53 protein-coding genes and 1 riboswitch (2 of these 54 cut by a window edge) are annotated in these 56,656 nt (G+C 60.9%); of the genes, 13 read left to right on the top strand and 40 right to left on the bottom strand.

Features of this window, described 5'->3' with window-relative positions; all coding sequences use genetic code 11:
- On the top strand, positions 1-1,408 hold the 3' portion of the coding sequence (locus tag GMET_RS01525) for a phosphoenolpyruvate carboxylase (protein ID WP_004514016.1). It extends 1,388 nt beyond the left edge of the window; the window shows 1,408 of its 2,796 coding nt (coding positions 1,389-2,796); the start codon falls outside the window, past its left edge; it ends in the stop codon at positions 1,406-1,408.
- Positions 1,409-1,435: 27 nt separating this feature from the next.
- On the opposite strand, the gene GMET_RS01520 is transcribed toward GMET_RS01525, so the two are convergent.
- The 9 genes from GMET_RS01520 to GMET_RS01485 form a co-directional block, all read right to left on the bottom strand.
- The gene (locus tag GMET_RS01520) at positions 1,436-1,876 is read right to left on the bottom strand and encodes a GSU0071 family protein (RefSeq protein WP_004514015.1); all 441 of its coding nucleotides are present in this window, start codon (positions 1,874-1,876) and stop codon (positions 1,436-1,438) included.
- 89 nt (positions 1,877-1,965) lie between these two features.
- Positions 1,966-2,157: a hypothetical protein gene (locus GMET_RS18210; RefSeq protein WP_004514014.1), complete on the bottom strand. Its 192-nt coding sequence runs from the start codon at positions 2,155-2,157 to the stop codon at positions 1,966-1,968.
- A gap of 229 nt (positions 2,158-2,386) precedes the next feature.
- Positions 2,387-2,827 carry an MOSC domain-containing protein gene (locus GMET_RS01515; protein WP_004514013.1) on the bottom strand — a complete coding sequence of 147 codons (441 nt, stop codon included), beginning with the start codon at positions 2,825-2,827 and terminating at the stop codon, positions 2,387-2,389.
- Between the two features lie 101 nt (positions 2,828-2,928).
- Complete coding sequence (gene moaA, locus GMET_RS01510; RefSeq protein ID WP_004514012.1) at positions 2,929-3,909, bottom strand: GTP 3',8-cyclase MoaA; 981 nt, start codon at positions 3,907-3,909, stop codon at positions 2,929-2,931.
- 25 nt (positions 3,910-3,934) lie between these two features.
- The gene (gene mobAB, locus GMET_RS01505) at positions 3,935-5,050 is read right to left on the bottom strand and encodes a bifunctional molybdenum cofactor guanylyltransferase MobA/molybdopterin-guanine dinucleotide biosynthesis adaptor protein MobB (protein WP_011365649.1); all 1,116 of its coding nucleotides are present in this window, start codon (positions 5,048-5,050) and stop codon (positions 3,935-3,937) included.
- A 62-nt stretch (positions 5,051-5,112) separates the two neighbouring features.
- Positions 5,113-5,640 (bottom strand): HPP family protein, encoded by a 528-nt coding sequence (locus GMET_RS01500; protein WP_004514010.1) that lies wholly within the window; start codon positions 5,638-5,640, stop codon positions 5,113-5,115.
- A gap of 89 nt (positions 5,641-5,729) precedes the next feature.
- Positions 5,730-6,179, bottom strand: coding sequence for a PAS domain-containing protein (locus GMET_RS01495; protein WP_004514009.1), 450 nt, complete (start codon positions 6,177-6,179; stop codon positions 5,730-5,732).
- A gap of 88 nt (positions 6,180-6,267) precedes the next feature.
- Positions 6,268-7,275, bottom strand: a complete 1,008-nt coding sequence (locus GMET_RS01490) for a 4Fe-4S binding protein (RefSeq protein ID WP_004514008.1) — start codon at positions 7,273-7,275, stop codon at positions 6,268-6,270.
- A 72-nt stretch (positions 7,276-7,347) separates the two neighbouring features.
- Positions 7,348-8,805, bottom strand: a complete 1,458-nt coding sequence (locus tag GMET_RS01485) for an ammonia-forming cytochrome c nitrite reductase subunit c552 (RefSeq protein ID WP_004514007.1) — start codon at positions 8,803-8,805, stop codon at positions 7,348-7,350.
- 290 nt (positions 8,806-9,095) lie between these two features.
- Here GMET_RS01485 and nrfH point away from each other — a divergent pair, with 290 nt between their 5' ends.
- The 3 genes from nrfH (at position 9,096) to GMET_RS01470 (ending at position 12,179) form a co-directional block, all read left to right on the top strand.
- Positions 9,096-9,557 carry a cytochrome c nitrite reductase small subunit gene (gene nrfH / locus GMET_RS01480; protein WP_004514006.1) on the top strand — a complete coding sequence of 154 codons (462 nt, stop codon included), beginning with the start codon at positions 9,096-9,098 and terminating at the stop codon, positions 9,555-9,557.
- Positions 9,558-9,568: 11 nt separating this feature from the next.
- Positions 9,569-11,035, top strand: a complete 1,467-nt coding sequence (locus GMET_RS01475; RefSeq protein ID WP_004514005.1) for an ammonia-forming cytochrome c nitrite reductase subunit c552 — start codon at positions 9,569-9,571, stop codon at positions 11,033-11,035.
- Between the two features lie 193 nt (positions 11,036-11,228).
- On the top strand, positions 11,229-12,179 hold the full coding sequence (locus GMET_RS01470) for a hypothetical protein (RefSeq protein ID WP_238378962.1): 951 nt from the start codon (positions 11,229-11,231) through the stop codon (positions 12,177-12,179).
- A gap of 107 nt (positions 12,180-12,286) precedes the next feature.
- On the opposite strand, the gene GMET_RS01465 is transcribed toward GMET_RS01470, so the two are convergent.
- The 9 genes from GMET_RS01465 to GMET_RS01425 all read right to left on the bottom strand — a co-directional run bounded on the left by GMET_RS01465 (position 12,287) and on the right by GMET_RS01425 (position 25,429).
- Positions 12,287-15,037, bottom strand: coding sequence for a hypothetical protein (locus GMET_RS01465; protein ID WP_011365648.1), 2,751 nt, complete (start codon positions 15,035-15,037; stop codon positions 12,287-12,289).
- A 171-nt stretch (positions 15,038-15,208) separates the two neighbouring features.
- Positions 15,209-15,285, bottom strand: a riboswitch (cyclic di-GMP riboswitch).
- A gap of 93 nt (positions 15,286-15,378) precedes the next feature.
- On the bottom strand, positions 15,379-16,392 hold the full coding sequence (locus GMET_RS01460; RefSeq protein ID WP_004514002.1) for a DUF2169 family type VI secretion system accessory protein: 1,014 nt from the start codon (positions 16,390-16,392) through the stop codon (positions 15,379-15,381).
- Between the two features lie 48 nt (positions 16,393-16,440).
- On the bottom strand, positions 16,441-18,498 hold the full coding sequence (locus GMET_RS01455; RefSeq protein ID WP_004514001.1) for an esterase/lipase family protein: 2,058 nt from the start codon (positions 18,496-18,498) through the stop codon (positions 16,441-16,443).
- A complete protein-coding gene (locus tag GMET_RS01450) occupies positions 18,499-19,503 on the bottom strand; it encodes a T6SS immunity protein Tli4 family protein (protein WP_004514000.1) in 1,005 nt (334 codons plus the stop codon).
- Between the two features lie 33 nt (positions 19,504-19,536).
- Positions 19,537-20,250 carry a DUF4150 domain-containing protein gene (locus tag GMET_RS01445; protein ID WP_004513999.1) on the bottom strand — a complete coding sequence of 238 codons (714 nt, stop codon included), beginning with the start codon at positions 20,248-20,250 and terminating at the stop codon, positions 19,537-19,539.
- 30 nt (positions 20,251-20,280) lie between these two features.
- Positions 20,281-21,417 carry a 3-oxoacyl-ACP synthase gene (locus GMET_RS01440; RefSeq protein ID WP_004513998.1) on the bottom strand — a complete coding sequence of 379 codons (1,137 nt, stop codon included), beginning with the start codon at positions 21,415-21,417 and terminating at the stop codon, positions 20,281-20,283.
- Between the two features lies 1 nt (position 21,418).
- Positions 21,419-23,440, bottom strand: a complete 2,022-nt coding sequence (tssI, locus tag GMET_RS01435; RefSeq protein WP_238379010.1) for a type VI secretion system tip protein VgrG — start codon at positions 23,438-23,440, stop codon at positions 21,419-21,421.
- 197 nt (positions 23,441-23,637) lie between these two features.
- On the bottom strand, positions 23,638-24,516 hold the full coding sequence (locus tag GMET_RS01430; RefSeq protein WP_004513996.1) for a peptidoglycan-binding protein: 879 nt from the start codon (positions 24,514-24,516) through the stop codon (positions 23,638-23,640).
- 22 nt (positions 24,517-24,538) lie between these two features.
- Entirely contained in the window at positions 24,539-25,429 is an 891-nt protein-coding gene (locus tag GMET_RS01425) for a nuclear transport factor 2 family protein (RefSeq protein WP_004513995.1), read from the bottom strand.
- Between the two features lie 372 nt (positions 25,430-25,801).
- Here GMET_RS01425 and GMET_RS01420 point away from each other — a divergent pair, with 372 nt between their 5' ends.
- Positions 25,802-26,878 carry an IS5-like element ISGme1 family transposase gene (locus GMET_RS01420; RefSeq protein ID WP_011365646.1) on the top strand — a complete coding sequence of 359 codons (1,077 nt, stop codon included), beginning with the start codon at positions 25,802-25,804 and terminating at the stop codon, positions 26,876-26,878.
- A gap of 207 nt (positions 26,879-27,085) precedes the next feature.
- On the opposite strand, the gene GMET_RS18120 is transcribed toward GMET_RS01420, so the two are convergent.
- The 16 genes from GMET_RS18120 to GMET_RS01340 form a co-directional block, all read right to left on the bottom strand.
- Positions 27,086-27,457 carry a hypothetical protein gene (locus tag GMET_RS18120; RefSeq protein WP_004513599.1) on the bottom strand — a complete coding sequence of 124 codons (372 nt, stop codon included), beginning with the start codon at positions 27,455-27,457 and terminating at the stop codon, positions 27,086-27,088.
- Positions 27,458-27,593: 136 nt separating this feature from the next.
- Complete coding sequence (locus tag GMET_RS01410) at positions 27,594-28,382, bottom strand: hypothetical protein (RefSeq protein WP_004513598.1); 789 nt, start codon at positions 28,380-28,382, stop codon at positions 27,594-27,596.
- A gap of 139 nt (positions 28,383-28,521) precedes the next feature.
- Positions 28,522-29,007, bottom strand: coding sequence for an Hcp family type VI secretion system effector (locus tag GMET_RS01405; RefSeq protein WP_004513597.1), 486 nt, complete (start codon positions 29,005-29,007; stop codon positions 28,522-28,524).
- Positions 29,008-29,103: 96 nt separating this feature from the next.
- Positions 29,104-30,582 (bottom strand): type VI secretion system contractile sheath large subunit, encoded by a 1,479-nt coding sequence (gene tssC / locus GMET_RS01400; protein WP_004513596.1) that lies wholly within the window; start codon positions 30,580-30,582, stop codon positions 29,104-29,106.
- Between the two features lie 12 nt (positions 30,583-30,594).
- Positions 30,595-31,083, bottom strand: coding sequence for a type VI secretion system contractile sheath small subunit (gene tssB, locus GMET_RS01395; RefSeq protein ID WP_004513595.1), 489 nt, complete (start codon positions 31,081-31,083; stop codon positions 30,595-30,597).
- A gap of 84 nt (positions 31,084-31,167) precedes the next feature.
- Positions 31,168-31,488 carry a hypothetical protein gene (locus GMET_RS01390; protein ID WP_004513594.1) on the bottom strand — a complete coding sequence of 107 codons (321 nt, stop codon included), beginning with the start codon at positions 31,486-31,488 and terminating at the stop codon, positions 31,168-31,170.
- Between the two features lie 5 nt (positions 31,489-31,493).
- Positions 31,494-32,138, bottom strand: coding sequence for a hypothetical protein (locus tag GMET_RS01385; protein ID WP_004513593.1), 645 nt, complete (start codon positions 32,136-32,138; stop codon positions 31,494-31,496).
- 21 nt (positions 32,139-32,159) lie between these two features.
- Positions 32,160-34,532, bottom strand: a complete 2,373-nt coding sequence (tssA, locus tag GMET_RS01380; protein ID WP_004513592.1) for a type VI secretion system protein TssA — start codon at positions 34,530-34,532, stop codon at positions 32,160-32,162.
- Positions 34,533-34,573: 41 nt separating this feature from the next.
- Complete coding sequence (locus GMET_RS01375; protein ID WP_004513591.1) at positions 34,574-38,038, bottom strand: type VI secretion protein IcmF/TssM N-terminal domain-containing protein; 3,465 nt, start codon at positions 38,036-38,038, stop codon at positions 34,574-34,576.
- 1 nt (position 38,039) lies between these two features.
- Positions 38,040-38,720, bottom strand: a complete 681-nt coding sequence (locus GMET_RS01370) for a DotU family type IV/VI secretion system protein (protein WP_004513590.1) — start codon at positions 38,718-38,720, stop codon at positions 38,040-38,042.
- 357 nt (positions 38,721-39,077) lie between these two features.
- Complete coding sequence (locus GMET_RS01365) at positions 39,078-39,389, bottom strand: hypothetical protein (protein WP_004513589.1); 312 nt, start codon at positions 39,387-39,389, stop codon at positions 39,078-39,080.
- The gene (locus GMET_RS01360; RefSeq protein WP_004513588.1) at positions 39,386-40,048 is read right to left on the bottom strand and encodes a DUF1318 domain-containing protein; all 663 of its coding nucleotides are present in this window, start codon (positions 40,046-40,048) and stop codon (positions 39,386-39,388) included. Before GMET_RS01360 ends, GMET_RS01365 begins: the two co-directional genes overlap by 4 nt.
- Positions 40,049-40,135: 87 nt before the next feature.
- On the bottom strand, positions 40,136-41,155 hold the full coding sequence (gene ltaE, locus GMET_RS01355) for a low-specificity L-threonine aldolase (RefSeq protein ID WP_004513587.1): 1,020 nt from the start codon (positions 41,153-41,155) through the stop codon (positions 40,136-40,138).
- Between the two features lie 16 nt (positions 41,156-41,171).
- Complete coding sequence (locus GMET_RS01350; protein ID WP_004513586.1) at positions 41,172-41,654, bottom strand: DUF3124 domain-containing protein; 483 nt, start codon at positions 41,652-41,654, stop codon at positions 41,172-41,174.
- 17 nt (positions 41,655-41,671) lie between these two features.
- Entirely contained in the window at positions 41,672-42,160 is a 489-nt protein-coding gene (msrA, locus tag GMET_RS01345) for a peptide-methionine (S)-S-oxide reductase MsrA (RefSeq protein ID WP_004513585.1), read from the bottom strand.
- 33 nt (positions 42,161-42,193) lie between these two features.
- Positions 42,194-43,006 carry a tRNA pseudouridine(65) synthase TruC gene (locus tag GMET_RS01340; RefSeq protein WP_004513584.1) on the bottom strand — a complete coding sequence of 271 codons (813 nt, stop codon included), beginning with the start codon at positions 43,004-43,006 and terminating at the stop codon, positions 42,194-42,196.
- A gap of 123 nt (positions 43,007-43,129) precedes the next feature.
- Here GMET_RS01340 and GMET_RS01335 point away from each other — a divergent pair, with 123 nt between their 5' ends.
- On the top strand, positions 43,130-43,522 hold the full coding sequence (locus tag GMET_RS01335; protein ID WP_004513583.1) for a PilZ domain-containing protein: 393 nt from the start codon (positions 43,130-43,132) through the stop codon (positions 43,520-43,522).
- Positions 43,523-43,545: 23 nt separating this feature from the next.
- On the opposite strand, the gene GMET_RS01330 is transcribed toward GMET_RS01335, so the two are convergent.
- On the bottom strand, positions 43,546-44,061 hold the full coding sequence (locus tag GMET_RS01330; RefSeq protein ID WP_004513582.1) for an NUDIX hydrolase: 516 nt from the start codon (positions 44,059-44,061) through the stop codon (positions 43,546-43,548).
- Positions 44,062-44,253: 192 nt separating this feature from the next.
- On the opposite strand from GMET_RS01330, the gene GMET_RS01325 reads away from it, so the two are divergent.
- Positions 44,254-45,180, top strand: coding sequence for a PLP-dependent cysteine synthase family protein (locus tag GMET_RS01325; protein ID WP_004513581.1), 927 nt, complete (start codon positions 44,254-44,256; stop codon positions 45,178-45,180).
- Between the two features lie 6 nt (positions 45,181-45,186).
- Here GMET_RS01325 and GMET_RS01320 read toward each other — a convergent pair whose 3' ends face one another.
- A complete protein-coding gene (locus tag GMET_RS01320) occupies positions 45,187-45,987 on the bottom strand; it encodes an alpha/beta fold hydrolase (protein ID WP_004513580.1) in 801 nt (266 codons plus the stop codon).
- Positions 45,988-46,017: 30 nt separating this feature from the next.
- The gene (locus GMET_RS01315) at positions 46,018-46,677 is read right to left on the bottom strand and encodes a YceH family protein (RefSeq protein WP_004513579.1); all 660 of its coding nucleotides are present in this window, start codon (positions 46,675-46,677) and stop codon (positions 46,018-46,020) included.
- A 200-nt stretch (positions 46,678-46,877) separates the two neighbouring features.
- Between GMET_RS01315 and GMET_RS01310 the strand changes: the two genes are divergently transcribed.
- From GMET_RS01310 to GMET_RS01295, 4 genes are all read left to right on the top strand, one after another.
- Complete coding sequence (locus tag GMET_RS01310; RefSeq protein WP_004513578.1) at positions 46,878-48,623, top strand: DUF4388 domain-containing protein; 1,746 nt, start codon at positions 46,878-46,880, stop codon at positions 48,621-48,623.
- A 28-nt stretch (positions 48,624-48,651) separates the two neighbouring features.
- A complete protein-coding gene (locus GMET_RS01305; protein WP_004513577.1) occupies positions 48,652-49,722 on the top strand; it encodes a type IV pilus twitching motility protein PilT in 1,071 nt (356 codons plus the stop codon).
- A 110-nt stretch (positions 49,723-49,832) separates the two neighbouring features.
- A complete protein-coding gene (locus GMET_RS01300; protein ID WP_004513576.1) occupies positions 49,833-50,336 on the top strand; it encodes an FKBP-type peptidyl-prolyl cis-trans isomerase in 504 nt (167 codons plus the stop codon).
- 79 nt (positions 50,337-50,415) lie between these two features.
- Positions 50,416-51,411 carry a tRNA dihydrouridine synthase gene (locus GMET_RS01295; protein WP_011365642.1) on the top strand — a complete coding sequence of 332 codons (996 nt, stop codon included), beginning with the start codon at positions 50,416-50,418 and terminating at the stop codon, positions 51,409-51,411.
- A 504-nt stretch (positions 51,412-51,915) separates the two neighbouring features.
- Here the strand turns inward: GMET_RS01295 and GMET_RS01290 are convergent.
- From GMET_RS01290 to GMET_RS01280, 3 genes are all read right to left on the bottom strand, one after another.
- A complete protein-coding gene (locus GMET_RS01290) occupies positions 51,916-53,169 on the bottom strand; it encodes an MFS transporter (protein WP_004513574.1) in 1,254 nt (417 codons plus the stop codon).
- A gap of 27 nt (positions 53,170-53,196) precedes the next feature.
- Complete coding sequence (locus GMET_RS01285; protein WP_004513573.1) at positions 53,197-54,843, bottom strand: fatty acid--CoA ligase; 1,647 nt, start codon at positions 54,841-54,843, stop codon at positions 53,197-53,199.
- Positions 54,844-54,940: 97 nt separating this feature from the next.
- On the bottom strand, positions 54,941-55,933 hold the full coding sequence (locus tag GMET_RS01280) for a DNA cytosine methyltransferase (RefSeq protein WP_004513572.1): 993 nt from the start codon (positions 55,931-55,933) through the stop codon (positions 54,941-54,943).
- A gap of 67 nt (positions 55,934-56,000) precedes the next feature.
- Here GMET_RS01280 and GMET_RS19135 point away from each other — a divergent pair, with 67 nt between their 5' ends.
- Both GMET_RS19135 and GMET_RS01275 read left to right on the top strand, forming a co-directional pair.
- Positions 56,001-56,129: a hypothetical protein gene (locus GMET_RS19135; protein WP_004513571.1), complete on the top strand. Its 129-nt coding sequence runs from the start codon at positions 56,001-56,003 to the stop codon at positions 56,127-56,129.
- A gap of 96 nt (positions 56,130-56,225) precedes the next feature.
- On the top strand, positions 56,226-56,656 hold the 5' portion of the coding sequence (locus GMET_RS01275; RefSeq protein ID WP_004513570.1) for a trimeric intracellular cation channel family protein. Its footprint extends 187 nt past the window's final position; the window shows 431 of its 618 coding nt (coding positions 1-431); it begins with the start codon at positions 56,226-56,228; its stop codon lies off the right edge, out of view.

Below are 56,656 nucleotides of genomic sequence, written 5' to 3'. Positions count from 1 at the left end.
CGCCGGCAGCTGCGAGGAGGGGGTTCACCCCGTCCCTCCCCCCCCGTCCGCCGAGACCACCGAACTCCTCGACACCCTCCGGGCCGTGGCAAAGCTGAAGCAGCGCTACTCCCCCAAGGCAATCAGGAGCTACGTCATCAGCGGCGCCTCCTCGGCCCGGGACACCCTCTCCCTCATCTGGCTCATGGAGCTCTGCGGCATCCGCGTGGCCGCCTCGCCGGACGGAAAGGACCCGGGGGTGATGCCGGTCCCCCTCTTCGAGTCCATCGAAGACCTGCGCAACGCGCCGGGGATCTGCCGCGCCCTCTGGTGCTCGCCCGAATACGGGCCGTTTCTCGATTCGTGGGGACGCCGGCAAGAGGTGATGCTCGGCTATTCGGATTCCAACAAGGACGGGGGGATGTTCACGAGCACCTGGGAGATCCACAAGGCCCACCGGGATCTCCAGCGGGTGGCCCAGGAGTGCGGAGTGCGTCTGCGCCTCTTTCACGGCCGCGGCGGCACCGTGGGGAGGGGGGGCGGCCCCACCCACCGGGCCATCATCGCCCAGCCGGCCGACGGCTTCTCCGGCGCCCTCAAGATCACCGAGCAGGGAGAGGTCATCAACTGGAAATACTCCGACCCGTCCCTGGCGAAACGGAACCTGGAGCTGATGGTGGCCGCCTCCCTGGAGACCCTGGCCCGCGCCGGCCTCGTGGAGACACGGCCCGAGCCGGCATGGGAGGAAGCCCTGGAGGAGATGTCGGGGAGCGCCTTCACCTTCTACCGTGAGCGGATCACCGGCAACCCCGACATCCTCCCCTACTTCGAGCAGGCCACGCCGGTCCTGGAATTCGAGCTGGCAAAGATCGGCTCCCGCCCCGCGCGCCGGAGCCGGAGCCGGGATATAGCGGAGCTGCGGGCCATACCCTGGGGCTTCGGCTGGATACAGAGCCGCCACGTGATACCGGGCTGGTTCGGGGTCGGCTTCGCCCTGGATCGCTTCGCCGTCGGGGGAGAAGGTCGGTTGGAGTTCCTCAGGTCCATGATGGGGCGCTTCCCCTTCTTTTTCGATCTGATCAGGAACGTGGAACTGGCCCTCACCAAGGTGGATCTCCCCCTGGCCCGACTCTACGCGTCCCTGGTGACCGACGCGGGAATTCGCGAGCGGGTCTTCGCCATGATCGTGGAGGAATACCAACGGACCCGGCGGATGGTCCTGGCGGTCACGGGCCAGGCGCGGCTTCTGGAAAAGAACCCGGCCCTGACCGCGTCGCTGCGGCTGCGGAACCCCTACATCGACCCCCTGAGCATGATCCAGATCGAGCTCCTGCGGCGCAAGCGGGCCGGGGAAGAGAGCGACGAGCTGAACTACGTCCTGGCGGCCACCATCAACGGCATTGCCGCGGGGCTAAGGAACACGGGATAACAGGGACCGAAGGGAAGGGAGAAAGGGTTACACTGCCCCCTTGGCCTCACCTTCGGCAATCTCCAGGATCTCCCGGTAAATGGCGATCATGACCCCTGCCTCACACCATTTGCGGGCAGCATGGCAGAGGAGTGAGCCGGCATGAACCAGCGTGCCGACAAAAACCGCTATTCCGGCAGGCCGTAATTCTTCCGAATTCATCAGGTAGCAACTGGCCGCGCCTACCGTAAGCATGGACAGAAACCACGCCAACTCCGGCCCTTTCAACGGGTTCCCCATGACCTTGAGATAGTCGATGTAGTAGCATAGCAACCCCTCCACCTTTTTCATGAATTCAGCCAGATCGTCTCCCCCGTACTTCAGGTACGCGTAGGAGAGGAATCGTGTCGCGGCTGGTTGCTTGCCCTTGTTCATCATCCGTTCATGGACATATTTGTCGATCGCTTCGTCAATGGCAGTCACATTCATGGCCCTGTTCCTCAACGTTCTGTTCGGTCTCGCAGGAAAAGGAAAAGCCACTTCCCGTCAGCGAAGTGGCCTTGTTGTGTTAGTGTCTCCTAGTCGAGATAGTCGGAACCATTACTGAACCATCCTATGGCTGGTCGCGTTATCGGCTCACAGACCTTTCCCGGGTCATCGGTCCGTGCCCCGCAGTGACCGCACTCCACCCTGGCCGTGCCGGGCCTGTGGGGCTCGCCGCTACTCTTCAGGCTGCAGAGATGTTTGTCGTGATGTTTGCTCCCGCACATGCATTACCTCCTGTAATGGTTCGATACGTCCCTGTTCGAACGGCGCTCAGAGGCCGCGGAACATGGCCTCACCCTTCCGTTTAGCAAGGAGCCTACCAAAAGGGTAAAAAACCATGGATTCCGCAACTGACTATTTTTGTGCGATTTTTTCAGGCAGGGATATTCAGGAGGGAACGACCTGATTCAAAGGGTATTACGTATGGGTAACATGCGGGGAGAAACGGTAACATTACCCCCCGCGAACCACGGCAATCGGATCACCCGGTCTTACCACCCCGCCGGTGATGACCCTGGCGAAGATCCCTTCCTTGGGCATGACGCAGTCGCCGGCCTGGTGGTAGATGGCGCAGCGGGTATGGCACTCCTTGCCGATCTGGGTCACCTCCAGGAGCGTTTCCCCCACCGCGAGCCGCGTCCCCACCGGGAGCGCGGGAAGGTCGATCCCCTCGGTGGTGATGTTCTCGGCAAAGTCGCCGCTGTCCACGTCGAGCCCCATCTTGCGCATCTTTTCGATGCTCTCCGCGGCCAGGAGGCTCACCTGCCGGTGCCACTCCCCCGCGTGGGCATCCCCCACAATGCCGTGGTTCTCCCGAAGCTCAACGCTCGCCACCGGCGTCTTCCGCTCACCCTTGTTCTCGCTGATGCAGACGGCTATCACTTTTGCAGACATATGAACCTCTCCTTGAAGGAGTCAGAAGTCGGAATATAGTAGTCAGCATGGAATGGAGCCTGCCTTTCTCCTGAATTCTGAATTCTGACTCCTGAATTCTGTTATCCCCCCACCTTCGCCATGGAGAAGGCCGCATGCTCCACCTTCTCCCCATCCATCCCATGGCGTGCCGGCTTGCATCCCACCAGCCGCCGCAGAGCATCCTCCAGCACCGGCGGGGCGTTCTCTCCCAGAAACGGTTTCAGGTCAAGCCCCTCGTCGGAAAAGAGGCAACTCTTGGCCATGCCGGTGGAGGTGACACGGATCCGGTTGCATTCACCGCAGAAGTGCCCCGAAACAGCGGAGATGACCCCGATGGTCCCGACGGCGCCGCGGATGCGGAAATCCCGCGACGGGCCGGCCATGGCCCCCCTTTCCACCGGCTCCAGTTCGTGGCTGGCGGCTATCCGGTCGAGGACCTCCTGGGCCGGGATGCAGAGCCGTTGCCAGTTTTCCTCCCGGGTGGCCGGCATGTATTCGATGAAGCGGACCGTGTAGGGGTGGTCGAGGGTGAGGCGAGCGAAATCCACCACCTCGTCGTCGTTCACCCCGCGCATCACCACCATGTTGATCTTCGGGGGGGGAAAGCCGGCAACCACGGCCGCGTCGATGCCGGCCAGGACCCGCTCCACATTGCCGGTGCGGGTGATGTCGCGGAACGTCTCCGGTTTCAGGGAATCGAGGCTGATGTTGAGGCGTTGGACCCCGGCCCGGCGCAGATCCGCCGCCATCTCCGGCAGGAGGATGCCGTTGGTGGTGAGGACCAGCTGCCGCAGTCCCGGCAGCGCCGCGATTCCGGCCAGGAACGGCACGATCCCCCTGCGGACCAGGGGTTCGCCGCCGGTGATCCGGATCTTCTCGATGCCGATGGCCACCGCGGCCCGGGCAATCCGGGAGAGTTCCTCGTAGGAGAGAATTTCGCCGTGGCTCAACATCTCCACCCCCTCGGCCGGCATGCAGTAGCGGCAGCGGAGGTTGCAGCGGTCGGTGACCGAGAGGCGGAGATAGTTGATCCTCCGCCCGTGGCTGTCAACGAGTTTCATCGGTTTCCTCGAAAGATGCCATCCATCAGGCTGCACCCGCGGCAAGGAACGTCCGCTCCACAAAGTCGGCCACCTGGGCGGGATTGTTCAGGTCAAAGACCGGCACGTCCAACGCCAGGGCCGCGTCGCTGGCCACGGCCACGAGGGTGGGGTCGTGCTCCTCGCCCCGGCAGAGGAGCGTGGCGCTCCGTTCCATCCGGTGCACCTCGATCTTCGGCAGGCTGCTCTTCTTGAATCCCTCGGTCAGGACGATGTCCACATCGCCGAAGTAGGTGGCGAGGAGCTCATCGAGAGGGGGGGATTCATCATACTTCTTCACCAGCGCCAGTTTCTCCGGCGAGGCGATGAGCATGGTGTCGGCCCCGGCCGCGGCGAGGCGGTGGGAATCCTTTCCCGGATGGTCGATATCGAAGCGGTGGGCGTCGTGCTTGATGACCCCGATCCGGTATCCCCGGCCCTTCAGCTCCGCAATCACCTTTTCGAGGAGGGTCGTCTTGCCGGTCCCCGATTTAGCCACGAACGATACCGCCTTGATTGCCATCCCTTCCTCCCTGTTTCGAATGGTTTCAAACTCTTCCGGGGTGTTGACGTTGACGAAGGTCCGCGCCGGCGTCACCAGGTCAGCCAGCTCCGCCTGTTCCACGTAGCGGGTCCGCACCTCGGGATAAAAATCGTAGATCCGGTAGTTCCCCTCCCGGAGCATCCGCTCCATGGCCGGGAGACATCCGGTGCCGTAGACGGCGAAGAGGGGTTCGCTTCCCCCCACAGTGCGGGGCACCACCACGTCGAACCCTTCCCGCAGGGAACAGAGCCGCGCGATCACCCGCGGGTCAGGCCACGGCACGTCACAGGCCGAGACGAACACATGGGGAGTCCCGGCCCGGACCAGGCCGGTGTAGAGACCGCCCAGAGCGCTTCCAGGATGGATATCGGGAAAGACCGGCAGACCGTAGGATGCGAACCGCTCTCCGCGGTCACCCACGAGGAGAATCCGCTCGAAGAGGGGGCGAAAGGCATCGATGACCCGCTCCACGAGGGGTTTCCCCCCAAGGGGGATGAGCGCCTTGTCGCGCCCCATGCGGCGGCTCCGGCCGCCGACGAGGATCACGCCGGCGACGTCTGACAGGGGCCGGATATCCATGGTGAAATTGTAAAGGGGGGAACGGGGGGAGTCAAAGGTATTTTGACTCGTCGCCGCCACCATTACCACCAGTACTTGGGATACTGCCGGTGGTGGACGATATTGTTGGTGAAAAGAGCGACCGTCAGGAGGATCAGTACTCCCACAAGGATCGGGTCGATGAGGTAGGAGGCCCCCACGTGCCCCTGCACCCCGAGGAGGGCAATGGCGCCCCCCGGAGGATGGACGGTTCGGGTGACATACATGAGGAGGTTCGCCAGCCCCACCGCCAGGGCAATGGCCACGGGGCCGCTTCCGCCGCAGGCCACCACCACCACGGCAACGGCGGCGGAAAGGAGTTGCCCTCCTATCAGGTTACGGGGCTGGGCGAAGGTTGCATCTGGGGCACCAAAGAGGAGTACCGCCGAAGCCCCGAAGGAGCCGATCAGGTAGGGGTGTCCCGCCATGCGGGTCGCGGCGAAAATGGCAAGGATTCCCACCGTACTGCTCAGAACACCCCAGATGGCGTACTTAAGCGACAAAGGGGGCGAGGAGGGCCGTCCCCCCCGCCCCCTCATCTTGCGGGGAAGTTGCACGATCCGACGCTTCATCGGTCGCTTTCGCCGTATAGCGGTCGGAAAAGAGCGACGACCGCCACGAGCCCCCAGCAGAGGACATGTGCTGCAATGAAGTATTCCACCTACCCGTTCCTCTCCGCCTCGTGCCGCTCCAGCTCCGCCAACCGCTCCTTCATGGCCTTTTCCTTCTGCCAGCGCTCGGTCACGTCGCGGATGATGGCGCCGCTGCCGGCCATGGCTCCCTCGCAGTCGCGCACGAGCGCCATGGAGAACTCGGTGGAGATGCGGCCGCCGGCGCTGCACAGGGCCGGTGCCGACAGGAGCTTTGTCCCGTAGTGGGTTTCTCCTGTTTCCATGACCCTGCGGTACCCTTCCCAGTGCCGGGCCCGGAGGTTCTCGGGGATGATGAGGTCCAGGGACTGCCCAACCGCCTCGGCGGCGGTGAAGCCGAACATCCGCTCGGCCCCGGGGCTCCAGATCCGGACAATTCCTTCCCGGTCGGCGAAGATGACGGCGTCGGGGACTCCTTCAGCGATGAGGCGCAAGAGCTTGTCGTTCGTAGTGTCTGGCATGGGACCACCTCCTGTTTTTGCTACCTTACGAGATAATACGGTACCTGTTCCTTGACCTGCGTCAAGCTGTGCCGAATTTATTGCAGCCTCAATGGCTCAGGTACGGCACCATCGGTATGAGCCGGCGATAGTCGTCGGCGGAAAGGGAGCTGTGCCAGTTCCCGGTGGCCATGCCGGTGCCGATGCCGGCGACGAAGAGGAGCACCACCAGGGCCGGGAAGACCCAGGCGGGAAGGGGGCGGCGCCAGAAAGGGGGCGCCATCCGGAGCACGTCACGCTCGGGACAGCTGGCCACGCAGGTAAGGCAGCCGGTGCACTCGGCGGAGATGACCGTTTCCTTCTCATGGACTGGGAGCCCGGACGGGCAGGCCCGGCTGCAGCCGCGGCAGCCGGTGCAGCCGGCCGTATCGCGCCGGATCTTGAAGGGGCTCAGGTAGCTCGCCACCCCCAGGAGTGCGCCGTAGGGGCAGAGGTAGCGGCACCAGGCGTTCCTGTAGAGGAGCGACAGCCCCGTGAGGACGGCCAGAACCACCACCGTCGTGACCGACATCCGTGTGAAGAAGTGGAGCATCTTCACGTCGCTCACGGCCCAGTAGGGGGCGTCGAGAAAGGCCGACAGGGCCAAGGCCGGCATATCGATGAGGATGAGTTTCACGAAGAAGAGCAGGAGGAGGTACTTCACCCCCCGCAGCGCCGCGTCGAGCCAGGGCCAGACGCGAAAATTACGCCCGAAGAGGCGCTGCCCCAGCTTCCAGGCCGCTTCCGAAAGGGTCCCCACCGGGCAGAGCCAGGAGCAGAACGATTTTTTCGCCACCAGGCTCATGCCGACGATGGTGAGGAAGATGACCAGCGCCGCGGGGTGGACCGGATTGACGGTCCCCGTGGCGAGCCAGAGCTTCGTGCTGGCCAGGGCGCCGATGGGAAGGAACCCCTCCACCCCCGGCGGCCGGGTGACCAGCGGGGTGGCTCCCCCTGTCTCGAAGTGGCGGACAAAGGCGCCGAAGCGGATGCCGATGACGACTACCCAGGCGAAAAAGCCCCACTGGACCAGGGCTCGCCAAGTGGGGATGCGTGAGTGGAAATTCGGTTTGTTCATTGGTACCTCGTTCGGAAAAAGGCCGGAGCCGGCAGATTGCTCTACCGGCTCCGGTTCCCATTCCCATATTCTTTACTTCCCCGCAAGGGGGTCTTTGATCTCGTGCTCGGGCTTGAACATCAACTTCTTGCTTCCGCGATTGTTCACGTACTTCTCCAGTTCCAGGTCGACCTTTGCGGGAACCGTCACCCCTGCCTTGGCCAGGGCCTGCCGCAGGAGCCCGTCGGCCTTGCCAGCGTGCATGGCCGCATCTTCCAGCACCCGCGTGGCCTCGGTCGGGTTGTGGAAGCCAACCGAGTTCTCGGCGCCGATAAAGACCACCCGGTAGAAGGCCTCTTCGTAGTGGTCCTTGGCCTGGGCGTAGAGGGTCTTATCGATCTGTTTCCCCTGGGCCTCGGCCTTATTGGTCATCTCGAAGAGCTTGGCCACGGTGGCGGTGGCATAGCCCGTCCGAATAAACCGGGACATGGTGCGGTCCTGGATGGCGTAGACCTTGCCGCGGAGCTGGTCCGGGGTCTCGGTGTGGCACTGGGCGCAGGCCTTGAGGTCGTTCTTCAGGGGGCTCATGACCCGGTGGTCGGAAACCTTCTGATTCCCCGCGGTAGTAGAAGGCATGTGGCAGTCGGCGCAGGAGACACCCGCCTGCCAGTGGGGGCTGTTGTTGGAGAAAAGCTCGAACTCGGGGTGGCGGATAAAGGCCAGTTTGAAGCCGGTCACTCCCTGGGTCCACTCGCCGTTGGCCGGACTGCTCCGGAGCTTTTTGATGATATTCTCGATGGTGATGCCGCCGTAGGTGCTGCCGTCCCAGGGGAAGTAGACGTCCGTGGATTTCATGTTCCCATCCTTGGGGATGGCGTAGGTGACGTGGCACTGGGCACAGACAAGGGTCCGCTTGTCCTGGGCCGAGAGCTTGGCCCGGTCGACGCCGAGCTTCTCCAGGGCCTTGCCGAGGGTGAAGCCGCGGGAGATCTTCAGCGACAGGTCACTGCCGTTGTGACAGTCGATGCAGGTCACACCGAGCATCTGGTGTTCCTTGGGAATCTGGGCGTGAACTTCCTTATAGGGCTTCGAGAAGTAGTCCTTGCCGAGCCGCTGCTGCAGCTCCGGCGCATAGGGGGTCTTGCAGGTGAGGCAGGAGCCGCCAGCCTTGAGCCGTGCCGGGTCCACCTCGAACTGGTCATGGATCATGTAGGCGTGACCCCGGGGCTCCTTGTACTCGACGCCGAACCCCCAGCCGTTGTAAAGGAGCGCCAGGAAGGGGTACTCATCCAGCTTGTCGTAGAAAACCCCGTCCTCGTCATACCCCTTCTTGTAACGGCTTTTGCCCGTCGGGGTCGGCTCCTCGGTCTTCTTCCAGAGCTCGTACTGGGCCGGATAGGCCTTTTTCCATCCGGCCGGATCGATGGTCCCGTCGGCGACGCTCGCCGATTTGTCCTGTTCCACCTTTTTCGGGGCACACCCCGTACCGACCGCCGCCATTGCGGTAAAAGCCGTGACGGCGGCCCACCGCTTCACATTACTCATCAGCATTTCATTCACCTCTCTTGCTCCTTTCGTGGGAGATTTGCATCCTCTGGTCCTGCCCCTTTCATCATGTGCCGACAAAATGTACCGCAGCTGCCGGGAGCAGTCCAGACCCCGGATGTGCCGGTGGCTCCCTGACGTGAGCGTCCGACCTTCATTAGAATACGACCTCTTCAATTAGTCGCTTTGACATAAGTCAAGGGGAAGAATTTCACCGTTGCGAGGCGAAGATTGGAAGATATACTGTTAGTCACATATCATTACAATCGGCACATCACCAAGAGGAGGTGAACGATATGGGATTGCCCGGGACCGGAAACCAGGCCATCTACCTGGCGATCGGCGTAATCGTAGCAGCGGTGGCGCTCTTCGTGCTTTTCGGGCCGCCGAAGCTGCTGGCCAAATCGGACACCCCCGACTTCTGCGTCGGGTGCCACCCCATGGAAAATGAATACGAGGCATGGATCCACACCGGTGCCCACCGGCGGGTCAAGTGCGTCGACTGCCACCTCCCCAACGAGAACCTCGCGGTCCACTATATCTGGAAATCCATCGACGGCGCGAAGGACGCCATCTTCTTCTATTCGGGACACGTGCCGGAGATCATCAGGCTCTCGAAGCACGGAGAAGAGGTTCTCCAGAAGAACTGCGTCCGCTGCCACGACACCACCGTGACCCACATCGATACCGAACGCCAATGCTGGAAATGCCACCGCCGCGTCTCCCACACGCGGAGCGGGGCCATGGAAACCTTATAGGAGGCTCAACAATGAGACGACTGAATCCTGTTGCACCCCTGATCGCGCTGGCTGCCGCGGCAACCCTGTTTGTCCTCGGGGGATGCGCCCCGGAGAAAGCCCAGCCGGTAAAGACGGTCCAGATCCCCGATGGCGAAGTCGACCCGGCCGTCTGGGGCAAGGCCTATCCGACCGAATACGAAATGTGGAAAAAGACCGAGGAGCCGGAGCCTCCTGGCAAGAGCAAGTACAAGCGGGGCTTCGACGCCGACCACGTCACCTACGACAAGCTCTCCGAGTTCCCCTACATGGCACTCCTCTTCAACGGCTGGGGGTTCGGCATCGCCTACAACGAGCCCCGGGGCCACGCCAACATGGTGCGAGACCAGTTGGAGATCGACTCGGCCCGCCTCAAGTCGGGGGGCGTCTGCCTCACCTGCAAGACCCCCTACGCGCCCAAACTCGAAAAGGAGATGGGGATCGACTACTTCAAGACCCCCTTCAAGGATGTCCTCGCCAAGATTCCCGAAAAGCATAAGACCCTCGGGGTGGCCTGCATCGACTGCCACGACAACAAGGACATGAGTCTCAGGATTTCCCGAGGCTTCACCCTCGGAGAGGCCCTGAAGAAGCTGGGGGTCGACCAGGCGAAGCTGTCCCGCCAGGAGATGCGGAGCCTCGTCTGCGCCCAGTGCCACGTCACCTACAATATTCCCAAGGACGCCGACAAGAAGTCGATCGGAGTCTACTTCCCCTGGCAGGGAAGCAAGATGGGCAACATCTCCGTCGAGAACATCATCAAGCAGATCCGCAGCGATGCCAGCGTGGGGGAGTGGACGCAGACAGTCACCGGCTTCAAGCTGGGATTCATCCGCCACCCCGAGTATGAGCTCTTCTCCAACAACAGCGTCCACTGGAAGGCCGGGGCGGCCTGCACCGACTGTCATATGCCCTACACCCGGGTCGGCGCCTTCAAGGTATCGGACCACCGGGTCATGAGTCCCCTGAAGAATGACATGAAGGCCTGCATCCAATGCCACACCGAAAAACCCGAATGGCTCCGGGATCAGGTCATCGCCATCCAGGACCGGACCGTCTCCCTCATGCTCCGCTCCGGCTACGCCACCGCAACCGTGGCCAAACTCTTCGAGAAGGCCCATGCCGCCCAGGCCCAGGGAAAACAGATCGACAAGGCCCTCTACGACCGGGCGAAAGATCTCTATGAGGAAGCCTTCTACCGCTGCGTCTTCATCGGCGCCGAAAACTCCGTCGGCTTCCACAACCCCACCGAGGCCATGCGGGTGCTGGGGGACGCCACCGCCTTCGCCACCAAGGCCGAGGCCCTGCTCCGTCAGGCCCTGGCCAAGGCCGGCGTCGATGTGCCGCTCACCGTCAACCTGGAGCTGAACAAGTACCTGGATCAACGGGGCGAGAAGAAGCTGACGTTTGACCCGAAGGTGGAGATCAAGGACCCCTACGGCGTGCAGGTCCGGTTCTGATCCGCTGCTGACGCCGATCATGGGCTAAGAAAGCACAGGCCGTCCGGGTGTTCCGGGCGGCCTTTGTGTTACCTGATGTTTTCCGCCTAAAGGTCCTGTTTGACAGCTTGGCAACAGGGGATAAACTTGTTGTGCTTCAGACGAAATGGAGGACGATATGCGGAAAATTTGCTGCGGAGTCGTTTTACTGTGGATGCTGTTGTGCTCGGTGACTTCGGTCCCGGCCCAGGTGAGCATCGGCATCGGCTTGCCCCATGTAAGCATCGGGATCAACCTGCCGCTCTACCCGGACCTGGTCCCGGTGCCGGGCTACCCGGTCTATTACGCGCCGCGGGTGGCTGCCAACTATTTCTTCTATGACGGCCTGTATTGGATTTACTACGACGACGACTGGTACGCCAGTTACTGGTACAACGGCCCCTGGTGGATCGTGGAACCGGACGTGGTTCCGGTCTACATCCTCCGTATCCCCGTGCGCTACTACCGGCATCCCCCACCGTACTTTCACAGGTGGCGGCCGGATGCCCCTCCCCGCTGGGGCGAGCACTGGGGACGCGAATGGGAGCATGAGCGAAGAGGGTGGAACAAGTGGAAACGTGGCTCGGCTCCTCCCCGCGCCCCGCTGCCTGTCTACCAGCGGCAGTATTCGGGAGATCGGTATCCCACGGTGGAGCAGCAGCAGGCGATACGCCGCGAGCATTATCGTTACCAGCCGCGCGACAAGGCGGTCCGCCAGCACTTCCAGCCTCGGGGAGAGAAGGGGGCACCCGCGACTTCCCAGCGGGAACAGCGGGAAGAGCGCCGCATGAGAGCCCCGGAGCAGCAAAGAGGCCCGAGAGAAACTTTGCCCGTGCAACGGGGAAAACAGGAAGAGCGTCGGATGAGAGCCCCGGCACAGCAGAGAGAGCAAAGTGCGCCGGTTCCCGGCCAGAGAGAACGACGGCAGGAAGAGCGTCGGATGAGGGCACCGGAGCAGCAGGGCGGTCCCTCGCAACGTCCTCCCCAGCAGCGCCAGGAGCGGAGGGATATCCAGCGCGAGACGCCCAGGCCTCAAGAACAAAGAATGCAAAACCGGGAGCAACCGCAAAAACGAGGTCAACAGCAGGAACAGCGCCAGATGAGAGAGGAAGAACGGGGCCACTGACGCGGCATGAGGACGCCCCGGCGTGTCGCTTATCCGTCATGCCAGCGAAAGAAAAAAGCCACCCCGTCGGGGGTGGCTTTTTTCATCTACGTCACTACTGGTACAGATTAATCATCATCGTGGTCATACCCGGGACGGTAAATCACGTTACGAGTGACCGTGCTCTTGTTGCCTGCCGCATCCGTGGCAATGACGGTAATGGCATACAGCTTGGGAGTGGTGAAAACGAGACGCTGCATGAATACGCCATCATCAACTACAGGGATGTAGGTCTTGCCGTCCATGATAATCTTGACGGCCACTTTCTCGTTGTCGACAACCGTCCCCTTGAGGACCAGGTACGGATACTTGGTGGTAATGTCCTGATTGGGGAAGGTAACCGCAAGTGCGAGGTTATTGCTCACGCCGCTGTAGGTTACCGTCCTCTTGGCGGTTGTGATGTTGCCGGCCAGGTCGGTGGCGCTGATGCTGATGGTGTTCACACCTTTCACCAGATAAACGGTGGCGGTATACGAGTTGCCGCTGATGGCAGCGGTTTGCGGGGCGCTGCCGTTGACGCTGACGCTGACGGTGGAGGTTTCGCTGATGGTGCCGTTCAAGGTAATGAACGACTGGGTGGTGGTGCTGTTGTCGGCCGGCGCGGAGACCGTCAGAACCGGCGCGGCCGGGTCATAGGTTATGGTGCGGATATCGGTCTTCTGGGTGCCGGCATTGTCGGTGGCGACGACCGTTACGGTGTTGGCGCCGGACTGGAGTGACAGTGCATAGCTGAAGGAACCATCCGGATTGACGGTAACGGTCTGCCCGTTGACGGTTACGGACTTGATGCCGGCGGCATCAATGGCGACGCCGCTGATGTTCAAGGTTCCCTTGTTGGTGTACGAACCGTTGGCCAGGGCGGATATGGTCAGGGTGAGGTCCGCAGGGGCGACGGTAACCGTCACGCTGGCGCTCTTGGAGAGGGAGACGTTGCCTGCTGCATCCTTGGCCCAGGCGTAGAAGGTGTTATTGCCGGCCACGGCGGTCACGCTCGTGGGGGCAGTGGCGCTCCAGCCGGTGGCGGATGCCGCCGGTGCCGTGGCGCTGGTGGTGATCAGGTAACCGGTGACGCCGACGTTGTCGGTGGCGGTAAAGGAGCTGACCGCAACGGTGAGGCTCGTAGAAGTGGCCGGAAGGGTAAAGGCGCTCACCACCGGGGCGGTGGTGTCAGGGAGCGTTACCGTCACGCTGGCGCTCTTGGCGAGGGAGACGTTCCCTGCTGCGTCCTTGGCCCAGGCGTAGAAGGTGTTATTGCCGGCTACGGCGGTCACGCTCGTGGGGGCGGTGGCCGTCCACCCGGTGGCGCTTGCTGCGGGCGCGGTGGCGCTCTTGGTGATCAGGTAGCCGGTGACGCCGACGTTGTCGGTGGCGGTGAAGGAGCTGACCGCAACGGTGAGGCTCGTAGAAGTGGCCGGAAGGGTAAAGGCGCTCACCACCGGGGCGGTAGCATCAGGAAGGGTGACCGTCACGCTGGCGCTCTTGGCGAGGGAGACGTTCCCTGCTGCGTCCTTGGCCCAGGCGTAAAAGGTGTTGCTGCCGGCCACGGCGGTCACGCTCGTGGGGGCGGTGGCCGTCCACCCGGTGGCGCTTGCTGCGGGCGCGGTGGCGCTCTTGGTGATCAGGTAGCCGGTGACGCCCACGTTGTCGGTGGCGGTGAAGGAGCTGACCGCAACGGTGAGGCTCGTGGAGGTCGCAGGCAGGGTGAAGGCGCTCACGACCGGGACGGTGGCGTCAGGGAGCGTGACCGTGACGCTGGCGCTCTTGGCGAGCGAGACGTTGCCCGCTGCGTCCTTGGCCCAGGCGTAAAAGGTGTTGCTGCCGGCCACGGCGGTCACGCTCGTGGGGGCGGTGGCCGTCCACCCGGTGGCGCTTGCTGCGGGCGCGGTGGCGCTCTTGGTGATCAGGTAGCCGGTGACGCCCACGTTGTCGGTGGCGGTGAAGGAGCTGACCGCAACGGTAAGGCTCGTGGCGGTGGCCGGAAGCGTGAAGGCGCTCACGACCGGGACGACGGTGTCAGGAAGGGTGACCGTCACGCTGGCGCTCTTGGCGAGGGAGACGTTCCCTGCTGCGTCCTTAGCCCAGGCGTAGAAGGTGTTGCTGCCGGCAACAGCGGTGACGCTCGTGGGGGCGGTGGCGCTCCACCCGGTGGCGCTTGCTGCGGGCGCGGTGGCGCTCGTGGTGATCAGGTAGCCGGTGACGCCCACGTTGTCGGTGGCGGTGAAGGAGCTGACCGCAACGGTGAGGCTCGTAGAAGTGGCCGGAAGGGTAAAGGCGCTCACGACCGGGACGGTGGTGTCGACCGGAGCCACAACGGTGAACGAATTGGTATTCACCGACACCTCGCCATGGGCGCTCGCGGTCGGATTGGTAGAATCATAACTGTTGCCGAACCAGGCAGCTTTCCAGGTGTACGTTCCCGGGACAGTCGGCGCCGGCGCACTCAGGGTCGCAGGGAACGTTGTCGAGTGCCCCATGCCGCTATCGTTGCCGCTCGATATGGCCACCTGCTGATTGTTCTGGTCATACAGGATGGCCCTGACCCAGCCGCTCTGGCTGCCGCCGCTGATGGTTACCGATACGGACTCTCCGGGGGCATAGGACGTTTTGTTGGTGGCGCCTTTCAGCGACACGGGGCCGTGGTGGTGGCATCCATTGCAGGTAGCGGCCACCGGTGCCGCATGGCAGCCGGCACAATTGGTCGTGAAGTACGCGGGATAGGCCAGCGCCTCCGTCCCCTTCAGCTGAAACGCTGTCAGAGCGCCTGCTCCCAGAGCCGCGACAAAAAGGAACTGCGCTGACGTCTTACTGACAATCTTCATTTTGACTCCTTTCATCCCCTGATCTCAAAAAATGTTCTCGTTCTGCTTTCGCTCAATCGATCGGTACTGGGAATTTTTCTTTTCTGGCGCATGATCTCCTTTTATCCCGGTTGTGGTTCCGACCCAGGATTTTGGACACAAAAAAGCCGGGGCCGCATATCTGTGAGATATTTCGGCAACCCGGCTGTCTCGAAGAGACCCTGTAGGCTTTCCGCCCCATCCTCGCGGATGGTTGAGTATTATCGTCTATCCAATTGAATTTGTCTTAAATCAATTGGTCACAAGCTAGCAATTTAATATCAGCGCCGTCAAGAAAAAAATCCACAATGGTTACTAATGGGTTACAGGCCACCATAACCGACACGGACACCGTACACGTCATGGATTTTTCCGTGAACGTTCTGATGGCCGCGCCAGACGAGGACAAGCCGTTCCTCATCCGGCTCGACGATAACCGTGCCCAGCCGCATCTCCAGTTCCAGGACCGCCGCTCTGATCTGCACCGAGACGCTCGGCGTTCCTCCAGGCAGCTGAAACTGAAGCCTTCCGGCCCGGGAAGCGTTTTCCACAAGCACCTGCTCCGTGCCCGCAAGATGCCGGGCCGTTGTCAGACCGGGCGCAGCGGCCAAATAGAAGCGCGGGTCCAGGTCGTCAGGCGGCAGAGGGCTTACATACTTTCGCCACTGGTCGTCATAGGTGCCGGCATAACCAGCCCGCGGGAACCAATGGGGCGGGATCGGTCCGAACCCCACCGGTTTGGGACGATCCGTTGGCTTTTTGATGAGATGGGCCGGGTCCTCCAGATTAGGCAGCCGCAAGCCGTCGATCTCCAGCTTCGTCTTTCGTGCCAGAAGGCCCGTCCCCACCGGATTCTCCAAGCAGAACTCGTGCTCCTTCGGCTCGGGCCAGCTTGTGTCCGACCCTCCAAAGGCCCGCTCCCAGACGAGGGGAATCTTCTCGAACGGCGCCGGTTTTGACATCGAGACCATTCCCAGGCACTTCATCCAGATCCGCTCACCGAAGACCCGCACAGTCTTTCGCAATGGCCCCACCCCGAAGGTGACGTCCACAGAGCCAACTCCGACCTTAGGCGCCCAGGCGTAACCGAGAAGGATGCAGTCGGTGCCCGGCTTTTCCAGAATCAGGTCCGTATCGTAGATGAGGCTCGATGCCGCGGGATCGCCGAGGTAGCGTGGCTCAAGTTGAATGGGCACCTGCTCGCCAGCTATCGAGAGTGCCCCATTCCTCCCGATGCGCCAGGTTCCCTTGACGACGACGAGGAGGGTTTCAGCGCCGTTGCGGTCGGTAAGGATGTTGTGGGAGGCGATGAGGGGGGTGGAATTGAGAAGGTCCATACGAACACCAATTATCGGTTATTACTTCCACTACCTCGTGAACGCGGATTAGTGGAGGCCAAGCGCTTTCCGGCCCAACTCTCGCACCATGTTTTCAATGGCGGTAACGGTTATGTGGGTGGCGCTTCGTGTCTTGTAGATTGGTTCATGTCCACGGTCAAACCACCCTTCATCGAAGTCGGGCGGGATTTGGGGCTTTGTGCGGGGGGCCTTCTTTTCGACAAATTTCCCCTCATTGCCATCCACGTCACCGATGGCAAACGTCCTGTTGGCTCCAAGTTTGAGTGCTTTCGCCGATGACTCGGGGACGGTTCCGTCGCCGGCACCATCCGGGGTTTCCAGGGTAATGAGGAATGCAACCTCCGCCGGAGAACCGTTTTCCTTGAACACCAGGAGATCGGATTCATCGACTTTGTCGCGGTAACCGCCGCGATCGATGAACCGCTTATCATCACGAACCACCAAACCGATAGCGGTAGTGGCAGCCTTCTTGGCGGCATTGATGCCGATGGCTTTCGGCATGCCGGAGGCTATCCGGGGCAATGCGTTGGGAAGGCCCTTCGCCGCTTCGGCCATGGCGCCCGGCACCTGTTTTGCCGCGCCGGCAAGTCCCTTCGCGGCGGTCACCAGTTTGCTCGGGTGCAGTACGTACTCTGTCAAGGATCCACCGGCAAACGGCTTTGCCAGCGTTGTTTTGGCGGCGCCGGCCACAGGCTTGGTCAGTTCTCCCCTGGCCGCATCGACCGCCGCACCGACGCCCTTGCCGAGCAGATCTCCCTTAACCATGTCGATGATTCGTTTTCCCTTGCTTCTCAGGGTATCCCGCATCCGGGTGAATACCACCCGATCAGGGCTGGCTATTCCGGTGGAGTAAAACTGGTAGGTGTTGGGATGGACCTTGCCGCCAAGGGCGTCGTGGAAGGATTCGGCCTCTGTTAGATATTCACCATAATTAATCCAGGAAGTCTTACTGCGGTATTTTTTGTTTGATTTGACTTTCTCTCCAGGATTTAGCCACTCCGGATTGACAAGACGCCAATAGACATCTTTCGCTCGGTAAATTTCCTTGTATGGGTCCGACTTCGGGAGATTCCGACGCTTTCCCGATTCGTCTCTGAGCACCAGCCACTGGGCACAGCCGTGATTATCTCGATAACGCTTGTTGGGCAGCAACTGCAAGCCTCCGGGCATATTGCCGAGTAGTGCCGTCACTTCCCGCCCATCCGTGCCGAGCACCCATGCGGTTATATTGCCCTTGCCGAAACTGATTCCAGGGGCGAACTCAACTCCCTTGGTAACCAGGGTGTTCCATTTGTGAGCTGCAGCGCGCTTGGGCGTTTTCAACCAGTGCATCGGATCGGTTTCGGGAATCGTGTGGGGCCGCTCGAAGCCCCCCTTCATCCGCCAATAGCCGGCCGGTGAACCGTTGGCCGGCTGCACGCCGTGAATGACACCGAGAACCTTATTGTCGGCGCCGCTTAGTTTGCAGGCGGCCCGAGCTACAAGGCCCCCCATGGAGTGGGTGACGAGGATTACTTTTTCACACTGACGCCCCATGCCGCGATATTTGGTTATCACGGCATCGATGTAGCCGGCGAGCCTTTCACCGGCCAGCCGGTTGGAAGCAGTCCAGTTGTAGCCAAAAGCATGAACCGGAAATTCGGCAAAAAGGTTTACGGTCCGGTCCCACTGGCGCGTCTGCAGTTCCTTGATGATCGTCCCGTAACTGCTCCACAACACCCCTCCCCAACCGCGGTCGGCCCGATGGGTGTCGTACTGGTGTGCAAAATACTTTTTGTTATGTCTGCCATCGTCATTGATTACTCTCAGATATTCAGGAGAGAATTCCTTTCCAACAAGCATGGCCTTTTTTGTTTGAGCCGTGGCAGCCTTGAATATTCCATATTTCCAAAGCATCCAACCAGGTCTGTCAGGGTCCCATATCCTTTTGTTGAAACGATTTTTTAGCCTGCTCCCCATGATGCCAGGGATGAAAATAATAGGAATGACCTTGCGATCAAAAGCAATGCGCTGCCGTGCATCAGTTTTCAGCTCTGAAATCGGTCGCACTAACTCCTCATGATTGACCTTAAGGGTTGTTGACATTTACTTACCTTTGTAAAGCGATTTCATGGAGCCAAGAATCGCATCCCAAACTTTCAACTTCTCTTCAACCCTCCCATCGGGACTTTCCATCTCGATTTGAATCAGAGGGTATTCCCCGGAGTCTTGTTTTCCGGCATATTCCCATCCGAAATGTAACTCCGATTCTCCGCCGTCAGTCAACCTCACGACAAGCTCTTCCCCTTCAAGTCCAGCCACATTTTTCTTACGGGCACGAATTTTTTTTACATCCACCGTCGGTGCAAAGTTTGTTGATATTGCAGCAGCAAGTCGCTCAACAGGGCCTGACTCTTCGACATTATTGGTTTCAGTCATTTCTATTTCTAGCATCAAATCCAAAGGATGCCCTTCAAATCGAACATAGCTGGATTCCTGTTCGAGGTAGGGAAGTGTTATGTTTCCATAAGCAGTATGAAAAGAATCGACTTTATCTTGTTTCATTGGCTCGTAGTTTCTGGCAATTTCGAGCAAGTCATCAAACATTGGTTCCTCGTATTCAATTAGTCCTTTGATTATAAATATTGCGCCAACTTGGCCATAATCTGCCATTATCATCCAGAAACCGTCTTTGCTACTCATGTCATTCCCGTAATACAAGACTCCTTTGGACCACTTGCCTACCGACAGACTTTCCTTGGTTTCAACAATGATTTTCTTTATTCCACGCGGGGGTCTATTGCTGTTTATTTCCGCAATTCTCCTTGCCCAGGCTTCCTTGCGCGCCTCTTCCCTGTCTACGTTCTTCGGCCAGAGAAACTCCTCGATTTCCGCGTACCGGAACTCATGGGTTCGCCCCGCCTCTTTCATTTCTGTCGGCACATCAATGGAGAACCGTCCGATGTTATAGGTATTCATCCCCTTTTGTGCTCCTTTCCCGGGTTCTTTGTGATCTGATCCGTTTCCAGCGCTCCCTTTGCACGCGGTAAAGGAAACGGTTAGTATAGTTGCAGTTATGACAAGCAGTGCTCTTCTGAATACAGTTTTCATGGATCCCTCTTGGTTCAAACAATTGTGTCCGAATCAGCTCGTCTTGTGATTCCTGAACGCAGCCCCTTTGGATGATTGTTTTTCACTGACTGACCTTTCCGTGAGTTTCTCTTTGAGGTCATTGCGGTCAAATTCAAGGGCGTACCCACCCTGCGGGACGTATTCCTGGATTCCAGTGTAGGGTTCGCTCTTAGCTACAGTGATCGTTTTGGGGCCGTTCAATGAGTATTTGAGATCGACGAGCGGCTGGGTCGTCCGGCCCGTGACCACATCGGGGTGTTCAAACACCAAGGCGACCGACAAGAGATGGCCTTGCGCCTGCTTGCCCCGTGCCCTCGCATTTCCCTGCTGCAGTGGCGCGGGTGGGGTGTTTCCCGCAGCCGAGAGGTTGCTCACCATGGGGTCAAGCCGTCGGCAGACCGGCTTCCCATCGGCAAAGACATCACTGGAATAGTTGACAAACTTGGCCTTCCCTTTGGTAATCCCGGAGGAAACACCGCCGACCTTCCCCGGTTCGTCGCCGGTACTTTTGGAGAAAACCGACCCCTTGAGCATGATGGGGTTGCTGTCCATGGCAACGCTGGTACTCCCCTGGCTGGTATCGGCGGAAACCGCGATATTGGTGTAGGGAATCGGCACTACCGAAGGCCCCATGGGGGTAAGGCAGACATCGGGGCCAGTGGTGAGCACGCCCCCGCTGTCTTTGTGGACGACGGTCTGACCATTGACGATTACGGTTGCCGACATGCTTCTTTCTCCTTGTGCCGGACGTGGATATTAACCGGCAAGTTGAGCACGGAGCTGTTCAATAAAGCCCTTCCGTTCTTCGTGGTCACCGTGCTCCAGGCAGATGACCCGTCTGGCGCCCGATTCATCGGAGGTGCTGAGGGCAAGGGTCCCCCGAAACCCTGGATGGAAGGCGAAACGCCCCAAGGCGTCGGCAAGGAGAAGCGCTCCCGTGGCCTTGCCGCAATCCCCGGCGATGAAAGCGGGATGCCGCAGTTCCGGCTCCCGATCACCATCGATAAAAATCCGCCCCTCGGTGTAGGCCCAGTCAAGGGCACGGTGCCGGTCACCGTTAAGGTCGGCGATGACCGTTACGACACCTTTTCCTCCATCCCCGTGAGGAGAAATCGCTTCAAGGAATGCGTCGGTGAGTCCCCGCCCGGTAGAGGGAATGGGACCGTGCCACAGATTGGGCTCCGTCCCCCGTCCCCATGACGAAAGAATGGCCAGAACCGGCGCATTGCGCCGCCGCGCGGCGGCTTCCCGTTCAAGTAGAACAGCTCCCGCCGCTTCTCCGGCAATGATCCCTTCGGGAGTCAATGAGTCTTTCAACACATCCTCATCACAAACTGACATGAGCCAGGAAGTAGCGCAGAGGGAATCGACACATCCGACCAGAATACGCTCAGCATTTCCCGCCAAAAGCTCACCTCCGGCCTGGATGATCCGTTCAAAAAGCGAGCAGCGGCCAAGCTCGATCGGCTTCTGGCCATGCTCAAGGGAGAGGCCGGGGAATGCCTCCTGCAAGAGAGAAGGGAAAAGATGCTGCTCATAATCGATAAAATTATCAATCCGGCAGACAAGTCGTTTTTGCTCGGCGATTGAAAGCCCGGCCATGCACTCTTTCAATGCAGGATGAAATAGAGCCTCGGCTCGCTCGGCGCCGTCCAGTTCAGGAGAGATGATTTCTTCCGGGATGCGACTGATAGTTGCCCCACGAAGTACGGCACCGTACGGATCGTCGGCCACGAGCACCGTTTCGTGCTCGCACCAGGAGCTTTTCCTGAAACGCAATGCGAGGGCTGTGCTCCATTGGGAGCAGCCAAGGGAGGTTACAGTTCCAATGCCGGTTATGACGACACGATCCGTAACCGTTTTGTCTGGTTGGTTGCGGGACTGGGACGCCATTTCAATTCACCGAAGTCCTGGCACCCTTTATAACGATTTCACCGCTGGCTTTCTCGGTTATGGTCGCTCCCGTAACGACAATCTCGCCGCTGGATTTCAGGGAGATGGTAGAGCTGCCCGTCTTGAAGATGATCTCGTCATCGGCTTCCAGAACTATCGCCTTGGCCTTCACGGTGGTGTTCTGGCTGACCGTTGCCGAGAGGTTCTGCCCCACGGTGAGCGAGCGGTTCCCGGCCACCTTCTCGGTCATGTGAGCGCCGACCAGCACCGCCTTGGTCACCCCCACTTCCTCGGCCTTGGCGCCGATGACGGTCTCGTTCATGACCCCACCGACGCTGACCTGATAAAGTCCGCCGATGGTCAGCTCCTTGGCAAGCCCAACCGTTTCCGCAGAGTTGAGCCCCACCGTCTCGGTCTTGTTTGAGCCGACGGAAATACTCTTATTGGCACCGATGATTTCGGTGTGGTTGGCTCCCACCTGCACCATCTGGTCAACTCCGACGGTCTTCAGCCGGTTGTTTGCCACATGTAGAGCCTCGTCGTGTTCAACATTCTGGGTCTTGTCGTTCTTAACCAGGATGTTCCAGTCCTTCTCACTCTGAAGGTAGATCTCCTCGCTACCCTTTTTGTCTTCGAAGCGAAGTTCGTGGTAGTTGTCGCGGCCGCCGTTGGGATAGCTGCGGGTACGGATGCCGCTTTGGGTTTTGTTGGCGGGGAGGGAAAAGAGTGCGGGAGATTCGGCGTTGTTGACGCTGCCGACGATAATGGGACGATCCGGATCTCCATCGATAAAGTCGACCAGTACCTCGTCTCCAATCCGGGGGATGTTAATCATGCCCCAACCGTTTCCACTCCAAGTCTGCCCTATGCGGAGCCAGCAGGAACTCTTCTCGTCACGGCGGCCTTCCCTGTCCCAATGGAACTGAACCTTTATCCGACCATACTCATCGGCGTAGATCTCTTCGCCCTTGGGACCAACCACGATAGCGGTCTGAATCCCTTTTACTATGGGCTTTTGTCGAGTGGCAGTGGGGCGGAACGGGGTTGTTGCCGGAATGACAGTAAAACTGTTGCCGTACGAGAAAGGCCCTTGGGACATCTCCTCGAGCGACTGGGGTTGAGTGCCCGAATGAGAAACGTCCACAATGAGATATTCAATGTTCAGGCTCGCTGAATCGTGGCCAATGAGAGCAAAGTTGTACCCTGGCGTCAGTCGACAGGACGAACTCTGGCCATGACCCTGCTTCTGCATTGTCTTGAGTCCTTCCCTGTGGGCTCTGGCAAGTGCGCTACCCCTCTCTTGCGTAACATGGAGAGCGGGATACTCATAAATTTCCCGTTTTGACTCCTGCGAGTCGGATGCTTTCGCGGTCATGTCAACTGAAGGATTCTTGAAATTAAAGTTCCGATGAACGAATACCTCTGATGTCATCCTTTGGGACGAGGTAAAGCCATAGATGCTTTCTGTCTCAGCAACCATGCCGCCGTTTGAGTTGAAGGTAATCGAAGGATTACCGTTGATTGGAACGTGGACAACACTGCTGTCACTTATAACAAGAACATGCTTATCGGAATAATGCTCGAAAAAGTAAAACATCCCTTCTTCTTCGAGAAGTCGAGTTACAAAATCGAGATCCGTCTCCCTGTATTGAACGCAAAATTTCCGCAACCGCTCCTTGTTTTGGAGGGCAAAGCGGTATCTGTCCGAGGTGATACCACTTTCCTCCAGAAGCTGTTTGACGATGTCCTGGGTCATAGTGTTCTGGAAAATTCTGGAGTTTTTGCGCAGGGAGAGCTGAAAAACAGCCGGAACGATCTCGGCTTCATAGAGGCAATAATTGTTGCTACTTGAGCCAATACGCTCAAGTCGTCTGACAATCCCGTGAAAGTAGCGATCCTCTCCTCCGGCAAGCAAGTCTTTGTTGATAATTGTCAGCAGGGCTTCGCTACCGATTATGTCGTCGAAGGATTCAATTCCGTATGGAGTGGCAAAGGCAACGCTTACCGAGTATGGCAAGGACATCCACTCGTTAGCGGTAAAACTCACGACTGACATATCGGCTGCAGAACCGGAAACCTCGAACAGAAATGTCGCACTTGAAGAATTGTTGAATAAGTTGAGTATGTCCACCAGTGAGCGCCTCCGATTGATTATGAAAACGCCAGAACAAGCACTGAACGTCTAAATGAAGTGAATATTTGTCAATATGTGACATGATTTCAGAAAAACAACAGATAGGCAGCTGCTTTGGGGCCGACAATACCATTGTCGGGGAGCCCTTGTTTGCGTTGAAAGTCCTGAAGAGCTGTTTCTGTTTTCTTCCCGAAAACTCCGTCGGATTTGAGGTTGTAGCCACGGGACTTTAAGGCTTTCTGCAGTTGAACTACTTTTGGCCCCCTGTCGCCCTTCTGCAACCAATCAAACATCGAACGATGGCGTGAAGAAGAGCTTGTGCTTGCTGGCCTTGTTGTCTCGGGGATTTTGGCCTCTGGCAGGCGTTTTGAAATCGGTCCTAACAAGCCGGCATTGTGCCATTCGAGGAGCTTTTCTTTGCTGACTTCGAAGTGCATGGAGTCTTCTGTCGGAAATGTTCCACCCCAGTACCATTTGTACTTATTGAAAATCGGAGCTATTACATTCAACGCATGCTGACTTTTATTATCACCTCGACCATCAAGCAAACCATCAATCTTAAGGTCTATTGCTGTGCCCCATGAGTGGTTGCTTATAGGCCTATTCGGACAACCAATTGGTTTTTTTGCCGTCGGCCTTTGGTAGCGTACAACAAGCATTCCTTCTTGGCTCAATCTGTCATAAATGTCTTTGTGTTGTTTACTAATATCAGCCATTACAGTTTTTAGGCTTTCAACCGCAAGACCAAGTCCATTGACCTTGAATGGCCCGACGTCAACGCCTCTCACCATTAATTTTTCTAATTGAGGGTTGTTTAGCGGCCCATCTTTCTCTCCGTACATCCCATCAATTCTTGGTTTACCGAGTATACTAAATAAAATTTGATTTCTTGCGCTGGTTAGATTTAAGTTGACATTAGAAAGAGGGCCTTCAAGCTTGGAATACTTGGATTTTTCTCTATACATGATTATTCTCCCAAGCCTTCTGCTATTTTTGTAACAATCGCATGTAACTCTGATCTGCTAAACTCCTAGCTTCTAGGTTGGGATTTGATTGCCCCTTTATGTCAACCTCGTAATTAATGTCTTCGAATTTTTTAAGCCCTTTAATCAACAATACTTCTTTGACTTTTTTTGCATCAAGCGCTAGGTCTCCCTTGTATTTATCCAATTTCAATATAACTGCAAACGGTTTCCCGTTTGCCAATCTCCACTCCAACACTCTATTTGTGACAGTAGAAATAATTTGAGCCGGTAAATCCAAAACAAAATTTTTATTATCTGAAACCTGGACATACTCACAACAGGCGCTATAGTTAATCTCTATTTTGTATTTATAAGGACCATTACATATAATTGGCATGTCTTGACCCTCTTCAATGTCGCTAAATTTATTCTTACAATCTTTATTAAACCTAGTGAACGCACTTGAAAATTTAGTATCTACTATTGAAAACAGCATCTCTTCCCGAACTATTTTTAGCTTTTCGTCCTCCAATGACAAATCAAGCACTTTATAGCCTTTGTCTTTATAAGTGCCTGATTCCCACGTCTGCTCAAACTTTACCAATGCTGTCGTTCCGGAAATCGTGATTTCCGGGGAATTTGCTGCAACCAACATTTTTTTCTTGAACATCGTTTTTCTATCTTTAAGCCAGGAATCATGGTCAAACTTGCGCATACTTTTCCCTGATCGCTTAATGCCTACAAAACTCTCTGAATAGAGAGCGGCATAGTCAGGATATGAACCTTTGTTCTGAGCGGCCAGCCAGTCGTTCAGGAATATTTTCACGTCCGATTCGCTGATGTCAGCGCCAAAAGACGTTGTTGCCAAAAATAAAACACTGATAACCGTTATTAGATTGCCTATAAATCTCATGTGACCCCCAGAGTATCGCGTATTCCGGCTATTACTCATACAGGTTAAACTCTTGGACCACCCTACCCGTCTCCAAGCATTGAATTGATCGATTTATTTAAACCAAAGGGTTCTGACCTTGTCTTATTTCTTGTCTCATGCCTGGCAATGCCCCTAACTACTCCGACTTTTAACGCTAATTCTTTCTATTTTCTCGACGAAAGGTAATATTGGGGTCACAGACTTACACATTTGACAGTCTTATGTAATTGTCAAATGTGTAGGTCTGACCCTTTAACAGGTTGTTGAAAAACTAAACCTTTTTGATTCAATAAGTTAGCGAACTGTGCTATATTTTTACGCGTAACAATCTGAATTTACAGGAGAAAAGTTATGCGCGGCGCCGAGACAAAAACCGAAGCTCTGTTCTGTTATCTCTCCCCTGAGTCGTACGTCCCGAAGGACCACCCCTTGCGGTCGATCAGGGCGATGGTGGATAAGGCCCTTGCAGAGCTCAGCCCGCAATTCGAGGCCATGTACTCCCACACCGGCCGGCCCTCGATTCCTCCTGAGCAGTTGCTTAAAGCACTTCTGCTTCAGGCGCTGTACACCATCAGGAGTAACCGTCTGCTGGTGGAGCAGATCAGCTACAGCATCCTGTTCCGCTGGTTTGTGGGATTGGCCCTGGACGAGAAGGTCTGGGACCACTCCTCGTTTTCCACCAACCTGGAGCGGTTGATCGATACCGACGTGGCACGGCTGCTCTTGGCAAAAGTAGTTGAGCAGGCCCGAAGGGCAAAGCTGTTGTCCGACGAGCACTTCAGCGTTGACGGCACCCTCATCGAGGCGTGGGCTTCTATCAAGAGCTTTCGGCCCAAGGATGGACCAAAGCCTCCAGTGGGTCGTAACACGGAGCGTGATTTCCACGGCGAAAAGCTCAAAAACGACACCCATGCCTCCACCACCGATCCGGATGCGCGGATTGCCAGGAGAAGCTCGGGCAAAGAGGCGAAGCTCAGTTACCACGGGCACGCTCTCATGGAGAACCGCAACGGGATCATCGTCGATGCCAGAATCACCCACGCAACCGGTACCGCTGAGCGGGATACCGCAGTCGAGATGATCGCAGACGTCGCCGGTAACAAGCGGATCACCATGGGCGGCGACAAGGGCTACGACACCAAAGAGTGCGTCAAAGATCTGCGAGCACTCAAGGTAACCCCTCACATTGCTCAGAACACCGCTAACCGCCGCTCAGCCATCGATGGCAGGACTACCCGCCACGAAGGCTACAAAACCAGCCTGAGGATTCGCAAGCGGATCGAAGAGGCCTTCGGCTGGCTCAAGACTGTCGGCAATCTCCGCAAGACCCGGCATCGGGGAATAGCGAAAGTCGACTGGTACTTCACCATGGCCATTGCGGCATACAATCTGGTCCGGCTGCGCAATCTCGGGACGAAAACGGCATAATCAGGGGAATAATGCGACTCTTGGTGGCAAAGCCCGCCCGAAAAGGCCAAATCAAGGTAAAAAGCAAAGTTTCAAAGAACGAATAGGGCGAGATCAATGCAACTATCGGCCTAAAATGATCTCCTTGAAGGGGATTGCCCTGGAAATGAAGGAGTTTTTCAACGGCCTGTTAAGGCTTCATGAGCAATGGATGCAAACCTGATTGAATCAGCAGGTCGACAGGTAAATGAGCAACTTGTTCGCCCCCTTTACCCGAGCAAAGAAGCCTTCCAGAAGCGGCGATTTTACAAAGGGGTCCGCGCCATAGAGTCGCTCTCCGACGGGTCCATGATCGCGCAGAATTTCACTCATCGCCGGGGACCCGGCGGCCATATTCTCCGGAGGGTCCGAACGCTGATTCTCGGACTTGCTGATTATCGCCTCGACATCCTGAGATGAAAACTGCACGACTGCCATGAGTTCCCAGTCCGCTGGTCCCATCGCCCCGGAGCCTTCTCTCTCGACAATCCTCCACCAAGCGGCTTTCGGCGGGAACGGAAGAGCTATCAATTTCGATAGCCCGGCAACATCAGTCCTCATGGCAGCACTCCTCCTGGGCACTTGGCCCTCAGTGCAGCTGACGCAGGCAAGCCCGGCGATCAACACCGCCAAGGCCACACAACAATGTACAAATCCTCTAACACTCATGCAGTTTCCTCTACGGTGTCACAGTCTGTTACGAATGCGCCGATTGTCCGCAGGCTTTCTCTCTCGTGAAGTCCGTGCTTCGACGTTTTGGACTGATACCTTGGGGGGAACCGAGCCCGACCCACTCAACCCTGCGGTTGATCGTCGAGGTATTCATATACTGGTGTGCCAGGCCGGTGACCTCAAAGATTCCATTCGCCGAGTCCGGGATTCCGCTCGCTATGTCTGCGGCGCCGGGATTGAAATTGTAGCGGTCTTCGGCATGGAGGGTCATCTGCATGACGAAGGAATGCACGCCATTTGCGATTTCCACATCCACATCCGCACTTAGCCAGATGACGTGGGCTCCTATGGCTTTTTGCCAGTTTTCTGTCTTGGGATAAGGAAATGACGGATAGCGGATGCTTCCGACAGGGATTGCACTGCCGCTCATCTGAAAAAGCACAGGACTTTGTCCCTTAAAGTACTCGCCATAGAGAAGTTCGGCTCCCTGCCGTGCATCCAGAACAGCACTTGAAAGGATCACCGCACCGCTCGGATCACTCGAGACGAAACGCTCATACGAAAACAGATGATCTTTTCCATTCCCTCGCAAGAAATGTCGGTACGCGGCGAGGGCGTCGGGAAGGTTGTTGTGGGGCACGAACGGGACACCCTGAATCGCCTCAACACCCTCCAGCCGGGAAATCCAGCGGGCATACTCCTCATAATCCTTTGCCGTCGGCTTCCGCCGAGCGAAAGAATCAAGAAATCCGTTATCGTGTCGAATGTTTTTCGGCCGAGTTGGTGGTCCGATCGCGTACTGTGCGACTGGCATGTTCCTTCCTTTCAAGGATTATCAGTCTAAAGTAGGATTCGCTCAATTCAGACAAGAGCAACAAGAGACTCATATGATTAAGGAGCTGTGGAATCCCTCCCTCCCCGCCAGCGGGGAGGGAGGAACATCGGACAACTAACTACTTGGGCACGCTCCAGGAATCCTCGGCTTCGATGCCGTTGGGCTCCCAGGTCCACTTGATCTTGCGGTAGGTGAAGGCCACTTCTTCCATGTGGCGGTAGGGATTGTTCTCCTCCAGGAGTGTTACCGGCATGTAGGGCTTCATGCTGACCACGATGGCGTCTTCGAGCTTGATGGTGTAGTAGTGCTCCTCGGTCCCCTGCTTGGTGATGCGGTAGAACTTGAGGGTGACGTCCTTTAGGTGCTCACCAGTGCAGAGGGCCTGGTACATCTTGGGGGAGCTGGCGTCGAACTCCTTTACGATGCTCAGGGGGCCGTGAACCCGCTTGCCGGTGGGAAGCCCCGAGTGGGGATCCTTCGGCATGTGGATGTCGTGATTCATGGAGTAGACGAGGATGGTTTTTTCACGTCCCTGCAGTTCACAGGAACCGTCAATCTTCCCCTGTTTTTCACCGGTGAGGGTGAGGTGTGCGGGCATTGCCATTGATTACTTCCTCCTTGTGGTGTGGGATACGCGGCCAGGGATGGGCCGTATTGCAAACACATAAACCGTGAATTCATCGCTCACGACTGTACGAGCTTATTCTTTATCCAGCTTTCCAACCAAAGAGAGGGTAAAATAAGCCCCCATGTACTTGAAGTGGGGGGTAACCTTAAGGCCGACCCGGTACCAGCCGGGCTCGCCGGGGACTTCCTCTACGGTGACCTGGGCCTGGCGCAGGGGCCTTCTGCTCCGCACGCCGGGCATGGGGTTGTCCATCTCGGAGACATACTGGCGGATCCAGAGGTTCAGCTCGTTTTCCAGGTCGCCCCGCTCCTTCCAGGTGCCGATGTGCTCCCGCTGGATGACTTTCAGGTAGTGGGCGAGGCGGCTCACGATGAACATGTAGGGGAGCTGGAGCCCCAGCTTGTAGTTGAGCTCGGCCTCTTTCCCCTCCTTGCTGGTGCCGAAGTATTTCGGCTTCTGCACGGAGTTGGCGGAGAAGAAGGCGGCGTTGTCGCTCCCCTTTCTCATGGTGAGGGCGATGAACCCTTCCTCGGCCAGTTCGAATTCGCGCCGCTCGCTGACGAGCACTTCCGTGGGAATCTTGGTCTGGATGGCCCCCATGGCCTCGTACTGGTGGAGGGGTAGATCATGCACCGCGCCGCCTCCCTGGGGGCCGATGATGTTGGCGCACCAGCGGAAGTTGGCGAAGCTCTCGGTAAGCCGCGTGGCAAAGGAGAAGGCGGCGTTCCCCCAGCAGTAGCGGTCGTGGCCGGCGGAGACGCTCTCCTCGTAGTTGAAGCTCTTCACCGGCTTGGTGGCCTCGCCGTAGGGGAGCCGCAGGAGGAACCGGGGCAGGGCCAGCCCCACGTAGCGGGCGTCCTCGCTCTCCCGGAACGACTGCCACTTGGCGTACTGGGGGCCTTCGAGGATCGACTTGATGTCTTTGAGGTTCGGCAGCGCCGTGTAGTCGTCGCAGCCGAAGAACTGGGGGGAAGCGGCGGCGATGAAGGGGGCGTGGGCCATGCCGGACACGGCGGCCAGGCTCTGGAGAAGCTTGATGTCCTGGGGGCCGGGGCCGAAGTCGTAGTTGCCGATAATGGCGCCGTAGGGTTTGCCGCCGAACTGGCCGTACTCGGCGGAATAGACGGTCTTGTAGAGCCCCGACTTGGCCACCTCGGGAGCATCCTCGAAGTCGTCCAGGAGCTCATCCTTGGTGGCGTTCATGATCTCGATCCGGTTGTTCTCCCGGAAGTCGGTCCGGTCCACCAGGAAGTGGAGGGAACGCCAGGAGGATTCCAGCTTCTGGAACTGGGTATTGTGGAGGATCTCGTCCATCTGCCGGGAAAGCTTCTTGTCGATCTCGGCGATCATGTCGTCGAGGACCGCCTTGGAGACCTTCGGGGTCTCGGTCCCCGGCTCCAGAAGTTGGGTGATAAGGGCCTCGACCCCCTTCTTGGTGATGGAGTAGGCCTCGTCGGCGGGCTGGAGCTTCGTGGCCTGGACAATCTCCTCCAGAAGCGATCCTTCTATCCGGCTCTCGACTGCTGCGGTGTTTTGCTGTTCTACGCTCATGGTTGCTCCTCCTTACCCTTCCTCGATGCCGATTTCAGCCAGAAGCTTGGCCCGGGCCGCGTCGTCGGTGATCAGTTCCTGGATCTTCCTCCGGAAGTCGGGAACGTTGGAAAGCGGCCCCTTGAGGGCCCGCAGGGCCTCCCGCAGCTCCAGGAGCCGCTTCATCTCGGGGACCTGCTCCACCACCGCCTCGGGGCCGAAGTCCTTGAGTGACTCAACCTTCAGGTTCACCGGCAGCTCGTCCCCGGCCTCGCCGGCGAGCCGGTTGGGGACGGCGATGTTCAGGGAGATCCCCTGGGCCTTCATGACGTCGTTGAAGGTCTCCTTGTCGATGGCGACGGGGTCCCGCTTCTCGACGGGGCGTTCGTCGGGGGTGCCGGTAAAGTCCCCCATAACGAGCATTTTCAGCGGCAGCTCAACCTCTTCGGCAGCGCCGTCCGAGGCCGGACGGTAGACGATATTGACCCGTTCCTTCGGTGCTACGGATGCTTCTTTCGACATGTCCTTCTCCTTTCGTACGATCGTAACGGTGACTGTTTCTCCCTCCGTGGAGGACGCAATCAGCGTAAGGGTTATGAAAATCCATCAAAGACCTTGAGCAACCCTGGCAGCTTCAGTCTTCCAGTTGGTTGCACCCATGAGCATGCACACCCAGTAGGAAGTCCCCTTCTCTTTGACTCTCCGTGCCATCTTGCGTAATTCACGCTGAACATCTTTGGGGTTGAGGTAAACGCCCGGACGAGGAACGAAGTCCATGGCTTGCGAACAGCTTTTAACTTCCGAAATCATCTTTGGTAGTACGGCAACAAGCTCTTCGTTCATTTCCCAACTGGCAGTCTCATGCTTTCCCCAGAAGCCTTCCACAATAACCCTCAGATCATGTTTTTCTGTATCGGCCAATGCCATGAACGTCATTTCTCCTTTGCGGAAATAGTGGACAAGACTTCGATGAACTTCTTGTCTTCACAATTGCTCTCCAGACGCATAAGGAAATTTCGGGAATGCGCATTAGCAACTAACGCCACATTTCGGTAAGGGCCTGGACCTTCCGTTATCTGGTAGATCGTGACCGGACCCTTGCGGTACACAGCCAGCCGTGGATTTGTGGAGAAGAATCCCCGTTTCATCGACAGCATTAGTCGCCAGCTCTTGCGATCATCCTTTCCGGAAGGCTCTGGATCTTTAGGCGTTTTGGTAAAGAGAACGTTGGCTGCCTCAATTACCGACAGTCCGCGTTTGGGAAGTTTGAGGGCACTGAATGTTTCTCTGCTGAGCAGCAAAGGCTCCCCGCTCTTGAACCTGAAGACGCTCAGGTTGTCTCCTATCCCCACAGAAGCCACATCGGATGGCACCCGAAATGAGCCCCCCCCGAACAGAACCGTAATGCTTTCATCCGACGATGGCGCTTCCGGCCAGGGGGTCTCGACCGCAACAGTCTCACAACCGGGACCTTTGCATATCGGAATACTCCCCTCAGCTTTACGGAAAGCATCGCAAGGCCCGGCAAGAAATGGCAAAAGAATGATAGTTAACCCTACCAGCCAGATACATTTCACTTGTTATCCTCCACGATGTTCTTACCCCTTGGCCAGCCGCACCATCTCCACCGGGTCGAGGCGGGCGATGCGGTGGAGGGCCTCGGCGGCCTTCTCCTTGAAGCGGGGTTCGGCCTGGGAATCGAAGCCGATCCAGGCGAGCTTCAGCCCCCGCAGGGCCAGGGCCGGGTCGTACTCTTCGAGGCCGAAGGCCCCAATGTCGGCCACGACCTGCTCCAGGTGGGGGAGCGCCAACTTCGCCCGGTTGGTGTTCACGAGGAGCTGGGCCAGGGCGAGGCGCCAGTGGAGTTTTTCCTTGCGGGAGGCACCGTTGCCCAGGTGCCCCTGGAACCGCTCCACCGCCTCCAGGAGCTTGCCGCTCCGGATGAGGGCCTGGGCCTCATCAACCTCTTGGGCGATGGCCTCGGCCCGGCCTTCGGTATCGGCTTCGGCGGGGCATTGGGCGGCGGATGACTCCCGCTGCATGACCCCCGCGAGCCACTGGCGGGTCTCCCCATCGGCGAAGGGAGTGCCGTCGGCAAAGGAGAGCCCCTCAAGGCCCGGAAGCCGCCCCGCAAGGGCCGCCGTCTCGGCGCAGACCGCCTCGCGGGCAGAGGAGAAACGGTCGCCAAGGCGGGAAAGGGCTTCGGCGGTAAATCGGTTCAGGTCAAGCCAGAAGATGAACTGGGGAAGCCGCGCTTCGGCGGCCTTGAGGAGCGCTTCGCCGTCGCCGTGGCTGGCCAGCTCCTGGAGGAGAGTCAACACCTGGCGCTCGGGAGGGGGGATGCGGGTGCGGCCGTTCACAGCCGGCGGAAGCTCCGTAACTTGACCCCAGGCGGCGAGCCGTGAAAGACGGTAAGGTACCGGACTTGAGGGGTCCTGCTGGAGCAGGGCTCCGGCAGCCTCCCCCACTTGCCGCAACCCCGCTTCGAGGGCCTGAAGGGGTGAGCCTGGGATGCTTGTCTGCCGGGGGACCTCCACGGGGCGGACAGCGACCTGGCTCGGGGGGGTAAAGAGATCGGCCGGCGCCTCGGCCTGAACCGGCGGTGGGGCCGCGGCTTCGGCAACCGCCTCCACGTTCACTTCCGGCGCCATATCCACTACCAGCTCCCGCAATTTGGTGAGGGACGGGGCATTCTCCAGGCGCTCGCGCAGGAAGCGGTCGATGGCGCCGAGGGTCTCCAGCACGATGACGTGCTGTTCCCCCGGCAGGGTCTGCTCCCCCTGCTGGCGCAGGGCGATCTCGGTCCGGTCCAGCCACCACTCCACGCTCCGCTGACGTCCCCGCATCCGGGTGGGGTAGAGGTCGTTCCAGAACCGCTCCAGGAGATCGCGCCAGACCTTGAGCCCCAGGGCCAGGCCGTCGCCGCCGCGGGTCTGGACGAGCCCCACGGCCAGGTAGCTGGCCACCAGGAGGTCCTTGGAGCGGGTGGCCAGGATGTCGGCTGATAGCCGCACCACCTTCTCCCAGTCGATGTTGCCGGCGATGGCCGGGGAGGTTAGTTTGTCCACCTCGGCCTGGAGAGTGTCGAAGAGGGGATCGTAGCGGACGTCGTCACCCACCGGCTGGTCGGGGCGAACAGGCTCTTTTCCCAGGGTTGCTATATCCATGGCGTACTCCGTTCCGATGCTGTTGGGCCACCCCGCGGCATCCGAGGCGGACCAGAGGTGGAGAAAATCCCCCGGAGCCAGGGCCCGCCGGTAGGAGGCGAGAAAGGAGCGCTCCAGGGTTCCCCCCATGAAGAGGGCATTGGGGACTCCCTTCGCCGCCCCCTTGGCCAGCAGGTGCCAGAGGCTCACCAGGGTGATCTTGTCGTTGACCGGCCCACGGTCGAGCCGCACCGAGAACTCGTCCCGCCCGGCCCGTTCGGCGGCTACCTTTTCCAGCCGGGGAATGTCCAGGAACGAGGCGTAGGGGTCCAGGGGGGAGCCGAGGCGATTCAGCCCCCCGCGGCGTTCGGCCAGCTCGTCCCACTCGGCGGCAGGGGGACGCAGCCCCTGGAGCCCCTCTTCCAACTTCCTGAGGTCGCCGAAGGTATGGGTGGCCAGGAATTCGATCTGGCACCAACTCTTCTCCGCGGCAAAGGGGAGGAGGTCCCATTGCCCCTCCCACCCCTCCAGGGGACCGCTCCCCATGATAAGGAGGGGATAGGGGCGGCCGAGGCTGTCGCTGGAGACCCGCACCACTCCCAGGACCAGTGGGTCCCGGCCATAGCCCCGGGCCCAGAAGCGCCAGGAGCAGAACGCGGGCGGGGCGTCGCTTCGCTCCGCCAGGAGCCGGTAGCCGCTCTCCACCCATTTCGTGAGGCCCTCCACGAAGGGGGAAGCATGGCCGAGGCGGAAGTAATCGGCCGCCGCCGGGTGCTTGCCGAAGGCTGACCAGTTCCAGCCGGTTGTCATGTCAGTGCCGAGCATCAGTCGCACTCCTTCTCATCCGTGAGATTGGGGGGCTGCCGTTACCAGCACCGGGCGATGACCCGGGGGGCCGTGGCGCCGGCCATGGCGCTCCCCTGTTTGACCACCTGCCCTCCCCCCATGATCTGGTAGTTGACGCGGATATGCTTGATCCCCATCCGCTCAAGGGCCTCCTTCTCGCCGGGGAACTCCCGGGCCGGGAAAGTGCGCGAACCGCCGGCAAACTCCCGGAGGAAGTCGGGGAAGGCCTGGGGACCGCCGTAACGTTTGGTGAGAACCTGGTCACCCACCTCGATCTGAAAGATGACGTCGCCGCAGGTTTCGGGGGACCAGTAGAAGGTCTTCCCTACGGGGAAGTTCTGGTTCACGAGGGTCTGGGGGGTGCCAGCGCACTGGAGCTCCAGCCGGGTGGCGTGGGGCCTGATCCGGGCATCGGCGTTGGCGTCGGTGGGAAGCCCCTTGACGGCCACGGTGTAGTTGGGCTGGCGCCCCCCAGCCGAGGCCTGAATCTGGGCACCCTTGGAGAGGAAGGCGAAGAGGGCCCCCTCGATGGGGAGTGCCACCCCGAGGGCCTGCCGGGGCGCGTAGCCGGCGGCGGTCCCCCGGATGAAGGGAGCTGCGGGCCCCTTGACGAAGCGCCAGGCAAGGCCGTCGGGGCCAAGGAGCAGGGGGCCCGCCTGCTGGGGGGGCATCCCGAGGGTGGCGGCGATCACCTGCTCCTCCCAGAGGGTCTGGAGCTGGCAGCCGGCCTCATGCCGGACGTAGGTCCAGAGGTAGTCGAGGGGGCCGGTCACGAGCCGCCAGAAGGCTTCGTCGGCTCCGGCGCCGGCAACTCCGGCCCGAAGGCGGCCGGCTGCGCCCCAGGCGGCCATAAAGGGGGTCTTGCCGGTGGCCGGGTCGTCGCCGAAGGTCTGAGTGGCCAATTGGAAGGCCTGCTGCCGCGACGATGCCGCCGGCGCGATGGCCGCCAGGGCCGTCTGGTACTCCTGCCAGGCCTTCGGGGCCGCCAGGGGCGTTTCGATCCCCTTGGCCACGGCGGCATCGGGATGAATCCTCTCGCCGAGGGAGTTGATGAGACGCTTGCCGCTCTCGGCGGCCTTCCCCACGGCGCCCGGAACCGCACCCCCCGCCCGGGCCACCTGAAAGGCATAGAGCTGGACCACAAAGGGAGGTACCCCCTCCTTGCCCACGAGGGTATCGAGCTCGGCGGACATCCGGTTGATGAAGGCGAAATAGGGCCCCTGGTCTGTGGCCATTCTGGCGGCCGTCTGCTGCCAGTCGCGGACAGTGCGGAGCCGCTCCTTTCCCGTGGGGAACGCCGCGGCAAGCCGTTGCCACGCCGCCAGGCAACTCCCCCGGTACCAGGAGCCAAGGCCGCCCTTGCCCGCCGCCACGAGGCGCGGGTCGCCGAGGGCCGTCTCCAGCTCGGCCACGAGGCTGTCCATCTCCCCCTTCCCCTTGCGGGTAAAGGAGGGGGGAACCGCTGCCTCTCCCGGGAGCGGCGCGCCCCCTCCCCAGAATTCGGCCATGGTCACCGACGGAAGCCCCGACTGCCGGTCGATCCACGGGGCAAGCCAGGAAAGGCTTCCCCCCTTGAGGCCTATGATCTGGCGGAGCCACCCCTGAAGCTGGGCCGTCTCCTTGGCAAGATCGGGGGAATCTGCCCGCCAGGCCAGGTAGTGGAGGTAGAGGGTGCCGAACCGCTTGCGGGCATCAGCACCGGCGGCGGTTTCGCCGGCCAGGAAGGAGACCGAAGCCGGCTGGGGCATGGCGCTCAGTTCCGGCAGCTTTTTACCGTTCATGCCGGCGTTGAGGATATTGATCCGCCGGGTCAGATGGATGGCGTACTGGGCGAAGAGCTCGTCGGGGGTGCCAGCGGAAAGGCCCGCGACACCGGTGGCCAGCTGCCGGTCGTAGGGGGTCAGGAAACCGTCCCGGAACTGGCGGCAGAACCTCTCCTTGAGGGTCCGCTCCACCTTGACGCTCTCCGTGAGGCCAAAACGGGGAATCCACCAGGAGCGGTTCCGCTCCTCCACCTTCAGGATTCCCTGGCGGAAGGCGTCGAGCACTAGGAGATCGCTGGTGGGGTTGCCGGCCAGCCGCGGAGTCCGCTCGAACTGATGGGAGACCTGGCGGATGGTGGTCATGTTCTTCACGAAGGAAAAGGAAAGGAGACCACAGAGGGCCACGCCCAGGAGCATCCAGGAGACGAGCCCCAGGTTCCCGGTGAGGGCCCGCCACTCCACGGCACGGCGGGTCGGCGCCAGGAGCGCCCGGTCGGCGGGGAGAATCCTGGCGAAAAAGTCGTGGAGAAAGAGACCCTTGCTGGTGCCGGGGAGCGCCGCCATTTCCCCCGAGAGGCCCAAGGCCTCGGAGAAGCGGGAATGGGGATTCCCCTCCTGGCGGCCGCTGGAGAAGAAGAGCCCCCGCATGACCGGGGTCTCCTGGTAGGGGTTTTCCCGGAAGGCCCCCTCCATGAAGGCGGCGAGGGCATCCCGCAGGACCGCGAACTCCTCGGGAAAGAGGACGAGCCCCGGATCCGCTTCCCGGGCCTCGGGCTGGTGGAGAAGCAGCAGCCGGAGGGTCCGGAGCCGTTCCACCACGGCGGCAACCGCCTTGTCGGTGAAGGTGACCACGTCCGTGGCCAGTTCCTGGTTCACCATCCCCATGGGCTGCCGGAGGGCCTTTTCCGGCAGAAGCCCGGCAAAGCGGTTCATCCCCTCAACCAGATCGCACTTGGTGACGAGGACATAGATCGGGAACCGCACCCCCAGGGCCCGCATCAACTCGTCGATGCGGCTCCGCATGGTGCGCCCCTCCTCCGCGTTCTCCTCGCGCCCCGCCGCCAGGAGCCGGTCTGCCGCCACGGTGACGATGAGGCCGTTCAGGGGCTCTTTCTTCCGGTACTTGACGAGGAGCGACAGGAACTTCTGCCACTCGTCCCGGTCCTTCTCGCTGTCGATGGGAACCGCGTAGCGACCGGCCGTGTCGATGACGATGGATTCCTCGAAGAACCACCAGTCGCAGTTGCGGGTGCCGGAAACGCCGGAGGCCCGGCAGACGTCGATGAAAGGGGATGACAGGCGGGCGCTGTTGAGGGAGGTGGTCTTCCCGGAGCCGCTCTCGCCGATCACCAGGTACCAGGGGAGGACGTAAAGGGGGTTTCCCTGCTTCTTGAGATGGGAATTCTTCAGGGTGCCGATGGCATCCTTCCACTGCTCCTGGAGCTGGGTAAGGTGCTCCCGCTCCTTGCCGGAAAGGGCCTTCAGGAGCCCCTTGTCCCGGGCGATCACCTCCTGGACGAAATTCTGCTCCCGCTTGCGCAGCCACATGGCCCGCAGCAGCACAATGCCGACCCCGATCCCCGCCAGAAGGAGGAGGATGCAGAGGGCCACCCACCAGGGCCAGTCGAGGGCGAGCACAATACCAAAAACGAGAAGGACGACCACTGCCGCCCCTCCCGCCACGAGAAACCACTTGAGAAAGGTCACGAGCTTCGTTTTCATCTCAGTACGGCACCGTCCTTAAAAAATTCTCCCCCACCCCCGAAAGGGTGAAGCGGTAGACGAAGAAGAGAATGACAAAGAACACCGCCGGACCGGCGAGGCAGACGGCGGCAAGGGGGGAGAAACCGACCCGGCGCCGGGCCGGAGCCATGGCGGGCGCTCCCGCCGGATAGGCCTCCGGGAAGAGCTCGGTCCGCTCCAGGGACGGAAGCCCCACGGAGCTCCCCACGAGGAGCTTCAGCTGGGCGGTCTTCACCTGCTCCAGCTGATACTCGTCCCCCGGCTTGCAGAACCTGCCGGTGAAGCCGAGGGCGAGACAGAGGTAGTAGACCTCCCGCACCTCACGCTGGTGGAGCCCCAGGGCGTTCAGCCTGGTGAAGAACTCCTCACCCGCCTCGGTGGTGTTGTAGTGGAGGCGCTGGAGCTGCTCCCGGAGCCAGAGGCTCTTCTCGCTCCAGGCCGACGAGAGGACCGCCTCGTCGATCCAGGCGCAGACGGCGAAGCGGGCCAGCTCGAAGTCGTCGCGGGAGAACCCCTCCCGCCTGACGCACGACTCCCCCGAGGCCAGGAGGAGGTCGATTTCGCGGCGGACCTCCTGGTAGGAGGGCTGGCGCACCGCGGCCGTGCGGAGGAAGTGGGTGACATAGGCCACCAGTTCCGTGAAACAGTCAGTCAGATGCATGAAATAACCCTCATGGGAAAAACGGAGCAATCCGTCCCGACGCGATTGCCAGGACGCCGGACAGCACGGAGTCGGGTCGGCACGCCGTAAACGCCACGCCGCGCTCTGTCAGCACTGTTTTCCACGCTTTAGTTGTGATGTGTTGCAGGATGGGGGAGAATATGTCCTGGGGCGATTCAAAAGGGAATCGAAGGGGGTCCGCCTGTCTTGCGGAATCAGGTATCGTCGCCTCCTGCGTTTTGCGCCGCAAGAGTAAATGGTGCTACATTAAAAGTCAATAACTTATTATTAATTAATGCTCAAAAACTCACATCAATGCAACCAACGCATCGGAATCGTTACACTAACCATTTCGTTTCAATCGTCGTTGCCGTACATCAGGCGGTCGTACATCACTTCGTAATCCCGGAGCTTGTTTTCGAGCTTCTGGAGTTCGGCCGGGGTGTACACGGCCTCACCCCTGGCAATTTCATGCTTCAGACCAGCGATCAGTTCAGTGATGGTCATCTTCCGCGGAGGGCAATCCTCGGATTCGAGGAGACAGCGGTTCTTGGCAGTAGGGGCGGAAGTGGCGGCCGGTTCTTCCTTCGTCAACCAGGGAAAGGAAGAGCACGCAGCGAGCATGAGGGAGAGGGCTCCGAACGGGATAATTAGAACGAATCGGCTCATTTCTGTACCCACTTTCCGTTTTGCAACTGGATCCACCAGCCTGGCCGGGCGGTTTCCTGTTTCGTCTGGGCATAGGTGGCGGCCGCCTTGCCGAGAACCTGTCCCATATTGGCCGGTGTGTCGGGCTTCCCCGCCTGCTTCAGGATTGCCCGAGCCATGCCGGTAATGACGGTCTTGCGGTTGGCGTTCTCCTCGTCCACCGCTCCCTTCAGGCCGGCAATCCGGGAGGGGTCGCGGACCGTGACAAGTCCCTGGTTGGTTTCTCCCACAATGCCGCCGTCACGCAACTGATCGAGGGTCGTGAGCCGTCCTCTCATCTCCTCGTAGGCCTTGACCACCTCGGGCATCCGCGAAAGCTCAACCACCAGGCCGCCGGCCGCATCCTCGGCAGCCCAGGCGGTGGCTGTCACCGCGAGGGGCCATCGCGCTCCCTCGAACCGGCTCTGGGGCTTCTCTGCCGGCGCCGGTTCAGCACCGGCCGGGGGCTGTTCCGGGACGGGCGCCTCCCCCCCCTCCTTCCCCAGGTATTTCTCGTCCAAGGTCTTGAAGGCCTTCTTGACCTCCTTCTCGGGGAAATAGACGTTGACGGTAATGAAGGCACACGAGGCGAGAATCCCCGCAACAACGGCAAGCATCCACACAAAAATTTTCATGGGCATGATCTGACTCCAGAAGGCGTTTTTCGGGGAGGCGACACGTTCAAGTAAACCATAGGAGGCAGCTTTTGCAATGGAAGGAATGAGGCGTCAGGGTCGCCTGAAAAACTCCCCGCAGGCTCCCACTACCCGATCGATGTCGGCAGAGGTCACATCCCGATGGGTGACAAGGCGGATGCGCTCCCGACCGGAGATGAGAACTCCCCTGTCGCAGAGAAAGGTTGCCAGTGCCTCGGCATGATCAGGGGGAAGCGAGAGGAACACCATGTTCGTCTGAACCGAGACGGAGTCACCATCGAGACCGCCGACGGCAGCCAGCCCCTCGGCCAGACGCCGCGCATTGGCGTGGTCCTCGGCGAGGCGCGCCACGTTCTCCGTGAGGGCCACAATTCCCGCGGCGGCCAGGACACCTGCCTGGCGCATGCCGCCGCCGAGGACCTTGCGCCAGCGTCGGGCCTCGGCCACAAACCCCCGACTCCCGCACAAAAGCGACCCCACCGGCGCGCCGAGCCCCTTGGAGAGACAGACCGACACCGATTCGAAATGATCCGTTATCTCCCGGGCTTCCACGTCGAGGGCCACGGCGGCATTGAAGAGCCGCGCCCCGTCCAGGTGGAGGGCGAGGCCACGCTCCCGGGCAAGGGTACGGGCGCGAGCCAGGTAATCGAGGGGGAGAACCCTCCCCGCCTGGGTGTTCTCCAGACAGAGGAGCCGTGTCCGGGCAAAGTGGGGATCGTTGGGCTTGATGGCCGCGGCCACTTTCACGAGGTCAAGGGTTCCGTCGGGTTCCACGTCCACGGGCTGGGGCTGGACCCCGCCGAGGACCGCGGCGCCGCCCCCCTCGAAACGGTAGCAGTGGGCCGTCTGGCCGGCGATGTACTCGTCACCCCGCCCGCAGTGGGTCATGATGGCAAGGAGGTTGGACTGGGTGCCGCTCGTCACGAAGAGGGCCGCCTCGGTGCCGAGCATCCCGGCGGCCAGGGCTTCGAGGCGGTTCACGGTGGGGTCCTCGCCATAGACGTCGTCACCCACCTCGGCTACAGCCATAGCGGCCCGCATGGCCGGGCAGGGCCTGGTGACGGTATCGCTCCGCAGGTCGATGATCTTCATCGTGGCACCTCAATCCTCATTTGGCCTGGGGCCGGATCTCCCGGGCCGGGCTCACGAAGGAGATTCCCTGGCCCGACCGGGCGCCGATCATGACGCTCTCGACAATGGGCTCATTAACCTCCCTGGCCGACTCCCATACCACGATGAAATGGGCGCCGAAACCGCCGCTCGTGTCCCGTTCCTTGAGGTAAAAACTGGTGGAACCCTGGGGAGGAATTTTCAGGGGACCAGCCAGGAAACGCTTCACGAGGCGGCCGTTGGAGTCGTGGTAATCCACCCGGCTTACGGTTATGGGGCTGGCCGGATCAAGGTTGCGAACCCCCAGAGTGGCCGCCAGATTGAAGGGGAGCGCCCGATCACCGGTGTAGACGTGGGAGTAAACCGGCACATAGAGGGTCTGCCCCTTCGCCAGCCGCACCTCGGCGCCGGCGTTTCCCACGCCGCAGACCGCCGCAGCCGCCGCGACGACCATCCCTACAAGCCATCCTCTTGCTGTCATTAATAGCTCCTTTCTCTTCACCAGTTGCAGCTTCCGCCGCCGCGCTTCTCCAGGTACTGCTGATGGTACTCCTCGGCCCACCAGAAGGCGGAGGCGGAAGCAATTTCGGTAACGATTGGCCGGGAGTAGCGGCCGGAACCCCCTTCTTTCTCCATCGAGAGCCGGGCGGCCTGCTCCTGCTCCGGGGTATGAAAAAAGATGACCGAGCGGTAGTTGGTACCGATATCCGGCCCCTGGCGGTTCAGCTGGGTTGGATCGTGGATTGTCCAGAAAATCCGGAGAAGCTCGTCATAGGAGACCCGCGCGGGATCGTAGACCACCTCCACCACCTCCGCATGCCCCGTTTCCTTGGAGCAGACCTCCTCGTAGGTGGGATGGTCCTTCCATCCCCCCATGTACCCGGCGTGAGTGGCTACCACCCCCGACACCCGCCGGAATTCGGCCTCCACGTGCCAGAAGCACCCGGCACCGAAGGTTGCCTTTTCAAGTTCTGGTGTTTCGTCCATGATGTGAACCTCCCTGTCAACACTGTATCGATACTACAACAAAGGTAGCACAGGAGAAATCCGCTGTCTCGTTTGCATCTCCTCCCCAGCCATGCTTTTTCCCTGGGGGCCGAGCCAACGGGAAGGAACGGCAGAGAGCCAGCCGAACCGGGCGAGGAGAGCTGCAAAAGCCCCCTCGACCGGGGCACAGACCGTCAGCGGCGCACCGGTTGCCGGGTGAGGAACGGTAAGCTCAACGGCGTGCAGAAGCATGCGTACCGTCAGAAGCTCTTCCCGAAAGAACCGGTTGTGGCGCCCTTCGCCGTATTTCGTATCGCCAACGATGGGGTGGAAGAGGTGCTTGAGGTGGCGGCGAAGCTGATGACGGCGACCCGTGCGCGGCGAGAGCGACACCAGCGAATAGCGACTCGTGGGATAGCGTCCAACGGCAACAGGAAGCTCCACGTCTGCCAAGCGTCGATAGCCGGTCACTGCCGACTGGGGCGCCCTCTCTCCGGCATTCCCCCGTCCCTGCTCGAAACGATCGGGCTCCTCTGCCAGGGGATGGTCAATCACCCCTTCCTCCGGCATGGTTCCCCGAACCACCGCCAGATACGTCTTGGTCACGCTCCCGGACGCGAAGGCGCCGACGAGGCCCCGGGCGAAAGCTGGATCGAGGGCGAAGAGGAGGACACCTGAGGTGGGTTTGTCGAGTCGGTGAACCGGATAGACGCGCCGCCCCAGAAGGTCACGCACTTCCTGGAGGGCAAACCGGGTCTCGTGCCGGTCTATGGGCGAGCGGTGGACGAGTAGTCCCAGCGGTTTGTGGACTGCCACGAGATGCTCGTCGCGGTAAAGGATTTCCACGGTGGCTCCTGAAGATAGCATCGTTTTTTCCGCGAAAAAAAAACCTGCAAATGAAAAGTATTTGCGTTATAGTTTAGAGGCTTATTGATTCTCAAAAATGACCGATACATGCAGGAGGAAGCCATGGGACAGTTCGAACGGCGGCGGCATCCCCGGGTCCCCTTTTCGGCACCGGCATTCCTGGAGAAGGATTCGCGGATCACTTACGGCGAGGTGCGGGACATCAGCCATCACGGCCTCTTCCTGTCCATGCGGGGAGACTGTGAACCGGGCAAAGAGGCCCTCGTCTCCATCTACTTTCTCAGTGGCACCTCCACCCTCACCATCACCATGCCGGGCCGGATCGTCCGCACCGCCTCCAACGGTATCGGCTTCGCCTCACCCCATCTGGACCCGCTCCAAATCCTCAGCTACGAATCGGTCTTTTCCTTCGGCTACGACCCTCCGCAACTCATGGAAGAATTCCTCGCCCACGCCGACACCCTTGCCCCGGGCAAGGAGGGGATCACCACGTAACCCTCCCGCTCCCCCGTCCCGACCTACGGGACGCCCTCTCCGGTCACGAGCGCAAGGAACTGCATGACCAGCCGGTAGGTGATCCCCCAGAGGGCCGGTTTCCCCTCCGCCGGAAGGATTATGGCCGGCCGCTCGAAGGTTTCGCCACCGAAGCGAACCGTGGCGTCCTTGTGGCGGTCCGGATCGCAAAGATCGGTAAGGGAGACCCAGAAAGCGTCCCTCACCTCCCCCCCCGGCGTCAAGGGGGGATTCCCGATCAAACCATAGACGAAACATGATACCCGGATTGGCAGGTGGGCCCCCGCGACGTCGGCCAGGCGCCCCAGATAATGGGCGGTGGCGAGATCGATGCCGAGTTCCTCCCGGGTCTCCCTCTCCGCGGCACCCCGGGGTCCGGCGTCACCCGGCTCGATTTTACCCCCGGGAAACCCCAGGTCGCCGGACCACGGGTCACCGTCATGGGAGGCCCGCTCTATGAAGAGTACTTCAAGCCCCTCCCTCCCCTCCCGGAGGATGAGCGCCACGGCGGCGGACGTCATCCCCGAAGAGGAAATCTCGACGGGGGGATGGGACGCGAGGCCGGCTGCAATGCCAGGGAATGTCAAGGATGGTCCGTGAAGGCGCATATATTCTTTCCCGCGGGCAATCCCCGCATTCGGGACGGTTGTAATTTCCCGTACATTCCTATAGCATAAGCGGTTATTAACCCACCAGAGCAGAGGACATCGTCCATGGAACATACCCCCTTTTCCCTGTCAGGGAGCATCGGCTCCACCCCCCTCGTGGAGATCAGAAAGCTGAACCCCAACCCGAAGGTGAGAATTCTCGCCAAGCTTGAGGGGAATAATGTGGGGGGCTCGGTCAAGGACCGCCCCGCCCTCTACATGCTTGCCAAGGCCGAGGCTGCCGGGGAACTGTCCCCTGAGAGGACGATCCTGGAGCCCACCTCGGGAAACACCGGCATCGCCATCGCCATGCTCGGCGCGGCCAAGGGGTACCGGGTGAAGCTCGTCATGCCTGCCTGCGTGAGCCTTGAGCGGCGGGCGGTGCTGGAGGCCTACGGCGCCGAACTGGTTCTCTCTCCGGCAGAGGAGGCCACTGACGGCGCCATCCGCCTGGCGCACCGGATTCTCGACGAAGAACCCGACCGCTACTACATGCCCAACCAGTATGCCAACCCCAACAACCCCCTCGCCCACTACGAGACCACCGGTCCGGAGATTTACCGCGGCACCGACGGCACCGTCGACTTTTTCGTGGCCGGGATGGGGACCGGCGGAACCCTCATGGGGGTAAGCCGCTACTTTCGGGAAACCAAGCCGTCCGTGCGCATCGTCGGCGTGGAGCCCCGGCTCGGCCACAAGGTCCAGGGGCTCAAGAACATGCAGGAAGCCATCGTCCCAGCCATCTACAACCCCGCTGCCCTCGACCTGAAGCTCACCGTCCAGGACGAGCCCGCCTTCGATACGGCGCGGGATCTGGCCGTCCGCGAGGGGCTCTTCGTGGGGATGTCCAGCGGCGCGGCCATGGCTGGCGCCATCCGGGTGGCCAAGGATGCCCCGGCCGGAAGCACCATCGTCGTCCTTCTCCCCGACAGAGGGGACCGTTACCTCAGCACGGTGCTCTTCCGGTCCGTCTGCGGCAAATGCCCCCCCTAACAGGAATCACCACGCCCCCAGCCCCTTCAGGAACCCCACCAGGGCATCGTTGAAGGCCCCAGGGTGCTCCAGATTGGCCATGTGCCCCGCCTCGGTTACGATTTCGAGCCGGCAGCCGGGGATGCCGGCGGCTATGGCCCGGGCGGTCTCCGGGGGCGCGGCCCGGTCCCCCTCGGCCCCTATGGCCAGGGACGGTATCCCGACGGTGCCCAGCAGTCCGCTGTAGTCCTTCCGCTCCCGCATGGCGAGGAGCCCCCCCGCAAGCCCCCGCGAGTCGGTCCCCACGATCCACCCCCCAACCTCCTCCACCAGTTTCGGCCGCCCGGTGAGGGACTCCTCGGCGAAGAGAAGCGGCACGAAGGCATCGGCGATGATCTGGGGGCCGAATTTCATGGTTTCCTGGGCCAACTGGAGCCGGCGGGCCTTCGCCGCTTCGTCGTCGGCCGTGGCGCGGGTAGTGATGAAGACGGCCCCCGCGAGCCTTCCGGCATGGCGCTCCACGAGGTTGAAAAGGACGTATCCCCCCATGGACATCCCTCCCACCACCGCCCGATTGATCCCCAGGTAGTCCAGGAGCCCCGCCACGTCATCGGCAAAGAGCTCCATGGAATAGGGGCCTTCAGGGGCATCACTTTCGCCGAATCCCCGCAGATCCAGGGTCACGAGCCGAAAGCCCGCGTCGGTCACCGCCTTGATCTGGGGGTGCCACATGCGGCGGCAGAGGGGAAAACCGTGGACAAGAACCACTGCCGGTCCGCTGCCATGGTCGTCGTAGGCCAGGGTGATGCCGTTGATGATTGTGTTCATGGTGTGCCTCCGTGCCTGGTTTGCCTCCCATTACTCGAACTGGGACCGGAACTCCTCCATCATCCGGCGCAGCTCGGCCACTTCGGCCCGCAGCGCCGTCACCTCCTCCTCCAGCCTCGCCACCCGCTCGTTCTCGGCCCGCACCTGAAGCCGCGCCCCCTCGGGGGGGGCCATGCTCTCCTCTCCCTCCGCCTCGGGCGCTCCCGCCAAGAGGTGCGCATAGCGCTGTTCCTTGCGCCCCGGCTGGCGGGGAAGTCGGGTGACGAGGGGCTCCTCCCGCTCCATGAGCATCCGCAGGACTTCCTCCACCGCCGCCAGGTCGGCAAAGGGGCGCATCCGCTCGGCCCGGGTCCGGAGTTCCCCAACGGTCTGGGGTCCCCGCACGAGGAGCTCCGCCAGGACCGCAAGATCCGGGGGCTCCAGGAGGAACTTCTCGGCCAGGCAGTGGCAGTATTTCATGGCCCGCACCCCCTCGGCCGACTGCCGGGCGAATCCCTTCATGCGGAGCGAGTCCAGGGCCCGGACCACGTCGGCATCCTCCAGGGCCATGACCGGATCCCGGTTCGACTTCTGGTTGCAGGCCGCCGTCAGGGCGTTGAGGGTGAGGGGATAGTACTCGGGGGTTGCCAGCTCCTTCTCGACGAGGCAACCGAGAACGCGGATTTCGCAGGAATTCAGGACGGTTTCCATGGGGGATCTCCTTTCCGGTGGAGCACCGGTCATAATCTGCCCAAACCATACAGGGTCCGGTGGTCCGGGTCAAGAAGGTCGTGGGCTCCCGACGGGAAACAAACTCCACGATTCCCGCCGGTTAGTGCTTGAATGCCGCACCTTTTTCGAGTTTAATAGAATCTTTGCCGAAACCTGCCACGAGAGGAGCGCCGCACGGGATGTCATTCACCGGAGACCTTGAACACCTTTCCATTGTTGACGTCATTCAACTGCTCCATGCGACCCGCAAGTCGGGCGCCCTGACGGTCAAGGGGCGCAAGGGTGAGAGCCAGCTCGTCTTCAGCGACGGCTACATCATCAGCTCGAACCATTACGACAACAGCCTCCGGATCGGCAACATCCTGGTGGAGGCCGGGGTCATCACCGCCGAAACCCTGGCGACGGCTTTGGAGGAGCAGCGGAACGCCGGAGCGAACCGCCGGCCCCTGGTGGCCACCCTGATCGAGGGGGGGCGGGTCCGGAAGGAGGATGCCTACCGGGGTCTGGAGGCCCTCATCGAGCTGACGGTGGTGGAGATCCTCACCTGGAAGCGGGGGACTTTCGACCTGGACGTCTCAAACGTCACGGTCTCCGACGAGTACCGCTATTTCCCCGAAAACCTCCACCAGGAAATCACTCTCCACGCCGAGAACGTCCTGATGGACGCCCTGCGGATTTTCGACGAAAAGATGCGCGACGGGCTTCTGGTGGTGGAAGAGATCACCGACGAGCCCCTGCCCCCAGAAACTTCCGCCGAGGAGGGCGGGTTCGTCATCTCCGCCGACGACCTGGGGCTGGCCGACGTGGACAAGCTGGAAAAGTCGATCCCCAAGGTCTTCGCGGGGCTGGAGGACCGCACTCCCCACCTGAAGATCCAGGAACTGGGCGCCGACCTCTCGGACAAGGAACGGGAGGAGCTCCTGGCATTCCTCGGCAGCTATTCCGGCATGGTGGAAGACCGGGAGGGGACCGTCCCGTCGGTGGTCTTTTTCAGCGCCGACGAACTCATGGCCTACTGCGTAACCACGGCCTGCCGAAAGGACGGAATCTCTGTTCTCGCCACCTCTGACGAACAGGACCTGGACCCGATCATCGACCAACTCCTGACGAAAAAGGCCCTCCCGGTCATCGTCTTCGACACCCCCGACAGCGTCGGCGTGCAGTATTCCCCCCACAAGCTGGAGGGGCTGCGGCTCCTGAAACAGAAGGCCCATCCCCAGATTGCCATGCTGCAGTTGGTCTCCCCGGGGGACTACGTCTTCACCCTCGACTCCCTCAAGGAAGGGGCCAGGGCCGTGTTCCCGCGCCCCGTGCGCGAGGAGCGGGGAGAGACCTTCCTGGAGGACACTCTCCGGTTCCTGGGAGCGCTTCCCGCCTACCTGCGGGCCATGGGGCGCGACCAGGGGAGTACGCCGGCCGCCAGGATCGCCACCAGCGTCGCTGCGCTGCGGGGGCTGGGGGAGCCCCCGGAGATCGCCCTCTCCCTGCTGCAGTCGGTGGCGGGAGAACTCGACCGGGCCCTCACCCTCATCGTCCGCGATACGGAACTGATTGCCGAGCGCTCCATCGGGATCCGCGGCGACCGGCAAGACGGCGCCAGCCCGCCGCTCCGGTTCACGATTCCCCTGGCTCAGCCGTCGCTTTTTACCAAGGTCATTGAAAAAAGAGGTGCATTTTTCGGAAAAACTGACGATGAGATAGTGCGGGGACATCTTTTCGCCGCCATCGGGGCACCGCTTAACCCCACGGTCTTTCTCCTTCCCCTCGAGAGCTTCGGCAAGACCGTCTCCCTCATTTACGGGGACTTCGGCCAAGGGGAGCCGGCCCCGGTCCCGGTGGATTTCCTGGAAATCCTGGCCGGGGAGGCAGGGATCGTGCTGGAAAACGCCGTCTACCGCCGAAAGCGTGAAAAGCCGCACCCCTGATGGAACGAGACGTTAGCGAGGTACTTTCATGGATATGAACCTTCTGAACCAGATACTGGGTATCGCCTTCGAGAAGCGGGTGTCGGATCTCCATTTCGAGGTGGACAATCCCCCCTTCTTCCGGGCCAAGGGGCAACTGCTCCGCTCCAAGCTCCCCCGGCTGACCCCCCAGGACACGGAATTCATCGCCAAAACCGTCCTGGAGCAGAACCGGCGCACTTTCCCCGACAATCTGCGGGAATTGGACGCCTCTTATTCCCTCCCCAACGGCGGCCGCTTCCGGGTCAGCATCTTCCGCCAGCGGGGGGCCATCGGCATCGTCATGCGGGTGATCCCTCCCCATGTGGGGAGCTTCGAGGAACTGAACCTGCCGCCGGTCCTAGGGGAGATCGCCAAGGCCCCCAACGGGCTCGTGCTGGTCACCGGTCCCACCGGCAACGGCAAGTCCACGACCCTTGCCTCCATGCTCCGCCACCTGAACGAGACGTGCTCCTTCAACATCATCACCATCGAGGATCCCATCGAATTCCTCTTCACCTCTGACCGGAGCTGCATCATCCAGCGGGAGGTGGGGATCGACACGGAAAACTTCAGCGCGGCGCTTCGCTCGGCGCTGCGGATGGACCCCGACGTCATCATGGTGGGGGAGATGCGGGACCTGGAGACCATCGACTCCTGCATCAAGGCGGCGGAAACGGGGCACCTGGTCTTCTCCACCCTCCACACCCAGAGCGCCGTCTCCACCATCAACCGGCTCATCGGCCACTTCCCCCCCGACGCCCAGGAGGTCCTGCGCCAGCGCCTGGCCGACATCCTGGTGGCCACGGTGTCGTTGCGGCTCATCAAGGACAAGAGCGGCGAGAACATCCTCCCGGTGGTGGAGATCATGCGGGCCACCACCACCATCCAGGCATGCATCCGCGAGGGGCGCCTCGACGAGATCGAGAAGCACATCGAGAACGGCCGTTCCCTCTACCACATGCAGACCCTGGACCAGCACCTCCTGGAGCTCTGCGAGAAGGAGATCATCACCTTCGATCAGGCCAAGCAGATCACCCGCTCCATGGACCTGGAACGGAAACTGGCCTTCACCGAATGATGGGAGAGGGATAAAGATATTTTCACTGGACTGCAGGGCGCAAGACCGCGTACGATGGCGGAATCGGCCACGGGCCGGATATATCATAAGGGTACGGAAGGACTACATTAATGAAACAGGCACAGAAGGGCGACCGGGTCAAAATAGACTTTACCGGCAAGCTTGAAGATGGAACGGTTTTCGACAGCACCCGTGAAGTGGAATGCTGCGAGAGCGATGATTGCGGCTGCGAATCAGACCACGGCTGCGATGACGACGACTGCAGCTGCGAGGCGGGCCCCATGGAGATCACCATCGGCGGAGGGGAGTTCTTCGAGCAGGTGGAGGAGGCCCTGATCGGCATGGCCCCCGGCGAGAAGAAGACCGTCACGATCCCCGCAGAGGACGCCTTCGGCGAGTACGACGAGGAAAAGGTCTTCACGGTCCCCAAGAGCGACCTCCCGGCGGACCTGGTTCCCGAGGTGGGGCTGGAGTTGGTGCTCGCCAACGACGACGAAGAGGAGATCGGGGTGGCCGTGGTTGAAGTGACCGCCGACAGCGTAACCTTCGACGCCAACCATCCCCTGGCAGGCGAAGATCTTACCTACGAATTCGAGCTGGTGGAGATCCTCTAGGATTTTCCCGAAAAATCGGCGTACGAGAACAGCAAAGGCGGCCCATGGCCGCCTTTGTCGTCTTTCCCCCTTAGCCACTATGCACGACACAACTCCATCACCCGTTACAACTCCACGCACTCCCCTCCCCTGGCCGACCGGCCACACCCCCCTGATGCTGGCCCCCATGCAGGGGCTGACGAACCGCGCCCTGCGTGCCCTGTTCATCAACTGGGTACGGCCCGATGTGGTCTTTACCGAGTTCATGCGGGTCAATCCCGGCGGAGCGCGGCAGCCGATCAGGGCGGGGGATCTGCGGGAGGTGGCCGCCGTGGAGGGGGGCGTCCCCCTGGTGGTACAGCTCATCGGTCACGACCATAAAGCCCTGGTGGCCGCTGCCCGGACGGCTCAGGAGGCCGGGGCAGTCCACATCAACCTTAATCTCGGCTGTCCCTACGGACGGATGACTTCCGGCCTCACCGGCGGAGGGATGCTGCACCGCCCCGAGGCCCTGGAAGAGCTCATCCCAGCCCTGCGGAGGGCCATTGCGGGGACATTTTCCGTCAAGGTCAGGGCAGGCTACGACGACTCCGGGCAGATAATGACCCTCCTCCCCCTGTTCGAGGAGGCGGGGGTCGACTTCCTGGTGCTCCATCCCCGGACGGTTGTGCAGGAATACACCGGCCACGCCGACCATGCCGTTACCGCCGAGGTGGTGCGGCAGACCCGGCTCCCGGTCATCGCCAACGGCGACGTCCGGAGCGCCGCCGACGGTCTGCGGGTCCTGCGGAAAACGGGGGCGACGGGACTCATGCTGGGGAGGGGAGCCATCGCCGACCCCCTGCTGTTCCAGCGGCTCAGGGGCAAGGCGCCGGCCGAACCGACCGGTGAGGAACGGGTGGCAATGCTCAAGCGTTATCTGGGGGAGTTGCTGGAGGGATACGGCGAAATCTTCTGCGGCGACACGCAGATTCTGGGGAAGATCAAGGGAGTCATGGCCACCATGGACGATCCCTTCCTGGCAAAGGGGCTCAAACAGCTCAAGAAAGCGCGGACTGTCGCGGCCTTCGCCTCCACCCTGAGAGACATCCAATGAGAAAAGGAGCAGTTTCCCGCCCCCTTTGGCACAATGTCACATTATACCGGGAAAAAATTTTTTTTACAGTCTGTGCAGGGAATTTTTCCAAAGGTATAGTTGAATCAGGTAGCGCTACCGGCAACAGAAGTGCAACAGACTGTCACCAGAAGGAGGGCCCCGTTATAGAGGTAGCTACTCCCGAACACAATCTGAGGCAGCACGTGGCCGGCTGAAGTACCGAGCCGGCATGACCCTGAAATGGGGAGAACAGAAGTTGAGACAAGAGAGGCCCGCCGAATCATTTGGCGGGCCTTTTCACGTTTACCCAGCCGGTGAGCGCCGTGGGCCATGCGAAGCGAATGTGCCCGAGCGCCAGCCGCTGTAGGCGAAATGGAGCAAAGCCGACCCATCGTGTCTGAGCCCGCAGGGCGAGTTGATGGGGCGGCGCGGAATGAGCCCTACAGCGGCGGTGCGAGCGGCACTTTGAGCGTAGCAGGGGTCACGGCGCTCACCGGCTGGGGCTTACCCCTTCTCCGAATAATCCCGCGCAAAAAAATACGCTACGATGGCAACGGCCAGACCCGCCACGGGGAAGAGGAAGGCGGCATGGTAGGCAGAGGGAGATGCGCCCGCAGCACCGCGCCCGTAGGAACCGACAATCACCCCCATGATCTGCTGGGTCATCGCCGCCCCCATGAGAACGAAGAAGTTGAGGGAGGTGAGGGCCGTCCCCACGATCCGCACGGAGAACATGGAGCGGATGATAGGGTAGATCATGACTCCGCTGGAGACGGCCAGGCCGATGGCGAAGAAGAGGAGCGCCAGGAGCGGGCGGGGAAGCGTCTCGGCCGTACCGAGAAAGCCGGACATGAGAATGAGAAGCACTATCTGCCCTGCCAGAAGGGTTTTCTTGTAGGAGCGGAAGAGCCGGCGGGCCACGGTGTCGACCACCATGCTCCCGGAGATGAACCCCAGGGAGGTGAACATGAGCATCTGGCCGGTGGCGGCCCGGGAGAGGCGCATCACCTCCATGAGGTAGGGGCCGCCCCACAGCCCCTGGAGGGCCAGGTAATTGCCGTACCAGAAGAAGGAGACCCCTCCCAGGAGCCAGAAATGGGGGTTGGAGAAGATCTCTCCCCAGGCATCCAGCATGCCGGCGGGTCTGGCGGCGTCGGCGGCGTCTCCGGGGTCCGCCACCGGCGGGCGATCCTTTACCATGCTAAAAACCAGTACCGTCACCACCGCCTGGAGGATGCCGATTACCAGGAACGAGGAGCGCCAGCCGATGGCGGCCACCGCCAGGGCCAGAGGGGCCGTGGCCGAGAGGTTTCCCAGGTTCCCGATGGCCACCATGAAGCCGGAGACCCGGCCGAATTCCTGCTTGGAAAACCAGTGGCTGAAGATGGTGAAGGTGGCCATGAGCACCGACGCGGTGCCAATGCCGATGAACACCCGGGCCGCCATGGCCATGGCGAGGGTGTCCGCCTGGGAGAAGAGGAGGCCGCCGATGGTGGTCAGCACGCCGCAGCCGCTGATGACGAGCCGGCTCCCCAGCCGGTCGATCATGGGGCCCAGGGGGAGCTGGGCCACGGCATAGACGTAGAAGAGGATCCCCGAGAGGGAGCCCAGTTGCTGGGGGGTGAGCCGCAGTTCCCGGGAGATGTCCCCTGCCACCACCGCCAGGGAGACCCGGTAGAAATAGACGAGAATATACATGAGCGCCAGCACCGAGAAGATCACCCAGCGCTGGCGGCGGATACGGCTGGTATTGCTCATTGGCTCTCCATCCCGCAGCCTTGGGGGCTACAGGTACTTTTCCCGCAGGGCGACCTTGTTGGTCTTGCCCACGCTGGTCTTGTCGATGGCCTCCACGAGGCGGACTCGGGCAAGGACCACCTGCTTGCTGACGACCCCTTTGTCGGCGTACTCCCGCACATGGTGGACCAGTTCCTTCTCCGTCACCCGGCCGGCTTCGCCGGGCTTCGCGACCACCAGGGCCAGGGGGCGCTCCCCCCATTTCTCGTCGGGCTGGCCGATGACCGCCACCTCGGCCACGGCCGGATGGTGGGCGAAGATGTCCTCCAGTTCCAGGGACGAGACCCACTCCCCCGCCACCTTGATGACATCCTTGGTCCGGTCGGTGATCCGCACGTATCCCAACCCATCCCGGACCGCCACGTCGCCGGTGTGGAGATATCCTCCGTCCCAGAGCCGCTCCGAGGCCTTGTGGTCCTTCAGGTACCCCTGGGTGAGCCAGGGGGCCCGAACCACGATCTCGCCGCTGCTCACCCCGTCCCGGGGAAGCTCCCGCAGCTCGCCCCCCGCCACCCGCAGATCCACCAGCGGCAGGGCCTGGCCGGTCTTGCAGCGGATCGTCGCCTGCTCCTCCGGGGAAAGTTCCAGCATCTCCGGCGTGAGATGGGAAAGGGAGAGGATGGGGCAGGTCTCGGACATGCCGTAGCCGGTGAAGACATCGATGCCGCGCCGCAGCGCCTCCAGGCAGAGAGTCCGGGACATGGCCGCGCCGCCGATGATCACCTTCCACCCCGAGAGATCGATACGCTCGGCATGGGGATGCTTCAGGAGCATGTGGAGGATGGTGGGGACGCAGTGGGAAAAGGTCACCTTCTCCCGCTCGATGAGCTCCAGGAGCTGGTCCGGCACGTAGCGCCCCGGATAGACCTGTTTCACCCCCAGCATGGAGGCCACGTAAGGCATCCCCCAGGCGTGAACGTGGAACATGGGGGTTATGGGCATGTAGACGTCGGTGCGGCGGAACGTGCCGTGCCCCACCGCCGTGCTCAAGGCCGTCATGACGCCGAAGGAGTGGAGGACCAGCTGGCGGTGGCTGAAGTAGACCCCCTTGGGCATGCCGGTGGTGCCGGTGGTGTAGAAGGTGGTGGCCCGGGTGTTCTCGTCGAAGTCGGGGAACTCGAATTCCGGCGCTGCTGCCGCCAGGAGCGCCTCGTACTCCCCGAGGAAGGGGATGGCGGTTTCGGGCGCCTTCGCCTCGTCGGTAAGGAGCACGTACCCTTGCACCGCGTCGAGCCGTCCCCGGATCTGCTCCAGGATCGGGAGGAATTCACTGTTCACCAGGAGGAGGTCGTCCTCCGCATGGTCGATGGTGTAGAGGATCTGCTCCGGCGAGAGTCGGACGTTGATGGTATGGAGCACCGCACCGATCATCGGCACGGCAAAGAAGAGTTCCAGGTAGCGGTGGCTGTCCCAGTCCATGACCGCCACGGTGTCGCCGGGCTTCACCCCCAGCCCGGTCAGGACGCTGGCCAGGCGCCGGACCCGCTCCCGAAGGCCGCGGTAGGTGCCGCGGTAGAGATCGCGGTAGACGATCTCCTGGTCCGGGTTGTCCACCACGGGGCAGAAGAGGAGGTTCTTGATCAGCAGCGGATAGTCGTAGGCCGAGGGGGTACGGGGAATGAGGGGGTCGGACATGGGGGCTCCTGGGGCCGGGCAGAAGGCCGAAAATAAATAACAACCTGCCGGGTTATATCATGTTTTCGGGATGGTTGGACGGATTTTCATCATCGATTCACGGCGACAATCCCAGAGAGGGGAACACCCGGAGCACCTCGCGCACCGCAGCCACCGAGAGGCTGTTGCCGATCAGGTGCCACCGCTTCCTGAGCGGGACTTCGTCGGGGAAGCGGAATCCCTCCGGAAACGCCATGAACCGCACGATCTCCTCCGGAGAAAAGTGGCGCACGCCGCTTGCGCATTGCAGGTAGGAGCCGGCGGACGTGATGGATCTCCCATACCCGGCGGTGAAGCAGGTGGCACAGGCTGAACCGTCGCCAGAGTCAAGGATGGGAAGGGCTCCGCCGAAACGGGCAACGACGTCGGGAGAAAGGAGCAGCTCAGTGGGCACCTCGCCGTCAAACCGCCGGTCGAGGTACCCGGCCAGCGGGCGGAGAGGACGAGGTTCCGGGGCTACGAGGGGTCGCATCTCGTCGCGGGAGGCGGCCAGGTAGTAGCGGGGCCGCCGCATGGGGGCTCCCAGTTCCGTGGGGCAGAGAAACCGCTCCCGCACCTGGAAGCCCCGGGAAGTAAGGACTTCGGTGAGCAGGCCGTGGCCCTCGGAGCCCACAAAGCCGGCCACGTTCTCCAGGGCCAGATGGCGGGGGAGGAGATCGTCGGGAATCCGCTCCAGCAGTTCCAGGATATGGACGAGGCTCCGGGCGCGGGGATCGGCCAGATCCCGACGCGCCCCCCGCTCGCAGTAAGGCTGGCAGGGGGGAGAGAGCCACCAGAGATCAACGCCACCGGCCGTCAGCTCCCAGGCGCTTACCCGTTCCAGGTCCACCTTCCTTGCCCCATGGCCGGGGAAGTTGAGCCGATAGGTGTCCAGGGCCGCCGGATCCTGGTCGAAGGCCCCCACGATCCGCACGTTTCCCCCCTCCACTGCGGCGGAAAACCCGCCGATCCCGCAGAAAAGCTCCAGCGTCCGCAGTGGCGCGGCTGTTTTCACCTCAGTCACTGTCGGTCCCCCATTCCCCCAACGCCCCTCTCCTTCCTTGACCTGCATCAATGCCGCCCATGCCCCCCGGTGCTACCATTCACCGAACGCACACCCACGGACCGGGAGGAACACCATGACTTCCAGCGAGATAATCGTAACCGCAATCATCTGGCTTCTGACGGCCATCGGCGGATTCTTCGCCCTGCGAGGCGCCCTCCGCCGCAGACGGGAGGCCACGCGGTCGTCAAAGCATAATGAATGAAAGCCCGGGGGAGTGCAATCCCTGAACCTCGGGCTCACAAACTTCGCATTGCGTTCCCCTTGGAGAGCAGGTAAGCTCTCGGCAAAAGGAGAACCCATGAACCTGCTCTATGCCCTCGACCTGCTCGGAACCGCCGCCTTCGCCGCCTCGGGCGCCTGGGCCGGCATCCGCCGCGATATGGACCTCTTCGGCGTGCTCATGCTCGGCCTCGTCACCGCTACGGGTGGCGGAACCCTGCGCGACCTGTTCCTGGGGGACACCCCCCCCTTCATCTTCAAGGACGAAACCTACCTCTACCTCTCCATCGCCGTTTCCCTGGCTATCTTTCTCTTCCACAAGCGCCTGGAATTCCTCCATCACCCCCTTCTCTACTTCGACGCCGTGGGGCTCGGCACCTTCGTGGTCATCGGCACGGGTAAGGCCCTGGCATTCAAAATGGGGTTTGTCGGCTCGGTGATGATGGGGGTGATGACCGCCACCGCCGGAGGGATGATCCGTGACGTCCTCTCCACCCATATTCCCCTGGT

This window comes from Geobacter metallireducens GS-15 (genome assembly GCF_000012925.1).
In the GTDB taxonomy this organism is placed as follows: domain Bacteria; phylum Desulfobacterota; class Desulfuromonadia; order Geobacterales; family Geobacteraceae; genus Geobacter; species Geobacter metallireducens.
The sequence above is the reverse complement of the archived record's forward strand: the minus strand, read 5'-3'. Positions and strand labels throughout refer to the sequence as shown.

Excerpts from the sequence above, each read along its gene's own strand:
- GMET_RS01370 (WP_004513590.1), bottom strand. The coding sequence starts at position 38,720 with ATGCATCTGACTGACTGTTTCACGGAACTGGTGGCCTATGTCACCCAC.
- GMET_RS01285 (WP_004513573.1), bottom strand. The coding sequence starts at position 54,843 with ATGTCCGACCCCCTCATTCCCCGTACCCCCTCGGCCTACGACTATCCG.
- GMET_RS01440 (WP_004513998.1), bottom strand. The coding sequence starts at position 21,417 with ATGGCGTCCCAGTCCCGCAACCAACCAGACAAAACGGTTACGGATCGT.
- GMET_RS01520 (WP_004514015.1), bottom strand. The coding sequence starts at position 1,876 with ATGAATGTGACTGCCATTGACGAAGCGATCGACAAATATGTCCATGAA.
- GMET_RS01290 (WP_004513574.1), bottom strand. The coding sequence starts at position 53,169 with ATGAGCAATACCAGCCGTATCCGCCGCCAGCGCTGGGTGATCTTCTCG.
- GMET_RS01425 (WP_004513995.1), bottom strand. The coding sequence starts at position 25,429 with ATGAGATTTATAGGCAATCTAATAACGGTTATCAGTGTTTTATTTTTG.
- tssB (WP_004513595.1), bottom strand. The coding sequence starts at position 31,083 with ATGTCGAAAGAAGCATCCGTAGCACCGAAGGAACGGGTCAATATCGTC.
- GMET_RS01295 (WP_011365642.1), top strand. The coding sequence starts at position 50,416 with ATGCACGACACAACTCCATCACCCGTTACAACTCCACGCACTCCCCTC.
- GMET_RS01470 (WP_238378962.1), top strand. The coding sequence starts at position 11,229 with ATGCTGTTGTGCTCGGTGACTTCGGTCCCGGCCCAGGTGAGCATCGGC.
- GMET_RS01405 (WP_004513597.1), bottom strand. The coding sequence starts at position 29,007 with ATGGCAATGCCCGCACACCTCACCCTCACCGGTGAAAAACAGGGGAAG.
- GMET_RS18120 (WP_004513599.1), bottom strand. The coding sequence starts at position 27,457 with ATGAGGACTGATGTTGCCGGGCTATCGAAATTGATAGCTCTTCCGTTC.
- GMET_RS01335 (WP_004513583.1), top strand. The coding sequence starts at position 43,130 with ATGGGACAGTTCGAACGGCGGCGGCATCCCCGGGTCCCCTTTTCGGCA.
- GMET_RS01365 (WP_004513589.1), bottom strand. The coding sequence starts at position 39,389 with ATGAGCCGATTCGTTCTAATTATCCCGTTCGGAGCCCTCTCCCTCATG.
- GMET_RS01475 (WP_004514005.1), top strand. The coding sequence starts at position 9,569 with ATGAGACGACTGAATCCTGTTGCACCCCTGATCGCGCTGGCTGCCGCG.
- tssI (WP_238379010.1), bottom strand. The coding sequence starts at position 23,440 with ATGTCCTTGCCATACTCGGTAAGCGTTGCCTTTGCCACTCCATACGGA.
- GMET_RS01300 (WP_004513576.1), top strand. The coding sequence starts at position 49,833 with ATGAAACAGGCACAGAAGGGCGACCGGGTCAAAATAGACTTTACCGGC.
- ltaE (WP_004513587.1), bottom strand. The coding sequence starts at position 41,155 with ATGAAGATCATCGACCTGCGGAGCGATACCGTCACCAGGCCCTGCCCG.
- GMET_RS01515 (WP_004514013.1), bottom strand. The coding sequence starts at position 2,827 with ATGTCTGCAAAAGTGATAGCCGTCTGCATCAGCGAGAACAAGGGTGAG.
- tssC (WP_004513596.1), bottom strand. The coding sequence starts at position 30,582 with ATGAGCGTAGAACAGCAAAACACCGCAGCAGTCGAGAGCCGGATAGAA.
- GMET_RS01360 (WP_004513588.1), bottom strand. The coding sequence starts at position 40,048 with ATGCCCATGAAAATTTTTGTGTGGATGCTTGCCGTTGTTGCGGGGATT.
- GMET_RS01330 (WP_004513582.1), bottom strand. The coding sequence starts at position 44,061 with ATGACGTCCGCCGCCGTGGCGCTCATCCTCCGGGAGGGGAGGGAGGGG.
- GMET_RS01430 (WP_004513996.1), bottom strand. The coding sequence starts at position 24,516 with ATGTATAGAGAAAAATCCAAGTATTCCAAGCTTGAAGGCCCTCTTTCT.
- GMET_RS01375 (WP_004513591.1), bottom strand. The coding sequence starts at position 38,038 with ATGAAAACGAAGCTCGTGACCTTTCTCAAGTGGTTTCTCGTGGCGGGA.
- tssA (WP_004513592.1), bottom strand. The coding sequence starts at position 34,532 with ATGCTCGGCACTGACATGACAACCGGCTGGAACTGGTCAGCCTTCGGC.
- GMET_RS01280 (WP_004513572.1), bottom strand. The coding sequence starts at position 55,933 with ATGCAGGTCAAGGAAGGAGAGGGGCGTTGGGGGAATGGGGGACCGACA.
- GMET_RS19135 (WP_004513571.1), top strand. The coding sequence starts at position 56,001 with ATGACTTCCAGCGAGATAATCGTAACCGCAATCATCTGGCTTCTGACG.
- GMET_RS01500 (WP_004514010.1), bottom strand. The coding sequence starts at position 5,640 with ATGAAGCGTCGGATCGTGCAACTTCCCCGCAAGATGAGGGGGCGGGGG.
- GMET_RS01485 (WP_004514007.1), bottom strand. The coding sequence starts at position 8,805 with ATGCTGATGAGTAATGTGAAGCGGTGGGCCGCCGTCACGGCTTTTACC.
- GMET_RS01320 (WP_004513580.1), bottom strand. The coding sequence starts at position 45,987 with ATGAACACAATCATCAACGGCATCACCCTGGCCTACGACGACCATGGC.
- GMET_RS01310 (WP_004513578.1), top strand. The coding sequence starts at position 46,878 with ATGTCATTCACCGGAGACCTTGAACACCTTTCCATTGTTGACGTCATT.
- msrA (WP_004513585.1), bottom strand. The coding sequence starts at position 42,160 with ATGGACGAAACACCAGAACTTGAAAAGGCAACCTTCGGTGCCGGGTGC.
- GMET_RS01325 (WP_004513581.1), top strand. The coding sequence starts at position 44,254 with ATGGAACATACCCCCTTTTCCCTGTCAGGGAGCATCGGCTCCACCCCC.
- GMET_RS01390 (WP_004513594.1), bottom strand. The coding sequence starts at position 31,488 with ATGGCATTGGCCGATACAGAAAAACATGATCTGAGGGTTATTGTGGAA.
- GMET_RS01465 (WP_011365648.1), bottom strand. The coding sequence starts at position 15,037 with ATGAAGATTGTCAGTAAGACGTCAGCGCAGTTCCTTTTTGTCGCGGCT.
- nrfH (WP_004514006.1), top strand. The coding sequence starts at position 9,096 with ATGGGATTGCCCGGGACCGGAAACCAGGCCATCTACCTGGCGATCGGC.
- GMET_RS01495 (WP_004514009.1), bottom strand. The coding sequence starts at position 6,179 with ATGCCAGACACTACGAACGACAAGCTCTTGCGCCTCATCGCTGAAGGA.
- GMET_RS01305 (WP_004513577.1), top strand. The coding sequence starts at position 48,652 with ATGGATATGAACCTTCTGAACCAGATACTGGGTATCGCCTTCGAGAAG.
- GMET_RS01410 (WP_004513598.1), bottom strand. The coding sequence starts at position 28,382 with ATGCCAGTCGCACAGTACGCGATCGGACCACCAACTCGGCCGAAAAAC.
- GMET_RS01490 (WP_004514008.1), bottom strand. The coding sequence starts at position 7,275 with ATGAACAAACCGAATTTCCACTCACGCATCCCCACTTGGCGAGCCCTG.
- mobAB (WP_011365649.1), bottom strand. The coding sequence starts at position 5,050 with ATGGATATCCGGCCCCTGTCAGACGTCGCCGGCGTGATCCTCGTCGGC.
- GMET_RS01315 (WP_004513579.1), bottom strand. The coding sequence starts at position 46,677 with ATGGAAACCGTCCTGAATTCCTGCGAAATCCGCGTTCTCGGTTGCCTC.
- GMET_RS01445 (WP_004513999.1), bottom strand. The coding sequence starts at position 20,250 with ATGTCGGCAACCGTAATCGTCAATGGTCAGACCGTCGTCCACAAAGAC.
- GMET_RS01350 (WP_004513586.1), bottom strand. The coding sequence starts at position 41,654 with ATGACAGCAAGAGGATGGCTTGTAGGGATGGTCGTCGCGGCGGCTGCG.
- GMET_RS01420 (WP_011365646.1), top strand. The coding sequence starts at position 25,802 with ATGCGCGGCGCCGAGACAAAAACCGAAGCTCTGTTCTGTTATCTCTCC.
- GMET_RS18210 (WP_004514014.1), bottom strand. The coding sequence starts at position 2,157 with ATGTGCGGGAGCAAACATCACGACAAACATCTCTGCAGCCTGAAGAGT.
- moaA (WP_004514012.1), bottom strand. The coding sequence starts at position 3,909 with ATGAAACTCGTTGACAGCCACGGGCGGAGGATCAACTATCTCCGCCTC.
- GMET_RS01455 (WP_004514001.1), bottom strand. The coding sequence starts at position 18,498 with ATGTCAACAACCCTTAAGGTCAATCATGAGGAGTTAGTGCGACCGATT.
- GMET_RS01460 (WP_004514002.1), bottom strand. The coding sequence starts at position 16,392 with ATGGACCTTCTCAATTCCACCCCCCTCATCGCCTCCCACAACATCCTT.
- GMET_RS01450 (WP_004514000.1), bottom strand. The coding sequence starts at position 19,503 with ATGAAAACTGTATTCAGAAGAGCACTGCTTGTCATAACTGCAACTATA.